This window comes from Streptomyces sp. NPDC003720 (assembly GCF_042875075.1).
In the GTDB taxonomy this organism is placed as follows: domain Bacteria; phylum Actinomycetota; class Actinomycetes; order Streptomycetales; family Streptomycetaceae; genus Streptomyces.
In genome coordinates, this window is sequence record NZ_JBIANZ010000016.1 from 1 (window position 1) to 55590 (window position 55590).

The window sequence follows — 55590 nt, forward strand, 5'->3', positions numbered from 1 at the left end:
CCAGCCTTCGGCCGGGGGGACCCCCAGAGCACGCACCGGACGCCGCGACGCCCGCCCTGCGGGCGAACGACGCGACTTCGCGGACACGACCTAGTCCGCCCGGCTTGTTAGCGTCACCCCATGGTCAAGAAGCCCGCCCCCGACGCCGCCCGGCGCAGTGAGAAGTCCCGCCGGGCGATCTACGCCGCCGCCCTCGCCCTGGTCGGGGAGACCGGATACCGGAAGACCACCGTCGAGGGCATCGCCGCCCGCGCCGGGGTCGGCAAGCAGACCATCTACCGGTGGTGGTCGTCGAAGGCGGACGTGCTGCTGGAGGCGTTCCTGGACCTCGGGGAACAGGCGGCGCAAGCGGCCGGACAGCAGCCGTACACCCTCCCCGACACCGGCGACCTCGCCGCCGACCTCAAAGCCGTGCTCCGGGCCACCGTGGACGAACTGCTCGACCCGCGCTTCGAGGCGCCCGCCCGCGCACTGGCCGCCGAGGGCCTGGTCGACGAGCAGCTCGGCCGGGAGTTCGTCGGGAAGCTCCTCGAACCCCAGCTCCGGCTCTACGTCGACCGGCTTCGCTCCGCGCAGGAGACCGGCGCGGTGCGCCCCGACGTCGACCCGCGCATCGGCCTGGAGCTCTTCGTCTCCCCGCTGGCCCAGCGCTGGCTCCAGCGCACCGGCCCGATCTCGTACGCGTACACGGACACCCTGGTCGACTACGCCCTGTACGGCCTCGCCCCGCGCTGACCCCGTGTGGGGTGCGTCTCGTCCGGTTTCTCCGGAAGGCCCCGGTGACACCCCGAAGAGCAGGAGAATGGGACGATGAGGCATGCTGTCCGCACCAGGCGAGGCGAAGGGGACGAATGAGCGCGACGTTCGGCGGCCGTAGCGGCCGGCAGGGCAAACTCTCCCAGTGGCTGCGCGGACGCCGCCCGAAGGAGACCGCCGACCCCGGCGGCCGTGAGGCCCTGCTGCTCGCCGCCGCCGCCGCGGGTCTGCCGCTCGCGCCCGCCGCGCACCCCGGAGCCGGCTACGGCTGCTCCTGCGACCGCGTCGGCTGTCCCACCCCGGCCCGGCACCCGGTGTCGTTCGCCTGGCAGACCCAGTCCACCACCGACCGCGCCCAGATCGAGCGCTGGGCCCGGAACCAGCCGCAGGCCAACTTCATCACCGCGACCGGCATGGTGCACGACGTCCTGGACGTGCCCCTGGAGGCCGGCCGTGAGGCGCTGGAGCGGCTGCTCGACGCCGGTGTGGAGGTGGGGCCGGTCGCCGAGAGCGACGACGGCCGCATGATGTTCTTCACCCTCACCCGGGGCACCCCTGAGGACGAGGACGAGTGGTGGCCCTGCGAGCTGGACTGCCACCCCGAGACCATGGACGAGCACCCGGGCCTGCGCTGGCACTGCCGCGGCTCCTACGTCCTCGTACCGCCCGCCCGGCTGCCCGGCGACGGGGAGCGGGGCCTGCGCTGGCTGCGCGGCCTGGAGCACCCGCTGCCCGATCCGCTGACCCTGCTGGAGACGCTGACCGACGCCTGCGCCCGCCACACCGGCGACCCCGCGGGCACCGCCTGGCCCCTGGGGCACTGAGGCGCGCCGGGCGCCGTGCCGGCGCCGGCTACTCGCCCTGCGCCGCCGTCAGCCCCTGGACCCGCCCCAGCACCGACACCCGGCCGCCGCCCGCCGGGTCGAGGGCGGCCTCGTTCGCGATGATCTCCAGCGTCAGCGACTGCTTGATCTCGCCCTTGGTCAGGGCCTGCACGTCCCGGTTCGGGGTGGGCACCGACGTCCCCGCGGCGGCGGTCTGCTTCTCGTAGTGGTGCGTGGTGAAGAACACCAGCGCCCCGCCGTCCGCCGTGCGCAGCGCGAGCGGCGCATAGTCGCCGCTGGTCAGCGGCTCGTCGATGAACTGCCGGACCAGACCCGGCCGCTTCGCCAGCTTCTTGCGGTTCGTGCGCAGGGTGCTGGTGTACGGGCCGTCCGCGAAGGTGTTGCCGCCGTTCTTCAGGTGGCCGGTGTACCCCTTGCTCAGCTCGGCGGGCGGCACGGCGAGACCGGTGGAGCCGGCCGGCACGGCCTCGGCGTAGCCGTCGGCGTCCGTCCTGAACTCCGGTACGTCACCCTGGGCCACCAGCGTCAGATACGCCACCCGCCACGGCTCGCCGAGGCCGTCCCGGGTGAAGACCAGCAGCCAGCGGGCGTTGCCGCCCTTGTTGCCCTTGGCGTCCGCGACGAACCAGCGCGGCCACCCGGCCTTCTTCGGGATCGTGAACTTCGCGTCCGTCAGCTCCAGCGGGGAGTGGTTCGCGTTGCCCGACGGGCTGTTGGCGTGCCCGGCCTTCAGCCGGGCGCCGTCGATGTCGGCGAGGGGGCCGGTGACGTACTTCGCGTCCAGGGAGCGGTCGTAGGCCTTGTCGGCCCTGTTGTAGGCGTCCGTGAACTGCCGTAGGGCCTTGGCGGCCTCGGCGCGGCCGGCGGCCGGGAGCACCTCGCGTTCCCCGTGCACCACCACGCATCCGCTCGCCGTCAGCGACAAAGCGGTCAGCGAGGCCGCTATGAGTGCGTTCCGGTCACGCCTGCGAAGCCCGCGACGACTGCGATCCCTGCTCATGAGGTGCCTTCACCCTCCCCTTCCCGGAGGCGAACCCTACCGGGACGGGAAGGCGCGCGGACGGCCGGTTCCCTTACTGTGCCGTCCCGTTGCCCGCGCCGGTCACTCGGACGCCGGCACCTTGCCGCGGGCCGGAGCCGCCGCGTCCCGCCGGCCGCCGCGCAGCCGGGCGCGGAACTCCGGCGTGAGCAGGAAGACGGCCAGGGTCGGCACCAGGTAGAGCGCCCACACCGTGAGCTGGACGACCGTCGGGTCCGGCTGGAAGTTGAACACGCCCTTGAGCAGGGTGCCGTACCAGCTGTCCGGCGGGATCGTGCCGCTGATGTCGAAGGCCAGGCGGTTGATGCCGGGGATCCAGCTCGCCTCCTGCAGGTCGTGGAAGCCGTACGCCAGCACGCCCGCCGCGACCACGACCAGCATGCCGCCGGTCCAGGTGAAGAACTTGGCCAGGTTGATCTTCAGGGCGCCCCGGTAGAACAGCCAGCCCAGCAGGACGGCCGTGACCAGGCCCAGCGCCACGCCGATCAGCGGGCGCGGGGTGCCGTCGCTCGCCGCGTGCACCGACGCCCACACGAACAGGGCGGTCTCCAGGCCCTCCCGGCCGACGGCCAGGAACGCGGTGGCGACCAGCGCGCCCGTGCCCATCGCCAGGGCCGCGTCCAGCTTGCCGTGCAGCTCCGACTTCAGGTGCCGGGCGGTGCGCCGCATCCAGAACACCATCCAGGTCACCAGGGCGACGGCGACGACGGACAGCGAGCCGCCGAGCGCCTCCTGCGCCTGGAAGGTCATCTCCTGGGAGCCGAACTCCAGGGCGCAGCCGAAGCCCATCGCGATGGCGACGGCGATGCCGATGCCGATCCAGATCGGCTTCAGGGCGTCCCGGCGGCCGGTCTTGACCAGGTAGGCGATCAGGATGCAGACGACGAGCGACGCCTCCAGACCCTCGCGCAGACCGATCAGGTAGTTGGAGAACACGGGCTACGCCTCCTTCTGGAACAGCGAGCGGCCCCACCAGTCGCCGGTGTCCCGGACGCCGGGGGGAACCGCGAAGACCGCCGAACCCACGTGCTGGATGTACTCGTTGAGCGCGTCGTGCGCGGCCAGCCTGCGCTGCAGCGGGATGAACCCCTTGCGCACGTCCCGCTGGTAGGCGAGGAAGAACAGGCCGGCGTCGAGGCGCCCGAGGCCGTCGGTGCCGTCCGTGAAGGAGTAGCCGCGGCGCAGGATGGTGATGCCGTCGTTGGAGTCGGGGTGCGCGAGCCGCACGTGCGAGTCCGGCTTCATCGCCTTCAGGAACGGCTCGTCGTGCTCCTTGGCCTTGCCGACGGGGGCGCCCTCGCGCTTGTCGCGGCCGAAGACGTCCTCCTGCTCCTGCAGCGAGGTGCGGTCCCAGGTCTCGACGTTCATGCGGATGCGCCGGGCGACCAGGTAGGACCCGCCGGTCATCCAGTCCGGACCGTCCCCCTCGCCGGCCCACACGAACTTCTTCAGGCGGTCGCTCTCGGTTCCGGCGATGTTGCGGGTGCCGTCCTTGAACCCGAACAGGTTGCGCGGGGTCTGGGCGCCGGGGGTGGTCGAGGAGGTCTTGCCGAAGCCGAGCTGCGACCAGCGGATGGCGACCTTGCCGAAGCCGATCCGGGCCAGGTTGCGGATGGCGTGCACGGCGACCTGCGGATCGTCCGCGCAGGCCTGGATGCACAGGTCGCCGCCGCTGCGGGCCCTGTCCAGGTTGTCGCCGGGGAAGGCGGGCAGGTCGGCCAGGGCCGCAGGACGCCGGTCGTGGAGGCCGAACTTCTCGAAGAGCGAGGGCCCGAACCCGATGGTCAGCGTCAGCCGGGACGGCTTGAGTCCGAGGGCCTCGCCGGTGTCGTCCGGCGGCGCCTCGGCGAGCCCGCCGTAGGCGCCCTCGCCGACGGTCCGGCCCGCGGTCATCCGCCGGGCCGCGTCCGTCCAGTCCTTCAGCAGTCGCACGAACGCTTCGCGGTCGTCGGTCTTCACGTCGAACGCGGCGAAGTGCAGCCGGTCCTGCACGGGGGTGGCGATGCCGGCCTGGTGGGCGCCGTGGAACTCCACCGCTCCGCCCGCCTCGGCGGAGGCGGGGTCGGCGTCGTCGCCCGCCCCGGCCATCGCCATCCCGCCGCCGGCCGCGGCGGCCCCGAGCGCCAGCCCGGCGCCTCCCCAGCCGATCAGCGCCCGGCGCGACGGGCCGCCGTCGCGGGACTCCTCGGTCTGCACGGTCTCCTGGGTCTCGGTCATCGCCTTGTTCCCCCTGCTCACTTCACGACGGCGGCGGCGAGCTTGGACAGCGGCTCGGCGAGCGCGTTCACCGCGTCCGACAGCTCCTTGCGCTGCTCCCCGGTGACCTTGTCGTAGGAGGTGAACTCGTAGGAGTTCTTGTCGGAGCGGTACTTGTCGAGCACGGCGTTCAGCGCCGTGAACTGCTTGTCCAGCTCCTTGGCCAGCTCCGGGTCGTTCTTGGCGGCGACCGGCTTCAGCAGCTCGTAGGCCTTCTGCGCGCCCTCGACGTTGCCCTTGAAGTCGACGAGGTCGGTGTGGGCGTAGCGGTCCTCCTCGCCGGTGACCTTGCCGGTGGCGACCTCGTCGAGCAGTTCCTTGGCGCCGTTGGCCATGGAGGACGGGCTGATCTCCGCCTTGCCGACGCGCTTCTGCCAGTCCTCGAGGTCAGTGACGAGCTGCCCGGCGAGGGTCTTCTCCTCGGCGCCGATCCTCCCGTCCTTCCACAGGGCCTTCTCCAGCCGGTGCCAGCCGGTCCACTTCTGGCCCTCCTCGAGCCCGTCCTCGCGGACGTCGACCTTCGGGTCGATGTCGCCGAAGGACTCGGCGACCGGCTCGGTGCGCTCCCAGCCGAGGCGGGAGAGCGGGTACGCCTTCTTGGCGGCCGCCACGTCGCCGGCCTTGACCGCCTTCACGAAGGTCTCCACGCGCGGCAGCGTCTCGTCCGCCTGGTCCTGCGCGTACTGGCGGTAGTCGGCGACCGCCTTGTCCAGCCTGGGGTCGCGCTGGGCCGTCTTGTCGCCGCCGGTGACGGTCAGCTTCTGCCGGACGCCGTGGCCCTTCATGCCGGGGCGGCAGGCGATCTCGTAGGTGCCCGCCTTCACCTCGGCGGTCAGCGTGTACTTGGTGCCGGGGCCGATGTTCTCCTTCTCGGAGACGATCCGGTCGTCCGGGAAGACGATCTCGACCTCGGTGGCCTTGGAGCCCTTGTTCTCTATCTTCAGCGTGACCTGGCCGGCCGGCACGGACTTCGCCGAGGTGTCGCACTTGGAGTCGGCGGCGGTGACCTCGATGGCCTTGCCGTCCTCGGCATCGCTCTTGGCGGTGCAGGCCGAGAGGGCGGTCAGAGCGGCCACGGCGGTGGCGGCGGTGACGGTCAGTCGGACGGCTCGCATGCAGGCTCCAAGACGGATCTGGTGTGGTGAGGCTGACCTAACATAACTGAGGCTTACCTCAGCGATACACACCCGGGTCGTGATTCGGCTCTCACGGAAAGATCACAGACACGTCTTGGTCTCGGCGTCTCCAAGGGGGCGCCAGCGCGAGGTAAAGGGGAGGTCAAGGGGTGATTCAATCTTCTCGTGACTGACTACGACGTGCTCCGCGTGTTCTGCGGACCGGGCGGCGGCTACGGCAACGAGCTGGGCGTCGTCCGGGACGGATCGGTGCTGCCGGAGCGGGACGACCGGCAGGCGCTCGCCGCCAAGCTCGGCTTCAGCGAGACCGTGTTCGTGGACGACCCCGAGCGCGGGGTGATCGACATCTACACGCCCACCCTGCGCCTGCCCTTCGCCGGTCACCCCTGCGTCGGCACGGCCTGGCTGCTGGACGTCCCCGAGCTGGTCACGCCCGCCGGGCTGGTGGGCGCCCGGCTGGACGGCGAGTTCAGCTGGATCGAGGCCCGCGCGGAGTGGGCCCCGCCGCGCACCCTGCGCCGGTACGGCACGGCCGCCGAGGTCGACGCCCTGGAGGTGCCGCCGCCCGGCGAGTGGATCTACGCCTGGGCGTGGGAGGACGAGGCGGCCGGACGGGTCCGCGCCCGCGCCTTCCCCGGTCGCGACGACGGCATCGAGGAGGACGAGGCGACGGGGGCGGCGGCGCTGCTGCTCACCGAGGAACTGGGCCGGGCGCTGAACATCACCCAGGGCAGGGGCTCCCAGATCCTCACCGCACCCCAGCCGCACGGCTGGGTGGAGGTCGGCGGCCGGGTCCTGCTCGAACGCTAGCCGCCCGCGGGGCGCCCCGGCGTCCGCCGCCTCAGGCGCTCCGCGCGAACTCCTCGCCCAGGGCCTCGAAGACGGCCGTGTTGAGGGCGAACGCCCGCTTGCACTCCGCCACGATGCGCTGCCGTTCCAGCTCGTCCGCGTCGACGGCGTCCAGGTGCTCCCGGTAACTCCGCTTGAACGCCGCCGGGTTGGCGATGTCCTCGAAGACGTAGAAGCGGACGCCGTCGCCCTTGCGCGTGAAACCCCAGGTCTTCTCCGCCCGGTCCCGGATGATCTGGCCGCCGGACAGGTCGCCCAGGTAGCGGGTGTAGTGGTGGGCGACGTAACCGCCGGGCCAGCGCTCGGCGCACTCCCGGACCCGGTCCGCGTAGGCCTCGGTCGCAGGCAGGGCGGACGCCCGCGAGCGCCAGCGCGGGCCGCGCAGATGCGCCAGGTCCCGCTCCAGCGCGGGCAGCCGCAGCAGCTCGGACCGGACGAAGGGACCGGCCACCGGATCCGCCGCCAGCCGCCCGGCCGCGCTCTCCAGCGCCTCGTAGACGAACCAGAGCTGCTCGGTGTAGCGCGCGTACGCGGCCACCCCCAGCCGCCCGCCGAGCAGGTCGCTCATGAACGACGAGGTCTCCGCGGCCACGTGCTGCTGGTGCGAGGCGGTGCGGATGACGGTCGAGAACGACTCCATGGGCTCTCCCGGGACTCGGGCGCGCGGCGGTTCGCCGACCCGCTGCCGGCAAGTTTACCGACACGGTGTCGGTAACACGCCGGCGGGCCGCGCGGAGCGCCGGGCAGGAGGTCCGCCCCCACCTGGTGGGAGCGGACCTTCAGACGATTCGGGCGGCCGGGGTCACGGCAGGGTCAGGATGTCCGCGCCGGTCTCCGTCACCACCAGCGTGTGCTCGAACTGCGCCGTCCGCTTGCGGTCCTTGGTCACGACGGTCCAGCCGTCGTCCCACATCTCGTACTCGTACGTCCCCAGCGTCAGCATCGGCTCGATGGTGAAGGTCATGCCGGGCTGCATCACCGTCGTCGCGTGCGGGCTGTCGTAGTGCGGGATGATCAGGCCGGAGTGGAACGACGAGCTGATGCCGTGCCCGGTGAAGTCCCGCACCACCCCGTAGCCGAAGCGCTTGGCGTAGGACTCGATCACCCGCCCGATGACGTTGATCTGCCGGCCCGGCCGGACCGCCTTGATCGCGCGGTTCAGCGACTCCCGGGTCCGCTCCACCAGCAGCCGCGACTCCTCGTCCACGTCCCCGACGAGATAGGTGGCGTTGTTGTCGCCGTGCACCCCGCCGATGTACGCGGTCACGTCCAGGTTCACGATGTCGCCGTCCTGGAGGACCGTCGTGTCCGGGATGCCGTGGCAGATGACCTCGTTGACGCTGGTGCACAGCGACTTGGGGAAGCCGCGGTAGCCGAGGGTCGAGGGGTAGGCGCCGTGGTCGCACATGTACTCGTGGGCGACCTTGTCGAGCTGGTCGGTGGTGACGCCGGGCGCGATGAGCTTAGCCGCCTCCTCCATCGCCTGCGCGGCGATGCGGCCGGCGAGACGCATCGCCTCGACGGTCTCGGGCGTCTGCACCTCCGGACCGGTGTACGGCGCCGGCGCGGGCTTGCCGACGTACTCGGGACGGCGGATGTTCCCGGGTACCGAACGGGTGGGGGAGATCTCCCCTGGTACGAGCAGCGACTGGCCTGACATGCCAAGGAGTCTATCCAGCGGCCATGGGGGAATATGAGCGTGGCGAGAGGAGCTGTCCATGGCCTTGTTCAAGAAGCGCACCGCCGGCAAGCCGGGTGAGTGGTACTACTGCCTGGAGCACAAGAAGGTCGAGGAGGGCCCGGACTGCCCGGGCAAGGACCGCTTCGGCCCGTACGCCAGCCCGCAGGAGGCGCAGCGCGCGATGGAGACCGCGCAGGAGCGCAACCTCGAATGGGAGACCGACCCCCGCTGGCACGACGCCCCGGCGGGCGGCCGGGACGCGGACGAGGACTGACTCACACCGGCGTGGACGCGGTGGCGGCGCGCTGCTCGCGCAGCCGCACCGCGTGCTCGCTGGTCCGGGCGTCGTACGCCATCAGCCCCGGCAGGCACAGCGCCAGCAGTCCCATCGCGCCCGCGCACAGCGCCCCGCCCGACCACACGGACGCCCGCACGCCCGCCCAGGCCGCGACGCCGCCGGAACGGACCTGCCCGAGCTGCGGGCCGACCGAGTAGGACAGCAGCTCGATGCCGGCGAGCCGGCCGCGCAGCTCGTCGGGGATCGTCTGGTTCCACATCGCGCCCCGGAAGATCCCGCTGACCATGTCGCAGCCGCCCGCGACGGTCAGGAGCAGCAGCACCAGCCAGACCTCGCCGGCCACTCCCGCGGCCGCGACCGCCAGGCCCCACAGGGCCGCCGACAGCACCACCATCCGGCCGTGCCGGTGCACCCGCGAGGTCCAGCCGCTGGTCAGGCTCACCAGCAGCGCGCCCAGCGGGAAGGTCGCGTACATCAGCCCGAGCGCCCACTCGGCGTGCAGTTCGTCGGCCAGGAACGGCAGTACGGCGAGCGGCATGGCGAGGAACATCGCCGCCAGGTCCACCGCGTAGGTGCCGAGGAGTTCCTTGCGGCTCCAGGCGTAGCGGGCGCCCTCCGCGACGGCCCGCAGGTCCGGCTTCGCCGCCTCGTGCGAGGCGGGGGAGGGGGCGAGACGGGCGACGAACAGCAGCGACACGGCGAACGTCAGCAGGTCGGCCGCGTACGCCCAGCCCAGGCCCGCGTAGGCGACGACCACGCCCGCGACCGCCGGGCCGGCCACTCCGCCGACCGTCCAGCGGAGGGAGTTCAGCGAGGCCGCGGCCGGCAGGTGCTCGTGGGCGACGATCCGCGGGAGCAGGGAGTCCAGCGCGGGCCGCTGGACGGAGACGAGCGCGGAGGAGAGAGCGGCGATCAGGTACAGCGGCCACACGGCGGGGCGCGGCAGCAGCGCGTCGACCAGCAGGGCGGCGCTGAGCAGGCCCTGACCGGCCTCCGTCCACACGATCAGCCGGCGCTTGTCGAGGGCGTCGGCGAGGGCGCCGCCGTACAGGCCGAAGACGATCAGCGGTACCAGTTCCACGGCGCCGATCGCGCCGACGGCCGCCGCCGAGCCGGTCAGTTCCTTGAGCTGGACCGGGAGCGCTACGAAGGTCAGGAAGCTGCCGAAGTTGCTGACCAGGCCGGAGGCCCAGAGCCTGCGGAAGTCGGCGGAGGCCTTCCAGGGGGCGAGATCGGGGAGGAGAGCTTTGGGCACCCGGGCATGCTGCGCGGGGCCGGGCCGGCGGGCAACCGGTTTTCCGCGGACCCGGCGCGCGTCACCAGGGGGCGGCCGGCGGGGCCGTGAGGATGTCCGCCAGGCGGGACAGCCGGTCCCGGAAGCCGCGGCGGGCCCGCGGCGTGCTGTTCTCGCCGGCCGCCGCGCTGACCAGGTGCTGCACGCTGTCCAGGTCCAGCTCCGCGCCCTCGGGCACGGCCAGCGTGTCGTGGGCCATCGCGGCCAGCTCGCCGCCGCCCGCGCCGAGCGCCAGCACCGTCACCCCGGCCCGGCGGGCCCCGTGCACCCGCTCCAGCAGCTCCGCCGGCTCCTCGGGGGCGACCACGAGCAGGGTCTCGCCCCGCCGCGCCGCCTCGATCCGGCCGGGTCCGACGGCCAGGTGGGCGGGGTCCGCGGGGCGCGCGTGGTGCCGTACCAGCGTGGGCGCCAGCTCGGGGGTGCCGGACCAGGCGGCCTCGTCCACCAGGTGCGCGGCCAGGTGCCAGGGCTCGTACTCGGGCGTGCCCACCAGCAGCAGCCCGCCCCCATGCGACACCACCGACCCGCGCAGCACCCCCGCGAACCGCCGGGTGGCGCCCAGCCACTCGGTCCCGGCGAGCACCTCGCGCAGCAGTGCGACACGTACGGCGTCCATGCGGCCGCATCCTGCCGCAACCGTCCGCCCGCGGCCCGCAGTTCACGCCGAATTCGCCCGCCCGGGTACCGGACGGCCGGCCCCTGACTCCGTGGCTCACCCGACCCGCTGCGACCGCCCCCGCGGACGTAGAGTCGGCCCATGACCTCTACCGACAGCGCACAGACTCCCGCCAAGGCCCCCGCGAAGGACCCCTGGGACCTGCCCGACGTCTCCGGGCTGGTCGTCGGCGTGCTCGGCGGCACCGGCCCGCAGGGCAAGGGCCTCGCCCACCGGCTCGCCCAGGCCGGCCAGAAGGTGATCATCGGCTCGCGGGCCGCCGAGCGGGCCCGGGCCGCCGCCGAGGAGCTGGGGAACGGCGTCGAGGGCGCCGACAACGCCGAGACCGCGCGCCGCAGCGACATCGTGATCGTCGCCGTGCCCTGGGAGGGCCACGGCAAGACCCTCGAGTCGCTGCGCGCGGAGCTGGCCGGCAAGCTCGTCGTGGACTGCGTCAACCCGCTCGGCTTCGACAAGAAGGGCGCCTACGCCCTGAAGCCCGAGGAGGGCAGCGCCGCCGAGCAGGCCGCCGCGCTGCTGCCGGACTCCCGGGTCACCGCCGCCTTCCACCACCTGTCGGCCGTACTGCTCCAGGACCCGGAGATCGAGCGGATCGACACCGACGTGATGGTGCTCGGCGAGGACCGGGCCGACGTGGAGACCGTGCAGGCGCTGGCCGGCCGCATCCCCGGCATGCGCGGCGTCTTCGCCGGGCGGCTGCGCAACGCCCACCAGGTGGAGTCCCTGGTGGCGAACCTGATCTCCGTCAACCGCCGGTACAAGGCGCACGCCGGGCTCCGCGTCACCGACGTGTGAGCCGTCCCGGGCGATGGGGGACACTGGTCGGCGAAGCAGTACCGAGCAGTGTCCCCCGACAGGAGCCGAGCCCCATGCCCCGCATCGCCCTCTACACCCTGATCGTCTGCGTCCTCGCCGTCGCCGCCGCGGTCGTCTCCTTCGTCCAGGGGAGCTGGCTGGGGATCGTGTGGGTGCTCCTCGCGGGCCTGTCGTCCAACATGACGTGGTACTACGTCAAGCGCGGCCGCGCCGGCGCCGGGCAGGGCAGGTCCGTCACGGGCTGATCGCGCACACCTGCGGGCTCTCGCGCCAGAACTGGTAGAGCTCGTGGCCGCACGCCTGGGAGAAGTCGTCGACGCCCAGGCCGCGCAGGATCGCGTCGATGGCGTCGAAGAACGCGATGTTCACCGACGGCACCCACAGCAGCGCGAACACGAACAGCAGCCCGAACGGCGCGAACGGCTCCACCTGCCGCTTCACGCCGTACGGCAGCCACGGCTCCAGCACGCCGTAGCCGTCCAGGCCGGGCACCGGCAGGAAGTTCAGGATCGCCGCCGTCACCTGGAGCAGGGCGAGGAACGCCAGCGCGTAGCGGAAGTCGCGCGGCACGCCGTCCAGCGCGTGCAGCCAGAAGGGCGCGGTGCACACCGCGGCGAACAGCACGTTCGTCAGCGGGCCGGCCGCCGAGATCAGGCTGTGCCGCCAGCGGCCCCGGATCCGGCCGCGCTCGATGAACACCGCGCCGCCCGGCAGGCCGATCCCGCCCATGATCACGAACACCACGGGCAGCACGATGCTCAGCAGCGCGTGCGTGTACTTCAGCGGGTTGAGCGTGAGATAGCCCTTCTCGCCCACCGAGATGTCCCCGGAGTGCAGCGCGGTGCGGGCGTGCGCGTACTCGTGCAGGCACAGGGAGACGATCCAGGCCGCCGTCACGAACAGGAACACCGCGACACCGGGCTGCTCGGCGAAGCCGGTCCAGGTGGCCCAGCCGGTCACCGCCGTCACGGCCATGATGCCGACGAAGACGGGACTGACCCGGCGGTCGCCGCGGCTGGTGGTGGCGGTGGTCATGGGCGGCTCCTGTGGACGGGGCGGTCGGAAAGGCCGACCGTACCTGGCGGCGGACACGCCGGGAAAACGCTTAGCGGTGGCCGTCGGGTTCCGGGATGGTGGGGCGATGGCACTGAAGACGGTGTTCTACGAGGAATGGCAGCTCGGCTGCTGCGGGGAGCCCTTCTCGGTGGGCGACGAGATCGACTGGCCGCTGGTCGCCCTGGACGAGGAGCGGCTGCGGGCGGGGGACTGCCACGGCGCCGAGGCGTGGGTGGAGAACCACGGGGACACCGCGCACCCGACCGCCGGCCGGGTCCGCGCCATCGACCTGGTGCACCAGGAGTTCACGGTCGACATGGACCTGCGCGACCTCCAGCGCGCCTCGCCGCCGTACGGGAAGGTGACGCTCCTGGCCTCGGGGCACTCCCTGGAACCGGTGCCCGGCTCGGTGACCCTGGAGTCCGCCGGCCACTGCCCGAAGTGGTTCGCGGAGGAGGACTACGCGCCGCCGCGGGGTCCGCACCGCGTCCGCCGGGTCCTCGGCGCCCTCGTCACCCTGGAGGTGCCGCCACCGGGCGCCGCGCGCACCCGGTGACCGGCGCTGACCGCTCCGGAGAGAATGGACCCCGTGCGCTATCGCCTCCTCGGAACCACCCAGGCCCACCGACCCGACGGCACGGCCGTCCCGGTCGGCGGAGCACGGCTGCGTGCCCTGCTCAGCGTGCTCGCCCTGCGGGCCGGCCGGACCGTCCCGGCGGGCGTCCTGGTGGACGAGGTGTGGGGCGCCGACCCGCCCGCGGACGCGGCCGGCGCGCTGCAGGCGCTGGTCGGCCGGCTGCGCAGGGCGCTCGGCGCCGGCGCCGTGGCCTCCGCCGAGGGCGGCTACCGGCTCGTCGCCGCGCCCGACGACGTCGACCTCACCCGCTTCGACCGGCTGACCCGCGAGGGGCTCGGCGCGCTGGCCGACGGCGACCCGGCGAAGGCCGCCGCCGTCCTGGACGACGCGCTCGCCCTGTGGCGCGGCCCCGCCCTCGCCGACCTGCCGGACCGCACCGCCGAGGCGGCCCGCTGGGAGACCCGCCGACTGGACGCCCTGCGCGCCCGGCACACCGCCGCCCTCGCCCTCGGCCACGCCGAGCGGTCGCTGCCGGAGCTGGCCGCGCTGTGCGACAGCCACCCGCTGGACGAACCGCTGCAGGCGCTGCGGCTGCGGGCGCTCCGGGACCTGGGCCGCCCCGCCCAGGCGGTGGCCGCCTACGACGACGTACGGCAACTCCTCGCCGACCGGCTCGGCTCCGACCCGGGCCCGGAACTGCGGGCGCTGCACGGCGAGCTGCTGCTCACCGAGACCGTCCGCACCGCACCGCCGGCCGCGCCCGCCGCCGTGGAACCCGGCGGCACTTCGGCCGCCGGCGGCCTCGGCAACCTGCCGGCCCGGCTCACCTCCTTCGTCGGCCGCGAACCGGACATCGCGGCCATCGGCGCCGATCTCGGGGCCGCCCGGCTGGTCACCCTGCTCGGACCCGGCGGGGCCGGCAAGACCCGGCTGTCCCAGGAGGCCGCCGAGTCGGTGCGGCACACCGCCCGGGACGGGGTGTGGCTGGCCGAACTCGCGCCCGTGGACGACCCGGACGCCGTGCCCTGCCCCGTTGCTTCCCCGGCGCCCATACTCAGCCGGAGGCCACCACGAGTTCTCGTACGGGATAGGGCGTGAGCGCGGTGGACTCGAGTGCCTGGGGGTCCTGGAGGCGTTTGTGCACCACGAGCCCGTGCTCGGCGAGTTCGCGGACGAGCCCGACGGAGCTGCCCACACGGAAGCGGAACCCGGTCAGGTGCCGTTCAGTGCGGCCGTCCGCGTCGACGATCTCGGCGTACATGTTCGTGAGCTGAACACCGTCCGCAGGCTGGCGCCGGGCACCGAGCAGCACGAACCCGCGCCGCTCACCGAGGGTCAGCGGCAACGTGATGACGTGTTCCGTGGCCGACTCGTCCTCCTGGGCGGGCGTGTGGTCGAGCAGCACCCTTCCCCCTGGCGCCAGATGCCGGCGTACGACCTCCAACAGGGCGGTGCGCTGTGAACCGTCGAACAGGGTCAGGCTCAGGCCACCGATGACGACGGTGTCGAAGGTGCGGCCGAGCCGGAGGTCGGTGACGTCGGCGGTGAGCCAGGTCATGCTGTCCGCCACCCCGTGCTCCGCCGCTCGTTTCTCAGCGGCCGAGATCTGGACGGGTGATAGGTCCACCCCGGTGACGCGATGGCCCGCAGCGGCCAGGGCGACGGAGGTACGGCCTCCGCCGCAGCACAAGTCCAGGACGTCGCCGGGCGCGGAGTCCGTGTGCGCCACGAACCAGGCCGGGTCCTGCGGGGACATACTGACGAGCTTGGTGTAGAAGATCCCCAGCAGCCCGTCGAAGGGCGGGCTCACCACCGTCCGGGGAAGCGCGAGCGCGTGGATGCCGGCAAAGGCACCGAACAGGTCGTTGGCGATATCCGCTTCGATCATGGCTGTGGTGTCTCCCAGAGATCGGTCAGGTGCATTCGGGTCAGCGTCGAGGTGCCGTGGCTGTCGATCAGTTCCGGCATGCTTTCGATGTACGGCACGAGCAGCTCGCTCCAGCCGACGTACGACGCGTAGTCGATGACGTGCATCAGGCGGCGGAGGACGACCACTCGGCCCAGGCGCCCGAGGTCGACGCGGGGCCCGGCCGCGCACAGCAGTGCTCGGCCCAGAGCGTCGAGTGGCGTGTCGTCCTCGGCGGCGAGGTCGGACCACTCGGCCAGTTCTCCCAGCACCCAGCCCACGTCGTACTCAAGAGGCCCTCGTGCCACCGTCTCGCCGATCAGGAGGCGGACCGGTCCGCCGTCCCGCCCCGCGACCAGGGCGGACAGTGAGAACTCGCCGTGCAGCGGCACGGAGTCCTTCGCCGGACGCGTCAACTGGTCGACCCAGGAATCCAGCTCACCCATCCGGGCCGAGCCGATCGAGTCCCGCATCGCGACGTGCAGCCGGTGACGCGCGCCTGGGTCGGCGCGGTCGGGGTGCCGCAGCCAGTCGCGGAGGTGTGAGGCGCCCAACGGCGGCGGCCAGGACGAGGGAGCGGGCGCGGACGTTCGTACCCGACGCAGCAGGGTGCCCACCTCGGTGAAGCACGCCGACAGAGCGGACATGTCGTTCTTGTCCCAGGCCTGGAGAACAACCTCGCCCAGGGTGAAGGGCACCTCGAGAAGGTAGGCGAAGGTATCGCCCTGCCGGGTGCCGGGGACGAGGGAGGCGTTCCCGGTGAAGCAGCCGAGCGGGTCGTCGGCGGTGGTGCGGTGCATCCGCGTGCGATGCCACAGGAAGCCATGCTCTCGTCGGTAGACGCGGGTGCGCACCTTCAGCGAGCCGTACTCCCGGATCGGGCGCGGAAGTTCGTGGGGGAACAGGGCGAGGGGCATACGGTCACCGTCCGTCGAGCGAGGCGACGACGACCGACCAGGCGGCGGAGAACGGACTCGGTGCGCCCGGGGTGTCCTCGCCGTTCCCCACACTGAGTCCGGAGACGGTCGGCAGGACGGTGACGTTCTTCCGCGCGTCGAGGGCGGAGAGGAGGTCCGTGACATACGGGTTGCCCGCACAGCCGGCGGGCAACGACGGGGCGACGACGACCGGCTTCTCTGTGCACTGAACGGTGAGTAGCGCGGGGGAGTCCGTGATGCACTGGGCGAACTTGGTGACGAAGTTCGTGGTGGCGGGGTACACGAGTACGGAGTCCGCCCACTCCGCCATTTCGACGTGGAAGGCTCCGTAGTGCTTGGGCAGTGACTCCCAGGAATCCTCGATCACCTCGCATCCGCCCAGAACTCGGAGTGCTTCGGCGGAAACGAATCGGGTCGCGCTCCTTGTGAGGAGGATCTTGAGTTCGACCTCGGGATTGGATCTCCTGGCCCAGGAGACCCAGATCGGCAGGCTGGACACGGCAATCGAACCGGTCCCCACCAGAAGCATTTTTTTCGTGGGTGTCATCTTTTCCCGTCCGCCCAGGGAAGCGGGTGCGGGAGGGAGACCCTCCCGCACCCCTAACATCGGCCGTCGTCAGCAGTGCGCGATGAGCGTGACACCGATCGTCGTCGGGGTCGGGAAGCTCTGCGGATTCAGTTCGTCCTCCGGAATCTGGAGCGAGTCGGCCTCCTCGGCGGTGATGTACGTTGCGTAACCCTCGATCAGTTCGACGGCAGCACCCATTTCTCATCCCTCCTGTTGTGCATTACTTGATGGTCTCCCGGAGGGAAATCTCCGGGGAGTCTGTGTTGCGGTGGGCCGCGGAGGGATCGATTCCCTCTGCCAGCAGCTGTTCGCCAGCGTGGTCCGCGAAGCTGGTTGTGGGGTTCTCCGCGTGGGCGAAGAGGGCCTCCGTGACGGCCGTGAGTCTGTGCTGGCCGAAACTGAGCTGCGGTCGAGCGCGTTCCGTCCTCGGCTCCCAGGCGTAGGCGACGCCGGGGCCGACCCTGCGGGTCAGCAGGGGGACCGGGGTCTCCCATGGCTCCTGCGCGCAGGCCAGGGCGTCGACCAGGCCTGCCAGTGCGGAGTGCGCGTCGGCGTCCAGGTAGACGACCATGCCGTCCCGTCGGGCCATCAGGCCCGGACGCGAGATCGCCTTGGCCTGATACGGGAGGCCTGCGCTCTCCAGATGCCCCAGCGCCGCTTCCCAGGCGCACAGCATCCGGGCTTCCGTGCCGGCGCTTACGTAGACCCGCAGGATCGGCGCCTTCTGGATTCGCCCACGGCTTCCGAATGTGGTGAAGAAGCCGGGAGAGAAGTTCGGCCGGGCGGAACCTACGGAAAACTCGACGGATCGGCCGTCGGGCTTCCCGACGGATGCGGCGGGGACGCGAACGCGTACGCCGTCGATGGTGATCACGCGGTCGCCGTCCTGATCTTCGACGAGTGTTCCGGCCGATCGGACGGTCCGGTGCGGGAGGCGAGCCGCATAGCGTTCCTCCAGTTCGGGGTCGCGCTGCTGTGCGCCGTTCCCCCGCGCGTCGTTCCCCGGTGCGCCCAGACCGGTGTGAAATTCGTCGTACAGAGCCCGTGACACCTTGCTCCGCAGAGCCTCCCTGCTTTTCGCATCGAGCTTTCTGCCGGCCACGTCTGCCCGTAGAAACTCGACAGAGAGGGAGACCTGCTCGCGGATCTCAAGCACCCGTGGATCGATCACCGCAGCAGTCATTCCTCTCCCTCCAGCCCGAGTGTCTGTGCGAATTTCTGGGGAGTCCTGAGCGCGGTGCCGCCAATGCCGATGAGCATCCGGTCCAGCGTGCCCAGGATGGCCCGTGACTCCGAAGCCGCGAGGATGCGTTCGATGAGATGCCAACCCGCGTACGCGGTCGCGCGCACGGCCAGTTCGCCACCGATCCGTCCGGCGGACTGCGCGTATCCCTCTCGGAAGGCGAGGACTTTTTCCTGCGTCGCGGCGACGGCGGCCAGACCACGCTCCATGATGCGTCGGTGCGCGTCCGCGTGCGGATCTCCCGGAGGGGCGTCCTCGGAGAGGTCGTCGGACTCGGTCCGAGGGATCGTCAGCAGGCTGCGGAACAGCCATTCGCCGATGAACGCCCCGATGTCGCACGCCGCGTCACCGGCTCGGAATTCCTCCCAGTCACACAGCACCGGTCCGTCGATGTCCACGAGGAACTGGTCCAGACGCAGGTCCCCGTGGATGGGAACGGCCGGAGCCGGACGACTCGCCTTCCGTAAGGCCCTCAAGGATGCCGCGACGGTCCCGTCGCGGTGCAGGATGCGCCACACTTCCAACTGGGCACCGCTCGCCTGCTCGTAGTGGGACAGGGGGAGCGCGCTGAACAGATCCGGTGTGCGAGAGGTGACCGGACCGTTCGACACGGGTAGGGCAGTGCCGAGCGTCGAGCCGTGCAACAGCCCGACCGCCTGCCCACAGCGCCAGGCGAGGACGTCGTTGAAGGCCTTCCTGTCCACCAGGGTGTGCCCTGACTCGGCGTTGCGCAGCCAGTCGAAGACGATCGTGTTCCGATCGGTGTCCCAGCCCAGGCAGGACGGTGTGCGCAGGGACGGAGCCAGCAGTGGCCGGTACGTCTCCTCGAAGGCGACCAGTCGCTTCATGCGGAGTGCGGCGTCCTCGCCCGTCAGCTTCTTGACGAAGACATGCAGGCCTCTGCTGGTGGTCCCGGTGATGTTGTCGTTGCGCCCGCTGTGCGGTCCGGCGTCGACAGGCTCGAACGTTCCTAGGCCAAGACTCGTCGTGACATGTCGGGCGTTCTCAAAGACGTAGGTCATGCCGCGTCGCCCTCGGTTATCTTCTTCGCCGCGGCCACGCGCTCGTCGATGTTCTTGCGGACAGCGGTGAGAGTGTCCCGGTACTCGGTCACGACTTTGCCCTGGTAAATCTCGGTGAGACGGCCGACGACTCCGAGATAGTTCACCTCTCGCTGGCACGAGGCGTCCTGCTGGGCCAGCCGCCGCTCCGCTCTGGACGGACCGCCGGAGACCGTCGGCGGCATATGCGTGGCCGCGTTCTGGGTATCGGCCGGGGTCGCGTAGTCGTGGCCCGCCCTCCGCATGCACGATGCCCACGAACGAATCATGGACCGATAGCGCGGATCAGCTTGCGTCTTGTCGGACGCCTCGGATTTCAGGGCCAGGAGGAGATTCAGGATCTGCGTGGACGACGTGACTCGCTGGCCGCCGTTGATACGTGGACGTGTCGTGTTCGTCATGAGCCGGGCGTCGGACTCTCCGATGCATCCGGTCCTACTCACCGTGCGACCACGATAGCTGTGCAGCGCGTTCTCCTTGGGCGTGTTCGCCCAGCCGTTCATGATCGCGTCGATCGTCCGTCGCTTGTGCGCCGACAATGGGCGCTTGGCGTCGTCACCGGACCCGGACGGCGCGGAGGATCCTTGCGCGGGTGCTCGGTAGCCGTACGTCGCGGCACCGCGTTCGGAGAGATACAGGGGTACGGGATTCCGGACCATCGCTGTGACGGGATCGGTCAGCTCGCCTTGCCGCGGGAGTCCGTAACGCTGCACACAGTGCCCCGCCAGTATGGACCGTGCCTTGAGGATGATGGAATCCTCTTGTGGTGTCTGGACGTACTTATTCAAAGGCGCTTCAACCGCACTGGGCGAAGCGATCCGCGGAATCTCATCACTGGATTTGGAACTGTCGGTGGCGGCACATCCGGCAATGGTGGAGAGCGATATGAAACCGGCCACGACCATCCCGATGCCTGCGCGTTTCTTCACCTGTTCGCTCCCTTACCAGCTGACTTCCGGCGGGGGCCCGCCCCGGAGAGCGGGCCCCTGATTGGTGCGTTCACCTGCTACGAGACGGCGGACACCAGGTCAGAACACGACTTCATGTTGTTGTGCTTGTCGAACGTGCAGGCGCGATACCGAAGCGGCAGGTTCTCGCTCAGGTTGTACTTGACCGGCACGCCGGTGTTCGCGCCCTTCTTGTTCATGGCGAAGTTCGGGCACGGGGGGTTGAGTCCGCCGCACGGCGTCATCACGGCCCACACCGCGCCGGTGGAGTAGCCGTCGGCCTTCCAGTCGCCGACCCAGAACGTGTCGCCATTCGCCTGGAACCAGGCGGAGGCCGAGCCGTTCGGATTCTTCACGAGAGGTCCGTCCTGGCTGGCGGAAGCGGTGCCGGCGCCGATGGCCAGCGTGGCCGCGGCCGCAGCGCCGACGAACGCGAAACTTACCTTGCGGGCGATGGTACGCATGTGTCTCCCTCGTTGATGTGCCGCCGAACAGCCTTTTCAGCGACGATTCCCGCGCTCGCGGCACCCTGCTTCTGCCGATCGACCTCACTTGTCGGGTCGACGGAAAATCGCGACGCGATGCGTGTGCCGCAGCGCAGGGTTCGCCAAGTTTCCACCAGCGTGGCCATGTATCGGTTACGAAAGCCGCGTGCGGAAAAAGAAACTGCTGTGCGCAGGTGAATTTTGAATGTGTGCGAACTGCGTGATTGTTCACATCCGACGCCGTGGCGTCATGGCGGGCATTCAGTACGAGGGGTCAGCTCGTACGGCCGCGCCCTTCCCCGTTTCCCCCTGAGTGTCGGCTCGATGGCTGGCGAACTCAATTATGTGCGAGTTCGCTGCCGCGATCAATAAAAATGAGCTCAGATGAAGCTCAAATCTCAGCTGCCGCAGGTTGAATATTGAATGGGTTGTCGCGGTCGGTATTGGTTGATCGTTCTCCGCTAGAACGCGCCCCCGTCCGCGACGACCGAGCCGGGCTGCCGGCGGCGCCTGACCGGTACCGCCCACCCCGCTGGCCGCCCAGGTCCGGCTGGAGGTCCCCCGGCGAAGAAGCCGACAGCCCCGCCGACGGGGGAAAATCGGCGGGGCTGCCTCGGTGCGGGTGGTGGCTCAGTGGACGGAGTGCTCCTCCAGCGGGAAGGTCCCGCCGACGACGTCCTCGGCGAACGCCTTCGCCGCGTTGCCCATGACCTCACGCAGGTCCGCGTACTTCTTGACGAACTTCGGCACCCGGCCGGACGTGAGACCGAGCATGTCGGTCCACACCAGCACCTGTGCGTCCGTCTCCGGTCCGGCGCCGATGCCGACGGTGGGGATCTGCAGCACCCGCGTCACCTCGGCCGCCAGCTCGGCCGGGACCAGCTCCAGGACGACCGCGAACGCGCCCGCGTCCTGCACCGCCTTCGCGTCCCGCAGCAGCTGCGCCGCCGCCTCCTCGCCGCGCCCCTGCACGCGGTAGCCCATCGCGTTGACGGACTGCGGGGTCAGCCCGATGTGGGCCATGACCGGGATGCCGGACTCCACCAGCAGCCGGATCTGCTCGTGCGAGCGCTCGCCGCCCTCCAGCTTCACCGCGCCCACGCCGGCCTCCTTCACCAGCCGGGTCGCCGAGCGCAGCGCCTGCACCGGGCCCTCCTGGTAGGAACCGAACGGCAGGTCGGCGACGATCAGGGCGCGCTGGGTGCCGCGGACGACGGCCGCCGACAGCACGGCCATCTCGTCGAGGGTGACGGGCACGGTGGTCTCGTACCCGAGGTGACAGTTGCCCGCCGAGTCGCCGACGAGCATCACCGGGATGCCGGCCTCGTCGAACACGGACGCGGTCATCGCGTCGTAGGCGGTGAGCATGGGCCACTTCTCGCCGCGCTCCTTGGCGAGGGCGATGTCGCGGACGGTGATGCGGCGGGTGCCCTTCCCCCCGTACAGCGCCTTGCTGCCGTCGGAAGGCTTGGTGTGGGCAGCCGAAAGCTGCGTCATTGCAACGGCTCCTTCGGTCATCTCGAGGCGCCCTGACGGCGTCCCCGGATCGCCTCCATGGTGGCACCTGGTGCCGCCGAGGGCCAGGGGACCCCACTGTGATCCCTTCCGGCGGAGCCGTCGGCGCGGGACGGAAGCCTCCGGCGCGTAAGGTCTCGGTAAAGAAATAAGATACGAGACGGTTCCGTATTGAAATGGCCCTAGGCTCGAACACATGACAACTTCCGTCCCTGCCTCCCGGATACCGGAAGCGGTGCACCGGCGCCGCTGGGCGATCCTCGGCGTGCTGATGCTGAGCCTGCTGATCGTGGTGCTCGACAACTCCATCCTGAACGTCGCCATCAAGACCATCTCGACCCCGGCGCCCACCGGCCTCGGCGCCACCCAGAGCGAGATCGAGTGGGCGATCAACAGCTACACCCTGGTCTTCGCGGGCCTGCTGTTCACCGCGGGCCTCATCGGCGACCGGCTGGGCCGCAAGAAGGTCCTGCTCGGCGGCATCGTCGTGTTCGGCATCGGCTCGGCCCTGGCCGCCGAGTCCGGCACCCCGAACGAGCTCATCGCCTACCGCGCCGTGATGGCCCTCGGCGCCGCCTTCGTGATGCCGGCGACCCTCGCCGTGCTGATGAACGTCTTCGAGCGCGAGGAGCAGCCCAAGGCCATCGGCATCTGGGCCGGCGGCGTCGGCCTCGGCATCGCCATCGGCCCGATCACCGGCGGCGCGCTGCTCGACCACTTCTGGTGGGGCTCGGTCTTCCTCATCAACGTGCCGATCGTGATCCTCGCGGTCGTGCTGATGGTGTGGCTGGTGCCCGACTCCCGCGACCCGAAGCCCGGCCGCCTCGACCCGGTCGGCGTGGTCCTGTCCGTCGTCGGCCTGGTGCTGCTCGTCTACGGCATCATCAAGGGCGGCGAGCTGGCCGACTTCACCGACGCCAAGGTGCTGGCGACGATCGTCGCCGGTCTCGCCGTGCTGGCCGGCTTCGTGATCTTCGAGAAGCGCAGCGACCACCCGTCGCTGGACGTCACCTACTTCAAGAACAAGGTGTTCTCGGCCGCCATGGCCGCCATCGCGCTGGTCTTCTTCGCGCTGATGGGCGTCACGTTCTTCTCGGTCTTCTACATGCAGAGCGTGCGCGGTTACTCGCCGCTGAAGTCCGGTGTGATGATGCTGCCGCTGGCCGCCGCGCAGATGATCTTCGCGCCGCGGGCCCGGCTGGTCGTCGACCGGTTCGGCAACAAGGCCACCACCACCGCCGGTCTGGTGCTGATCGCGGCGACGCTGGCCGCGTTCGCCACCTTCGAGGCCGACACGCCGATCTGGCTGCTGGAGGTCGTCTTCTTCCTGATGGGCACCGCCATGGCCCACATCATGACGCCGACCTCGGTGGTCATCATGCAGGCCCTGCCCCGCGAGAAGGCCGGCTCCGCCTCCGCGCTCAGCAACACCTTCCGCCAGGTCGGCGGCGCGCTCGGCATCGCCGTCCTCGGCTCCGTGCTCTCCACCGCCTACCGCAACGGCGTCGAGGGCAAGCTGAACATGCTGCCGCCCGCCCTGCGGGACACGGCCGGCGAGTCCATCGAGGCCACCCTGGGCATCGCCGAGAAGCTCGGCGCGCGCGGCCAGGCCCTGGTCACGCCCGCCAACGACGCCTTCCTGCACGCCATGCACGTCACCGCGCTGTGCGGTACGGGCGTCGCGATCATCGGCGCCGTGGTCGTGGCCCTGTTCCTGCCGGGCAGGCCGCCCGCCGGTCAGCGGGGCGAGCGGGAACCGGAGTTGGTGTCGGCCGCGGACTGACCGGGAAGCAACGGGGACGGCGGTTCCACGGGGGAAGGAGGCGGCTGCGGGACAATTCCCGCAGCACAGTGGAAGGACGGACGACGTGAGCCTTGCCGACAGCCGGCCGCGACCGGACGGACCCGTACGGGGCCGCCCGCGCAGCGAGGCCGTGGAACACGCCATTATCGAGGGAGTGATGAAGCTCCTGGAGGAGGGCGTCCCGCTGGCCGAACTCTCCATCGAGCGCGTCGCGCGCACGGCCGGGGTCGGCAAGGCCACGATCTACCGCCGCTGGAGCGGCAAGGAGGAACTGTTCGTCGACGTCATCCGCGCCGCCGAACCCCCCGACCCCGAACTCCCCGGCACCTCCATGCGCGACGACCTCGTCGTGCTGGTCGAGGCACTGCGCCGGCGGGGCCTCGTCAGCCGCTCCTCGGCGATCCTGCACAACGTGTACGCGCAGATGAAGTCCAGCCCCAAGATCTGGGTGGCGTACCACGCGAGCGTCATAGCGCCCCGCCGCGACCTGGTCATGGACGTGCTGCGCCGCGGTCAGGAGAGCGGCGAACTCCGGCCGGACATCGACCTGGAACTCGCCAACGACATGTTCGTCGGCCCGATGCTGGTCCGCTCCGTCATGCGCCCCGACGCCGACCTGCCCGAGGGGCTGTCCGAGCGGATCGTGGACACGGTCCTCGCGGGCCTACGCCCCGTCAGCCCCTAGGCCGTGTCCGCGAAGTCGCGTCTGCGTCACGACGCCCGGCACGCACTCTCGCCGCACCGGCCGAAAGCCCGAGTACACCCAGTACGAGGGCATCCGGCCGGCACTCCCCCAGCCTTCGGCCGGGGGGACCCCCAGAGCACGCACCGGACGCCGCGACGCCCGCCCTGCGGGCGAACGACGCGACTTTGCGGACACGACCTAGGCGCCGCCGGTCCAATGTGCGCGTTTCGTCACAGACCCCGTCCGCCCGGGGGACAACCGGAACCTCCGGCGCCGCCTCGTTCGTCCTCGTCTTGCGTACGGCCGTCATGGGACGGCGGGAACGAGCCGATCATCCCCTAGGGTCGAAGAAGCACGGGGGAGCGACGGCGTGCACGGCAGGCAGTGAGGCAGACGGTATGGCGCAGCAGGCGTACATGACGGAGACGGACAACGGCGGCTCGGGGCCCGAGCGACCCGGATCCCGGCTTCGGCGCCTCACGCACCGCCTCGTCACGGGCTGGCGCGGCGACCCACGCATCTGGCGGCGGGGCATCGTGCTCGCCGTCCTCGCGCTGCTGCTCGCCCTGGTGATGCTGGTGCACTCGCGCATCCCCAACCGGCTGGGCAACCTCGGCAGCCTCACCGAGACCTTCCTGCCCTGGCTGGGGCTGGCCATCCCGGTGCTGCTGGTCCTCGGCCTGCTGCGCAGGTCGGCGACCGCGCTGATCGCGGTGCTGCTCCCGGCGATCGTGTGGCTGAACCTCTTCGGCGGCCTCGTCTTCGACAAGGCGGACGGCGGCGGCGACCTCATGGTGGCCACCCACAACGTCAACGCCGACAACCCCGACCCGGCCGCCACCGCCCAGGACGTCGCCTCCTCGGGCGCGGACCTGCTGGCCCTGGAGGAGCTGCCGGCCCCGGCCGTCCCGGTGTACGAGAAGGCGCTGGCGGCGACGTACAAGTACCACGCGGTCGTCGGCACGGTCGGCCTGTGGAGCAAGTACCCGATGACCGGCGTCGAAGCGGTCGACATCAAGCTCGGCTGGAAGCGCGCGATGCACGCCACGGTGACGACCCCCGAGGGCCCGGTCGCCGTCTACGTCGCCCATCTGCCCTCGGTGCGGGTCAAGGTGGAGGCCGGGTTCACCGCGCGCCAGCGGGACAAGAGCGCCGACGCGCTCGGCGAGGCCATCGCCGACGAGACGCTGAAGCGGGTGGTCGTGCTCGGCGACCTCAACGGCACCATGAACGACCGCGCGCTGAACGCCGTCACCTCCCAGCTCCGCTCCACCCAGGGCGCGGCGGGCAGCGGCTTCGGGTTCAGCTGGCCGGCGTCGTTCCCGATGGCGCGGATCGACCAGATCCTGGTCAAGGGCGTCCAGCCGGAGAGCTCCTGGACCCTGCCGCGCACCGACAGCGACCACCTGCCGATCGCCGCCCGTGTGAAGCTCGACACGTCCGCGTAACCGGTTGGAATAGCCGGCGCGGGAGACTTTGTTCCGAACGAGAACATAATCTGCAACGGAACTCCGCTCTCCCTTCGAAAGGCACAGGCCCTTCATGCCCCTGGCCCTGCTCGCACTGGCCGTCGGCGCTTTCGGTATCGGCACCACCGAGTTCGTGATGATGGGGCTGCTCCCCGACGTCGCGGACGACCTGCACATCTCCATCCCCGCCGCCGGGCACCTGGTCTCGGCGTACGCGCTCGGCGTGGTCATCGGCGCGCCGCTGCTGGCCGCCGTGACCGCGCGCATGTCCCGGCGCACGGTCCTCATCGCCCTGATGGGGCTCTTCGTGGCGGGCAACGCGCTCTCCGCCCTCGCCCCCGGCAACGACGCCCTGCTGGCCGCCCGCTTCCTCAGCGGCCTGCCGCACGGCGCGTTCTTCGGCGTCGGCGCGGTGGTCGCCACGAGCATGGTGGCGCCGGAGCGCAAGGCCCGCTCGGTGTCCCTGATGTTCCTCGGCCTGACTGTCGCCAACATCGCGGGCGTCCCCGCCGCCACGCTGATGGGCCAGCACCTCGGCTGGCGGGCGACCTTCCTCGGGGTGAGCGCGATCGGCCTGGCGGCGATAGCGTCGCTGGCCCTGCTGATCCCGCACGACCGGGCCGCCGCCCCCACCACCGGCCTGCGCGGCGAGCTGGCGGCGCTGCGCTCGGTGCCGGTGTGGCTTGCCCTGGGCACCACGGTGGCGGGCTTCGGCGCCCTCTTCGCCGCCTACAGCTACATCACCCCGATGCTCACGGACGCGGCGGGCTTCGCCGAGACCAACGTGACGCTGCTGCTGGCGCTCTTCGGCGTCGGCGCGACGGCCGGCAACCTCCTCGGCGGCCGCCTGGCGGACCACTCCCTGCGCGGCACCCTCTTCGGCGGCCTCACCTCCCTGGCGGTGGTGCTGCTGCTCTTCCCGGTCCTCATGCGGGCGGAGTGGAGCGCTGCCCTGTCGGTCGCCCTCCTCGGCATGGCGGCGTTCGTCACCGGCTCCCCCCTCCAGCTCATGGTCATGGAGAAGGCCACGACGGCCCCCTCCCTCGCCTCCTCCGCCAACCAGGCGGCCTTCAACCTGGCGAACGCCGGCGGCGCCTGGATCGGCGGGATCGCCCTCGCGGCGGGCTTCGGCGTGACCTCACCGGCCCTGGCGGGAGCGGCCCTGGCGGTACTGGGCCTCGGCGTGGCCGGCGTCGCCTACGCGGTGGACCGCCGCCACGAGGTCGCCCGTGAGGGCCGCGTGGTCGCCACACACGTGCCGGAGCACGCGGGGGCGCTGCACCGCTGAGACGCCGTCCGGGCGGGTGGAGGACCTCGGCCCTCCACCCGCCCCGGCGCCTCCGGTCCGCCTATGACCGCGGGCGGCTGCTCCAGACGACGCTGCGGTCCTCGCGTCCGGGACCGGATCCGACCGGGTCCTCCCCGCCACGCTCAGCGGTGACGCTTCGGCACAGCACGAACCCCGACCCGCTTCCGGAGCGGAGGACGACAGGCAGGTGGAGCTCCCTGCCGGACGGGCCGACACCGGAGAAACCGAAGATCTTCTCGGCCTCGGTCACGTTCGCGGAGCACAGCTCGATCGACTTGTACTGCTGGACCAACTGCATGGCGCTCACGCCCTCGAAGCGCAGATCCAGGCAAGCGGGGTTCCCGCTGTCGGGAACCGCCCGAAGCAGCAGTTGGGAATGACCGATCCCATAACGCCAGACCCTGAAGGTCCGGTCGGACTTGAACATGACGGCGGGATCGACGTCATCATTTGCAGGGGTTGGCATCCACCCTTCCTCCCTTGTACCAGGCTGATCTTGTAGAGCTCCCAGTTCGTCAGACTCTCCTCGAAAACCTGTTGAGCGGTACCGCTGGCTGTAACTACCGTGCTGCCGAACCGAGTCGCCCAGGCAAGGACGTGCCGTTGTACACCGTGTGAGACCCCCCGAGTGCTGATTGGTCGCGCGTCGCGCGTTTCGCGCCGCGCTGCTTTCTGCTGCGGACTTCTCACTGAAGACGGTGTACTTCTGTGCTCAATAGCTGGGTGGTCATGCCCACCTGCCTGCCGACGGTTCTCCGGCGCTGTCACGCCTGCGCGTCCGAACGCTTCCGGACGACCGGCAAGTTCCGGGTCAACGCGAACCACAAACTCATCGACGTCTGGCTCCTCGCGCTCTGCGCCGGCTGCGGGGAGACGACGAAAATCACGGTCCTGGAGCGGGCGAACGTGCGCTCCGTACGGCCCGAACTGCTGGACCGGGCCCACGGCAACGACCCCGCCCTGGCGGCCGAGTCGCTCCGGGACCCGGTGGTGCGGCGACGCAATCGCATCGCCCTCGACTGGGACGGCGCCTGGCGGCTCGACACCGGCGGCTCGGATCACCTGGACCGCGAGGTGATCGACGTGTCGGTCCGCTTCGCGGCGCCGATCCCCGTCCGGCCCGTGCGGCTGATCGCCGACGGCTGCGGTCTCTCACGGGCCGAGGTGGAGCGGCTCATCGCTGCCGGGAAGCTCGTCTCGGCGGTCCGGCTGAACGGCAGGATCTCCGGTGACTTCACCTTCACGCTGAAGCGCTGAGTCCTCCCCGGGACCAGGGGCCTGCCCGGCGGGATCCGCCGGGCAGGCCCCTGCGCGCGGCGGGGCCGCGTGACCGTACCGATGCACCGACGTGACGTCCTCCTGGCAGGGTGATCCCGGTGGACATGCGTGAGGGAGTCAACTGCCGCCAGGGGACGGGGCGGAGGAGGGGCGCCACCCCGACCGAGCTGCTTCGTGCGACCGTCGGGCCCGTCCTCCTCCTGGTCGCGGTGCTGGCGGGTCTCGCCGGCTGCGCGCCCTCCGACGAGCCCGAGCTCGTCGTGCCGTCGGTCTTCTACGTCTCGCGCGACCCCGACAGCACCGACAAACTCGACGTCCAGGAGCGGGGGGCCGCCCGCGTCACGGTCACCTTCGACGCCCGCGACCTCGAGGGCGTCGCCGTCGTCAGAACGGCGATGGACATCTGTCCCGTCCGGCTGCCGGTCTTCCGCTGCACCGGGCAGGACGACATCTCCCGGAGCGGGATCCACCAGCACTTCCGCCTCAGTCCCGCGCGGGGCGCCACGGCGGGCGAGTCGGCCGTGCTGCGCTACCGGGTGACCTCGTCCGGCTCGCCCGCCGTCACCGGAAGCACCCGCATCGTCGTCGGCAAGCCGGTTCTGGCGGTCGACGCGCGCCCCGACCGGCACGACGTCGACCCGGGTGGCACCCTCGGCGTCTCGCTCACCCTGCGCAACACCGGCGACGTGCCCGCCCGCGGAGTCGCGCTCTTCATGAGCACGCGGGACGGCCTCGCACCGGCCGTGAAGCACGGCAACTGCCGCTACCGGGGCGCCACATCGACGTGGTGCCGGCTGCCGGCCGCCGACGTCGTCATCCCCCCTGGCGCGTCCTACCGCCTCGGTGCCCGGGAAGTCCTCAGGGCCGGCCGTGACGCCACCTACCCCAGCGTCTCGTTCCAGGCCGCCGCCCTCGGCACCGACTACGTGCCCCCGGACGAGTTGGCGTCGCAGTACGAGCCGGGCGACGGCGCCGCGCTCCGCCTGGTGCCCGCCGGCGGCCGGGGCGGCGCGGGGAAGGCGGACGGAAGCCCGTCGGAGCTGACGGTGCCGGTGCGCAACGAGGCCGACCTGGCCGCCGTCGCCGGCACCGCCAGAGGACCCGTCGGCAGCCTCGCCGACGTGCGGGTCGGCGTGCGCAACGACGGCCCCGGCGCGCTGCCGGCCCCGGTGCGGGTCGAGTTCACCGTGCCGTCGGGCACCACCGTCGTGTCCTCCCCCTACGAGTTCGACAGGGACGAGGAAGTGATCGACCAGGAGTGCCGCGCCCTCGCCCCGGACGGCACGCCCCTGGCCGAGCCGTCCCTGAGACAGCCGACGGCACGCCGGTACGTGTGCACGGCGAGCAGCGCGGCGGTGGGCGCCACGAAGACCTTCCCCTTCACCCTCCGCATCGACCGGGGCGGCCCCCACCACGGCGGACGGGTCACCGTCTCCGGCGGCGAGGCCGGGCGCCCCGCTCTCGACGCCACGACCGCCAACGACACCGCCGAGGTGGCCGTGGCGGTCTGGCCCGGCCCCTCCTGGGCCACTCCCGGCCGCTACGAGGCCGCGGCGGTCGTCCTCGGGGTACTCCTCCTCGCCGGAGCCGTGGGCGTGCGGCGCCGGAAGCGCCCGCGCCCGCACGGCGGCGGCACGTAGAGCGCGGGACGGCTCAGTGAGCGCTCCGTTCGAGGACCTTCGGGAGGACCTTCTCGGCGATGTCGACCAGGACCCCGTCGTCCGGGAGGGCGCCGGACTCGCTCCACACGGTGAGGTCGTAGAAGCCGCCCCGGTCCTTCCGCTCCAGGGCGACGGACAGCGTCCTGGCGAGGGGGCCCTCCTGGACCGGTGCGCTCTGGTGCTCCTTGCTGAAGTCGATCTGGAACTTCATGGTGTGGTCCGAGGAGAAGAACGCGGGCCGGCCGAGGACCTTGAGCGTCTTGACGTCCTTCTCCATCCTGTCGCCCGCGATGTCGAACAGCCTCACGTACTGCGCGGTCGACAGGTGGTTGTAGGTGGCCGAGAGGTTCACGGTGTACGTGTCGAACTTGATCTCCGCCTCCGGCTCGGCGACCTTCCCGTCGGTCAGCGCTGCGGTGCCGTTGCTGCCCGAAGCCGTGTCCGCGATCTCCCGGGGCGTGCCCAGGAGCCGGGCCAGATCGGGCCGGTTGAGCGCCTCGCACAGTTCGTCGCCGGTCACGGGCCGGGGCGTCTTCTCGTACGCCTTCGGCAGCTTCTCGTGCTCCGAGTCCGAACACGAGGCGGGCTGCGGCGTGTTGTCGGCGGACGGCATCACACGCGGGCCCAGCCACACGGCGGCCGCGAGGGCGCCGAACACACCCACGGCGGCGAGGGCCTGGCCCCACGCGTTGTGGTCCTTCTCCGGCGGCCCGGCGGCGGGGCGCGGGGTCGCCGCGGCCTGAGCCGCAACCTGCCCCCGGGCCGGCGCCTGGGCCGGGACGTGCACCGGTGTCGGCACCTGCGCCGGAACCCGCACCTGAGCCGGGTCCGGGACCTGCGCCTGAGCCGGGTCAGGAACCCGCACCTGAGCCGGGGCGGCCGGACCCGGACCCGGGTTCCGGCGCGCCTGAAGTGCCCGTACCACCGTGTGGACGCGTATCGCGGTGAACACGAGGAACACCGCGCCGATGCCGGCGGCGACCCAGCTGCGCTCCACGACGGCGAGGTACATGATGCGTACGCCGAAGACGGAGCCGACGACGATGAGCAGGGGTTCGCGGACCCAGAAGGGCAGGACGCGGAGGAGTAGACCGAGCACCCGGTGATCTCATCAGGGACATGACCATCTCCGCCATGGTGGAGGCCACAGTTCCGCGCACCATCCCATCCGGCCTCACGGGCCGCCCTCCGACGCGCGTCCTCAACGCGCACGAACTCCGCGGTCTCCCGGTAGCTCGCACCAGACCGTCTTGTGGCCCGGGCCCTGGTCGACGCCCCAGCGCCGGGCGAGGGCCTCGACCAGGACCAGGCCCCGGCCGGACTCGGCGGTGTCGGTGGCCGGCCGCAGGACGGGGAGGGCGTGCGCGGCGGGGTCCGTGACCTCGACGCGCGTGTGGCCGTGGAGCGTGCCGGTCACCCGGACCGTGACCGGAGTGCCCGCACCGAGGTGGTCGATGACGTTCGTCAGCAACTCCGTGGCACAGAGCTGCACTTCGTGGTCGAGGTCGCGCAGGCGGTGGCGCAGGTCCGGTACGGCCTTCGGCGTGGCGAGCAGGTCGAGTTCGAAGGTCACCGCTCCGCCGCCGTCCCGTGCGGGGCGAGGGCGCGCAGGTTCTCCGCGCAGAGGGTGACGTCGTGGGCGGTGGGGGAGTGGTCGGGCATGGGGGGCTCCGGCCTTCTGTGCGGTGAGTTACGAACACCTCACAGAGTGTCGCCCGGCTCGCTACCGTGGAAGAGGTCTCGCGTCCGCGACGCGAGCAGCGGAAACGGCAAGGTGAGCTACGGCGGTGAGCACGTGGTCCGACGCAAGGACATCGACGGTTCGGTCAGCGTCCCGGACTTCTACGGCAAGGAGTTGAGGTGGCAGCGGGAGGCCGCGGGGCTGTCGCTGGAAGCGTTCCTTGAGGGCAGCTTCTACGGCAAGACGTATCTGAGCGACATCGAGCGCGGTGAACGACGCATGCCGATGGACCTGGCCCGGCATGCGGACCGGGTGCTGGGCACCGACGGGTTCTTCGAGCGGCGTTGCGAGGATGTGCGGAGGGCGCGGCGGGCTGGGCATCCCGCCTATTTCGAGAAAGTTTTGGAGGCGGAGAAGTATGCCCTGACCATCGAGGAATGGTGCCCGACGCTCTTTCCTGGGCTGCTCCAGACTCCGGCCTACGCGCGGGCCGTCATCCTGGCGGGCCTCCCACTGTCGTCCGAGGCTGAGGTGGAGGAGAAGGTCAGCGCCCGGAAGGCGCGCGCCGACCTTTTCGAGGCGGACCATCACACCCCGGAGTACTGGGTGATCCTGCATGAGTCGGTGATCACCGAACCACTCCTGGCAGCCCAGGACATGACCGCGCAGCTTGACCGCATCGCGGAGTTGGCGGACCGGCGCCGGATCACTCCGCAGATCATTCCGCGGAAGCAGAGGTCGTATCCCCTGATGGCCGCATCCATCCTGGCCATGACGTTTCCCGATGCCCCACCACTGGTGTACACCGAGGCTTCGTACAGTGGGGACACCATCGATGATCCGGCCCTCGTGGAGCGGTACCGCAAGGCATACGATCGGCTCAGGGCCGTAGCGCTGTCACCAGACGCGTCCCTCGCCATGATCAAGGCAGCGGCAGAGGATTACCGAAATGGCAAGCACCCGGACCGATTTGAGTGACGCTCTCTGGTTCAAGAGCAGCTACAGCAACGAAGACGGCGGCAACTGCCTGGAAGTCGCCCGGAACCTCCCCGGCCTCGTCCCCGTCCGTGACTCCAAGGTCCCGGACGGCCCCGCCGTCCTGCTCGGCGCGGCCGCCTGGGCTCCCTTCGTGGACGCGCTCAAGTCGTAGGGTCGTCGAAGCGGGCCAGATCCCGCAGCCACACGCGCGCGTTGCCGTCGGACGGAGCGCGCCAGTCGCCGCGCGGGGAGAGCGAGCCGCCGGCGGAGACCTTGGGCCCGTTCGGCATGGCCGAGCGCTTGAACTGCGCGAAGGCGAAGAAGCGGCGGCAGAAGACCTCGAGCCAGCGCCGGATCTCCGGCAGGTCGTACGCCACCCGCTTGGCCTCGGGGAAGTTCGGCGGCCAGTCGCCGGCGTCCGGGTCGTGCCAGGCGTGCCAGGCCAGGAAGGCGATCTTCGACGGCCGGAAGCCGTAGCGCAGCACGTGGAAGAGCGTGAAGTCGTGCAGCGCGTACGGGCCGATCTTCGACTCCGTCGACTGCATCTCCTCGCCCGGGACCAGCTCCGGGCTGATCTCGGTGTCGAGGATCGCGGCGAGCGTCCGGCCGGTCTCCTCGCCGAACTGCCCGCTGCTGATGACCCAGCGGATCAGGTGCTGGATCAGCGTCTTCGGCACGCCGGAGTTGACGTTGTAGTGGCTCATCTGGTCGCCGACGCCGTACGTGGACCAGCCGAGCGCCAGCTCGGAGAGGTCACCGGTGCCGAGCACGATGCCGCCGCGCTGGTTGGCCAGCCGGAAGAGGTAGTCGGTGCGCAGGCCCGCCTGCACGTTCTCGAAGGTGACGTCGTACACCGGCTCGCCGGAGGCGAACGGGTGGCCCATCTCCTGCAGCATCAGCCGCGCGGTCGGCGTGATGTCGAGCTCGGCGGCGGTGACCCCGAGCGATTCCATCAGCTTGTGGGCGTTGTCCTTGGTGTGGTCGCTGGTGGCGAAGCCGGGCAGGGTCCAGGCCAGGATGTCGCTGCGCGGGCGGCCCGCGCGGTCCATCGCGCGGGCGGCGACGATCAGCGCGTGCGTGGAGTCCAGGCCGCCGGACACCCCGATGACCACCTTCGGGCCGCCGATCGCCCCCAGCCGCTGCTGAAGGCCCTCCACCTGGATGTTGTACGCCTCGTAGCAGTCCTGGGCGAGGCGGTCGGCGTCGGACGGCACGAACGGGAAGCGCTCCAGGCGGCGGCGCAGGCCCAGGTCGGTGAGGGGCGCCTCGAGTTCGAAGGCGATGGTGCGGAAGTCGTCGGTGCGGGCCTTGTGGGTACGGCGGTTGTCGTCGAACGTGCCCATCCGCTGCCGCTCCTGCCGCAGCAGGTCGAGGTCCACGTCGGCCACCGCGTAGCTGTCGCCGAGCGGGAAGCGCTCGGTCTCGGCCAGCAGCACGCCGTTCTCGTAGACCATCGCCTGGCCGTCCCAGGACAGGTCGGTGGTCGACTCGCCGAGACCGGCCGCCGCGTAGACGTACGCGGCGAGGCAGCGGGAGGACGCCGAGCGGCACAGCAGCTTGCGGTCCTCGGCCCGGCCGACCGTGATGGGGCTGCCCGAGAGGTTGACCAGGACGGTCGCGCCGGCGAGGGCCGCCTCCGCGCTGGGCGGCACCGGCACCCACATGTCCTCGCAGATCTCCGCGTGCAGCACGAGACCGGGCACGTCCCCGGCCGCGAACAGCAGGTCCACGCCGAACGGCACGCTCTCGCCGCCGAGGCGGATCGACCCGCCGCGCTCGTCGGCGCCGTCGCCGATCTGCCGGCGCTCGTAGAACTCGCGGTAGTTCGGCGGGTACGACTTCGGCACGACACCGAGGACGCGGCCGCGGTGCACGATCACCGCGCAGTTGTAGACCCGGTTGCGGTGGCGCAGCGGGGCTCCGACGACCAGGACCGGCAGCAGCTCCGCCGACCCCGCCACCACGTCCTGGAGCGCCGTCTCGACCTCGTCGAGCAGCGCGTCCTGGAGCAGCAGGTCCTCGATGGAGTAGCCGCACAGCACCATCTCCGGGAAGACGGCGACCGCGACGCCCTCCTCGGCGCACCGGCGCGCGTGACGCAGGACCGCTTCGGCGTTGGCGTACGGGTCGGCGATGACGGTGTGACCCGTACACGCGGCGACCCGTGCGAAGCCGTGCTGATAGATCGACCAGAAGTTCATCGCAGGCACGGGCCCAGTGTAATCGTCAGAGCGACACGATGGGGGTGCGGGGGTGTGCGCCGCGCCCACGGACGACGAAGGGGCGCGGGGTGCACGCACCCCACGCCCCTCCTACCGGGTCAGCGGATCAGTGACGCCGGTACGACTGGACGTAGCCGTTCGCGGGCGAGCCCACGCCGGTGACGTCGTCGTAGCCCTTCACCGCGGACAGCGAGCTGTCCTTGCCGAGGCTGCGGACCGAGGTCGCGAGGCCGTCGGCGGCGTCGAAGCCGTTCACGAAGTCGATCCGGGCGACCGCCAGGCCGGAGCCCGTCGGGTTGTCCGTGACGTCGTGGAACACGCCGGTCTTGCCGTACTTCGCATAGATCGCCGGGTTGGCGAAGCCGAGCGCCTTGCCGCCGCTCGCCTCCTGGGCCAGGGCCTGGACCGCCGCGATCACCGGGGCGGCCAGCGAGGTGCCGCCGATGCGGTACTCGCTGTACTGCTCGGATCCGTCGGGGAAGGTCTGGGTCTGGCCGACCAGGAAGCCGGTGTTCGGGTCGGCGATGGCCGCGATGTCCGGGACGACGCGGTTGCCGGCGGCGTTGTTGGCCGTGGCGAGCGCCTTCGGGACGACGTTCTTCTGGTAGTACGGCTGCGGCACGGTCTTGCTGGTGCCGCCGCCCGCGCCCGAGGTGTAGGCGCCCGGGAAGCCCGTCCAGCTCTTGCCGTCGGCCGACAGGGACGCCTTCTCGGTGCCCCAGCCGGTCTCCCACTGGTACTTGTCGCCCTTGCCGACGGCCAGCGAGGTGCCGCCGACCGCGGTCACCCACGAGGAGTTGGCCGGGGTGTCGACCTGCTTCACGCCGGTGTTGGCGACCTCGTCGCCGTTGTCACCGGAGGAGAAGTAGAAGCCGATGCCCTGTACCGCGCCGAGCTGGAAGACCTGGTCGTAGGCGGCCAGGAGGTCCGGCGTCTGGTTGGCCTCGACGTCGCCCCACGAGTTGGAGACGATGTCGGCCAGGTGACCGTCGACGATCTTGCTGAGCGAGTCCAGCAGGTCGTCGTCGTAGCAGGACGCGGCGCCCACGTACGTGACGTCGGCGGCCGGCGCGACCGCGTGCACGGCCTCGACGTCGAGGGTCTCCTCGCCGTACCAGCCGGCCGCGCCGCACTCCTCGGTCTTCGTGTAGTTCTTCGGCAGCACCTGGTGGAGCTGACTGGTGTTCCAGGCCGCGTCACCGTTCTTCACCGCGTACTTGCCCGCGTCGAAGGCGATGGTCGGCGAGGCGTACGCGTCCGTGATGGCGATGCGCACGTGCTTGCCGGTGTACGTGCCGGCGCCGTAGGCGGCGCGCAGCTGCTTGCCGGTGTAACCCTTGATCGCGTACGGGACCTTGCCGCCGTACGCGTCCGGCAGCGTGCTCGCGGTCTTCGAGCCGTAGTACGAGGAGAACGGCCCGGAGTTCTTGAACACGGCGTCCGGCGGCGGGAGCTGGTCCTTGTGGTGCGCCTTGTGCGGGGCGTTGTCCAGACCGGTGACGGTCAGGACGGCGCCCTTCAGGCCGGCCGGCGCGGACGCGGTCTTCGCCGGGGCGCGGTAGGTCTTCGAGCCCTTGGCGAAGTTGTGGAACTGGGTGCCGAACGCCTTCTCGGCGGCGGCCACGTCACCGGAGACGGCGACGTAGTGCGAGGTGACCTCGGTGACCGTCAGGCCGGCCGACTTCAGCCAGGTCTTGACGGCGGCCACCTGGGCCTTGGTGGCCCCGAAGCGGGCCTGCGCCTTCTTGGCGCTCAGGAACTTGCCGTACAGCGGCGAGTTCGGGTCCGACACGGCCTTGGCGTAGGCCGAGAGACCGGCCGCGTCCCGTCCCGCCAGATAGACCCGGGCCTTGACCTGGGCGTTGTTCGACGTGGCGCCCTTGTCCGCCTTGGCGGTGGCCCAAGCGGGCCGGGTGCCCTTCAGCGCGTCACGGGCCGGGCCGTCCGCGGCGTGCGCCGTGGGTATGCCCAGCGCCAGCGCGCCGGCGATCATCGGCAGCGTCGCTGCCATGCTCACGCCGGCGCGCACCTTGGCGCGGTTGGATCTCATAGAACCCCCTGCGATGCGGTTCGCATGCACGTAGTGGCTGGTACGTCGTGGAGGAACGCACCGGCCCGCGGCGGTTCGGACCGGCGAATGGATCACACGACGATGGCCACTCTTGCGATGAACCGTTCATGCCAGGGGAACGCGAAGGTCAAGAGAAGCTCAAAGAACCTTCATTCAAGGCGATTTGAGGTTTTTAGGATGAGAGCCCGGATGGTGATGCTATGAACGGGGCTGCGCGCCACGCTCCTTGAGCATTCCGGCCATCAGCTCGATCTCCGACTGCTGGGCCTCGACCATGCCCTGGGCCAGCCGCTTCTCCACCCCTACCGTGCACTTGGCGGCACAGCCCTGCGCCATGTGGACGCCGCCCTTGTGATGGTCCGTCATGAGCTGGAGGTAGAGGACCTCCGCCTGCTTGCCGTTGAGCGTGCCGAGCTTCTTCATCTCGGAGTCGGTCGCCATCCCCGGCATCAGCGCCCCGTCCTTGCCGGCGGGCATGTCCCCCATGCCCATCCAGGTCATCGGCGGGTCGGCGGAGACCTTCGGCAGCCCCCACAGGTCCAGCCAGCCCAGCAGCATGCCGCGCTGGTTGGCCTGCGTCTGCGCGATGTCGTAGGCGAGGCGGCGCACCTCCTCGTTCTTCGTGCGGTCCCGCACGATGTACGACATCTCGACGGCCTGCTGGTGGTGGACGGCCATGTCCCGCGCGAACCCGGCGTCGGCGGAGTCGGCCGCCGGCGTCGCCGGGTCCGTCCCGCCGGCGTCCTCGGCCACCGCGTAGGTGATCGCCCCGGCCGCGACGAGCACCGCCGCGGCCGCGCCCGCCGCCCAGCCGACGTGCTGCCGCCTCACTTCATCGCCCCGCCGGTGCAGGAGGCGCCCGGCTCGGGCGTCTGCTTGCCCTGCACGTAGGCGGCGAAGAACTTGTCCACCTCCGGGTCGCTCGCGCTCTTCACGGTCACCTGGTGGCCCCAGGCGGACAGGATGATCGGGGCGGCCTGGTTCTCGTACGGGCTCATCAGCGAGTACGGCGTCTTCTTCACCTTCGCCGCGAGCGCGTCGACGTCCGCCTTGGCGGCCTTGCCGGTGTACGTCACCCAGACCGCGCCGTGCTCCAGCGCGTGCACGGCGTTCTCGTCCTGCACCGGGTCGGTGTAGACGTCGCCGTTGCAGTTGAGCCACACCGGGTTGTGGTTGCCGCCGACCGGCGGGTGCATCGGGTACGACACCTTGCTGGTGACATGGGTCCGCGACAGCTTCCCGGACCAGGTCCGCACCCCGTCCGCGCCGGTGGTGAAGTGCCCCGAGTCGCCGGCGTTCTTGGCGTCGCCGCTCGCGGCCGAGTCCTTCTTGCCGGACTGCGAGTTCACCAGCACCACACCGCCGACGGCGAGGCCGGCGACGACCACCACGCTGGCGGCGACGGTGAGCACCCGGTTGCGGCGCGCGCGGACGCGCTCGGCGCGCCGCATCTCCTCGACGCGTGCCTTGCGCGCGGCGGCGCTGCTGTTCTTCGCGGAACCCATGAGACGTGTCCTTCTGGGGAAAGAGGCGTGGACGTTGCGGCTCGCCGATCGTAGTGCGCCCGGGCGGCCGTTCCCCAGCGAGGGCACGGGACCGGGTAATTTGAACGTGCGATGCGCATTACCTACCCTCGTGGTATGCGGCTGCTGCGCTCCACCGACCTGGCCCTGCGGGTCCTCATGCGACTCACCGTCCCCGACCCGACCAGTCCCACGACCCGGCAGGTCGCGGGGGACATGGACGTCCCCTACACGCACGCCGCCAAGGTCGTCGCCGAACTCCAGCACATGGGACTGGTCGACGCCCGCCGCGGCCGGGGCGGCGGCCTGAGCCTGACCGAGAAGGGGCGCACGGCGTCGGTGGGCGCCGTGGTACGCGCCTTCGAGGGCGACGCGGACGTCGTCGACTGCGAGGGCGCCGGCCAGGGCGTCACACCCTGCCCGCTGAACTCGGGCTGCCGGCTGCGGGGCGCCCTGCGCCAGGCCCAGGAGGCGTTCTACGCGGCGCTGGACCCGGTGACGGTGCAGGACATCGTCGTGGACCCGACGGCTCCGCTGCTGCTGGAGATCGGCCGGGCGCCGCAGCGCCGGTGATCGAGCGGTCCCCGACTTCGGCAGGGGGGCGGGGGACGCACCCGGTGACGCCGAAGGGCGCCTCGGGGGACCGGTGAGGTCCCGCGAGGCGCCCTTCGCGCACGTCCGGGTCAGGCCGCCTTGGCGAGCCAGAGGTCCGGGCCGAACACCTCGTAGTGGATGTCGGCGGGGGCCACGCCCTTCTCGATGAGCTGGGCGCGCACCGCGCGCATGAAGGGCAGCGGACCGCAGAGGTAGGCGTGCGTGCCCGCCGGGACGTCGACGTCCGTCAGGTCGGCCAGGCCGGGCCGCCCGGCGCCCTCGGCGTCCTCCTCGTAGAAGAAGAAGGGCCTCGCGTCCGGCAGCTTCGACGTGTACGCCTCGTGGTCGGAGCGCAGGGCGTGCGCGGCGGGGGAGCGGTCGGCGTGCACCACGGTCACCGGGGCAGGGTGACCGGTGAGGGCGAGCTGCTCCAGCATGGCGATCATCGGGGTGACGCCGATGCCGGCCGAGGCGAGCAGCAGCGGCGCCTCGGTGTCCTCCAGGACCAGGTCGCCGTAGGGCGCGGAGAGCTGCAGCACGTCACCTTCGCGCACGTGGGCGTGCAGGTGGTCGGAGACCTCGCCGTCGGGCGCGGCGCCGGCGCCGGCCACCCGCTTCACGGCGAACCGCCGCTCCGGCGAGCCGGGGGCCGCGGTCAGGCTGTACTGGCGGATCTGCCGGGCGCCGTCCGCGAGGGTGACGCCGACCGAGACGTACTGGCCGGCGCGGTAGCCGGGCACCGGGCCGTCGTCCACCGGGCGGAGCGTGAAGCTCGCGACGTCGGCGGTCTCGTCGGTCCGCTCGACCACCCGCCACTCGCGCCAGCCCCGCTGCTCGCTCTGCGCGTACAGCCGCTTCTCGATGGCGATGAGGGCGTTCGCCATCAGCCAGTAGACGTCGGTCCAGGCGGCGGCGACCTCGGGGGTGACCGCGTCGCCCAGGATCTCGGCGATGGCGGCGAACAGGTGCTCGTGGACGACCGGGTACTGCTCGGGCACGATGCCCAGCGAGGCGTGCTTGTGGGCGATGCGCTCGAGCATCGCGTCGGGCCGCTGCTCGGGGTTATTCACCAGGTGCGTGGCGAAGGCGGCGATGGAGCCGGCCAGGGCCTGCTTCTGGACGCCGGCGGCCTGGTTGCCGCGGTTGAACAGATCCCGCAGCAGGTCCGGGTGGGCCTCGAACAGCCGGGCGTAGAAGCGCTCGGTGATCTCGCCGATGGCCGCGCCGACGGCGGGCAGGGTGGCGCGGACGGTGGCTGCTGACTGCTCGGACAGCATCAGGACTCCTCGATGGGCTCGATCGCTTCGACTCGCTCGATCGCTCGGCTGATCAGAACGGTAGAGAAACTTGCATCTGAGATGCAAATTTAAGAGTGGTGGTGTCGGTCACGCCCGAAGCGGACCGGCCATTACGGATGCCGCCCCGGACAGGCAAGATGGGCGGCAGAGCGGTACACCTGCCGTATGTGAGGCGTTCAGGCCGAGGACGCCCGGGTGATCAAGGTCCGCAACGCACGTGAAACGGTGTTGTGGTGTGATGCTCAGGTGCCCGACCGCCTGCCCCCGCGATGTGGGAAACCGGGCGGCCTGACCAGCAAGGATGGGGAAGCGGAAGATGGACAAGCAGCAGGAGTTCGTGCTCCGGACGTTGGAGGAGCGCGACATCCGGTTCGTACGCCTGTGGTTCACGGACGTGCTGGGCTTCCTCAAGTCCGTGGCCGTTGCACCGGCCGAGCTGGAGCAGGCCTTCGACGAGGGCATCGGCTTCGACGGCTCCGCCATCGAGGGCTTCGCCCGGGTCTACGAGTCCGACATGATCGCCAAGCCGGACCCCTCCACCTTCCAGATCCTGCCCTGGCGCGCCGAGGCCCCCGGCACCGCCCGCATGTTCTGCGACATCCTGATGCCCGACGGCTCCCCGTCCTTCGCCGACCCGCGCTACGTCCTCAAGCGGGCCCTGGCCAAGACCTCCGACCTGGGCTTCACCTTCTACACCCACCCCGAGATCGAGTTCTACCTGCTCAAGGACAAGCCCGTCGACGGCTCCCGCCCGACCCCGGCCGACAACTCGGGCTACTTCGACCACACCCCGCAGAACGTGGGCATGGACTTCCGCCGGCAGGCGATCACCATGCTGGAGTCGATGGGCATCTCGGTGGAGTTCTCCCACCACGAGGGCGCCCCCGGCCAGCAGGAGATCGACCTGCGCTACGCCGACGCGCTGTCCACGGCGGACAACATCATGACGTTCCGCCTGGTCATGAAGCAGGTGGCGCTGGAGCAGGGCGTCCAGGCGACCTTCATGCCGAAGCCGTTCTCGGAGTTCCCCGGCTCCGGCATGCACACCCACCTGTCCCTCTTCGAGGGCGACCGCAACGCGTTCTACGAGTCGGGCGCCGAGTACCAGCTCTCCAAGGTCGGCCGCTCCTTCATCGCGGGCCTGCTCAGGCACGCCGCGGAGATCTCCGCGGTCACCAACCAGTGGGTGAACTCCTACAAGCGGATCTGGGGCGGCTCCGAGCGCACGGCGGGCGCGGGCGGGGAAGCCCCCTCGTACATCTGCTGGGGCCACAACAACCGCTCCGCGCTGGTCCGCGTCCCCATGTACAAGCCCGGCAAGACCGGCTCCGCGCGCGTCGAGGTCCGCTCCCTCGACTCCGGCACCAACCCGTACCTGGCGTACGCCGTCCTCCTGGCTGCGGGCCTGAAGGGCATCGAGGAGGGCTACGAGCTCCCGCCCGGCGCCGAGGACGACGTCTGGGCCCTGTCCAACGCCGAGCGCCGCGCGATGGGCATCGAGCCCCTCCCGCAGAACCTCGGCGAGGCCCTGACCCTCATGGAAAGCAGCGACCTGGTCGCCGAGACCCTCGGCGAGCACGTCTTCGACTTCTTCCTGCGCAACAAGAAGTCGGAGTGGGAGGAGTACCGGTCCGAGGTCACCGCCTTCGAGCTGCGGAAGAACCTGCCGGTGCTGTAGGCGCCGGTCAGCGGTGTCGAGCCTGGACCGTCCCGTGTGGCCGGCCGCCTGTGGCGGCCGGCCACACGGCGTCTCGGCCGGCGATCGGGTTACAGAGGGCTGATCTGCCAGGCGATCACGCCGGTCGATCCTCTGGTGCCGTCGACGTCGACGTGGACCGGCGCTTTCGCGGTGATCCGCTGCTGGACCACTGACCTGTCGCACGGCACCGTGGTCTTCGTGCCGGCGTTCGCGGGCACGAAGGTCAGCTCCGCGGCCCCCCTGCCGGCGCACGCGAGGCTGATCCGGTAGGTCCTGCCCCTGGTCAGGGTGGGTTCGCTGTGAATACCGTCTGTCACGCGTTCCGCGCCCGCCTCGACCGGCGTTCCGCCGCGGGCGGCGGCAAGGGCCGCCCGGGCCTGCTCGCCGAGGTTCTTCTCCGGCCGAGCCGTCGCCGGTCGGGTGGAACTCGGTGCAGGCGGCGGTGAGGAATGCGCACCGCCCCCGTCACTGCCGGACGTCGTGCACGAGGTGAGCAGGAACGCCGACACCAGGACGCAGCAGCCGGCCAGCCGGGCCGTCCGCGGGCTCGAACAGGTCATGACGTGGATTCCCAGTGCTTCCGGCCGGTTTCCGACGTCGGCAGGATCGCCGTACCGACACGTGGACACTAGGCTTGATCGTTTGTGCGCGGCAAGTGCAAGATCCGTTCCCTGAGGGGAACTTGAGCGTTCGGGGGCTTCACGTCGCCACTTCGTCCGGTGGTGGCTGGACCAGGATGTCGTCAGGGTCGTCGAGCGTGGCCGCCCGGCCGGGCGGGGCGCTCGCCCCTCGCGGCGGGGAAAAGCGCTGTCCCGGCTCAGGGGGCCGGTGATAGACAGCCGCAGTGGAAAACAATCTGGAGTTCTCCGGTCTGCTGCGGCTGATCGACGAGCGGTCCGGCGCCTTCCGGGATGCCGTCGCCTCCGCGCCCGGTCTCGACGCGCGGGTGGTCACCTGCCCCGACTGGACGCTGTTCGAGCTGGCCGAGCACCTGGGCGGGGGAGACCGCTTCTGGGCCGGTGTCGTGGGCGCGGGGCCCGCCGAGGTCCCGTCGGCCGAGGCGGTCGCCGCGCGCGCCTCCGTGACCGCGCCGCGCGAGCGCGAGGCCCTCGTGGCCTGGCTGGCCGAGTCGACGGGGCTGCTGCTGGACGCGCTGCGCGCGGCGGGCCCCGACCGCGGCTGCTGGACCTGGTGGGGCGCGTCGCAGTCGCCGCGGACCTCCGGTGGCGTCGCCCGGCACCGGGTCCAGGAGAGCGCCGTGCACACCTACGACGCCCAGCTCACCCTGGGCGCCCCGCGGCCGCTGCCGGACGAGGTGGGACTCGACGGCGTCGAGGAGTTCCTGTCCACCTGCTGCGCGACGACCAGCGCCTGGCCGCACAAGCCCACCGCGTTCGACTTCCACGCCACCGAGGGCCGCTCCTGGCGCCTCACGGTCGACGGCGACGGCGCGCGGTTCGCCCGTCTGCCCGCCACCGGCGAGGGCCCGGACGAGACCGGCGTCTCCGTCCGGGGCACGGCCGGGGAACTGGTCCTCTTCCTCTACGACCGGGTCCCCGCGGACTCCGTGCGGATCGACGGGGACGCCGGACTCCTCGCCCTGCTCCGGGCCTGGGAGCCGGAGGACTAGGCAACTCCCCGACGGGAGCTCAGCAGTTGACGGGCGGGTTGCCGGAGGCGACCCGGCAGAAGTCCGCCCCGGGCCCGCCGTCGACCGTCCCGGCGTTCGGGCCGACGAAGAGGGAGTCGCCGCCGTCGCCGCCGAGGACCCTGCCGCCCGCCGCCGTACCGGAGTTGGCCATGACGGTGTCACCGCCGGCGCCACCGTCGACCGTGCCGGCGACGACGCCGCTGACGGTGATGTAGTCGCTCCCGCCGAGGCCGTTGACGGTGTCGCCCGGGGCGAGGGGGCCGCAGCTGATGAAGTCGGAGCCGGCGGTGCCGCTGACGGTCGTGCCGGAGACGGGAACGCCGTTGACCGTGCACGACGTCAAGGCCTGGGCGGGCGTCGCGGTCAGGGCGACGGGAGCGGCCACGAGGGCGGCGGCGCAGAGCGTGCGCATCGCGTGTCTGATCATGTAATGAATGGTTCACGGGGACCGTGTGATCGCAATCCGGAACCGCCGGTCACACCACCGTCCGGGCGGCGGACCGCCCCGGACGGGCCACCGGACGCCGGTGGCCCGTCGCGCGGGTCATCGGCCCCGGGCCCCCGGGGCGGGACGCTGCCGGTGGCGGGAGATGCGCTGGCGCGGCGGCCGGGTCAGGGTGACCTGCCGGACCAGTTGCTGGAAGCAGGTCAGGGCGGCGAGGGCCGGCAGGACGGCCGCGGCCACCCCGGTGAAGGACCGCTCGGCCTCGGCCACGCAGAGTGTCATGGCGACGGAGGAGAACAGCAGCACCACGCACCAGGAGTGCAGGGCGCGCCGCCGGTGCAGCGCGGTCCGCAGGATGGACAGCGAGGCCACCATCCAGGGGCCGTACACGAGCAGCGGCCACCAGTGCAGCGGGCCGCTCCGGGTGCTGGCCGCGATGTGCTGCAGCGGGGCGTAGGCGGCCAGGCCGCCGAAGACGCTCACCATCGCCACGATGACGGCGGCGAGCGCCGCGATCAGGAAGCTGACCGTCTGCAGCCACGTGATGCGCAGTTTCCGCGTCCGCACCTTCCGGTGCCCGGCGGGATGGCGCCGGATGGGCGGCAGTTCGCTGGCGATCCGCGCCAGGTTCTCCAGCGGGTCGCCGGTGCCGTGCTCGGCCCCGTAGGGGGCCTCGGGGCCCGCCCCGTACGGCGGTTCGGCGCCGGCGCCGTACGACGGCTCGGCGCCGTAGGCCGGTTCGGCCCCGTACGTCGATTCGACCCCGTACACCGGTTCGGCCGCGTAGGCCGGTTCGCCCCGGTACGCCGGCTCACCCCCGTAGACGGTCCCGGTGCCGTACGTCGGTTCACCCCCGTACACGGTCCCGGAGCCGTACACCGGCTCGGCGACGCCGTACACCGGCTCCGAGCCGTACGGATACCCGCTGCGCGGCGGCGGCACGGCGGCCGTCTGCTGTGCCGCCTGCGCGCTCGCCGCGTCCTGCAGCAGATAAGTGAGTTCTTCGACCGGGTCCCAGCTCTCCTCCAGGGGTGCCGTCGAATAGAAATCCGCGTATTCGTTGTTCACGGAAGAGATCCGCCCCCGTCAGCCGGCCGCGTGGCAGCCGCAGCGTCCCTGGTCGTTCCGGCGCCGGCCGAGGTCCCCCTGGGCCGCTTCGAGCACCCTCAAGCGCCTTGCGTTCGTCATATTCCGCTAACGCCACCGGCCTCCTCCGGATGCGCGGCATTCGAGTGAGTCTGATCCGGACGGAGCAGTGGGACGTCATTTCTGATGAAGAGTCGAATACTCCGTTAAAAAGGCGTTCAACGGGGAAAAGCGGCGGACAGGCCCGCCGTCAGCAGGCGCCGGGCGGTGCCGGTCCCGTCCGCCGGGACCGCGTACAGGTCGGCCCCGTAGTCGCCCGGCAGCGCGTACACCACCGTGCGGCCGTCCCGCCACAGCGCCTGGTCGTCCACACTCCGGGTCTCCGCCAGCGGCGTCTCGCGCATCGTGCGCAGGTCGAGGACGTACAGGCGCCAGGGGGCGTCCCGGGGCAGGCCCTCGACCCGCTTCTTGTAGGCGACGCGGGTGCCGTCGGGGGAGAGGGACGGGCACTCGACGTTGCGGTGCAGGGTGGTGACCGTGCGGGTGCGCAGATCGCCGCGCACCAGGTAGGTGCTGCCGCCGGTCGCCAGCGTCGCGTAGAACGTGCGGTCGTCGGCGGCGAACGTCACGCCCCAGAAGTTGACGTCGGCCACCCGGTAGGCACGCCCGTCCTTGACGATCCGGAACGACTCCAGGGACGGGATCAGCCTGCCGGTACGGGTGTCGGCGATGGCCGCGCGGGTGGAGAAGTCGGTGCCCGCGTACGAGTCCCCGCCCACGAACGCCGTCCAGGCGGCGAAGTGCCCGGTGGGGGAGACCCGGGCCCGGGAGGGGATGCCGGGGACGTCGTAGCGCGCCCGTTCCCCGAGGTGCGCGTCCAGGACGAGCGCGCGGTAGGTGTCCGAGACCGGGCCGTGCACGGCCTGCAGGCACACCCCGATGCCGGCGGCGGCGTGGAAGCGCAGGCACTTGACGCCCGAGGCGGTGCGCGGCCCGGACGGGTCGGCGGCCGGGACCGCGACCAGTTCGTCGCGGTGCGGGCCCCACGCCATGTTGCGGAAGACCATCCGGCCGGGCCCGGTCAGTGTCACAGGACCCGGCGCGACCGCGGGGCCGCCGGCCTGGGGGCGGTCGCGGCGGTCGGCGCGCGCCGAGGCGTGCAGCACGGTCGTCAGCGCGACCGCCGCCAGCACCGCGACGGCCGTGAGCAGGATCAGGATGCGGGTGCGTGCGGTCATGCCGTCTTGGTGCCTTCCGGTGGGCCCGGGACGCGGGGCGCGCGCCCGGGACGCGGGGTCGGGGGGAACGCCGCGCACCCGGCCGCCCGCCGCGGCGGACGGCCGCGCACCCGGCCGGGGCGCCCGTCCGCCGCGGCCGGTACCGGGCGGCCGCTCCGCACCGGCCGGGGCGCGGCGGCGTCCGCGGACGCCGCCGCGGCCGTCCGCCACGGGCACGTCACGACGCCCAGACGCCGGTGATGTCCTTGGCGGAGGCCGCGTTGCCCGCGTGCGTGCTCAGGCCCTGGGTGTCCTCCAGGGTGCGCAGCAGGTCGTAGTGGTTGTAGGTGGTGGAGGACGAGGCGCCCGGGGTGACCGGCTGCCCGTACAGGACGGTCGGGATGCGGTTGCCGCTGAGCCGGTTGTCCTCGTCGAAGGTGACGACGAGCAGGCTGTTGTGGGTCCTGGCCCATGTCGCGTACGCGCCCAGGTTGTTCTTGAGCCAGGTGTCACCCGTCGACACGGAGCAGTCGTGCATGTCGCTGCACAGGTTGGGGACGACGAAGGAGAGCTGGGGCAGGGTCGAGTAGTCCGCCGGGAACTGCGCGAAGGTCCTGGCCGTCGACGTCGGCACGTTGCTGAAGCCGAACCACGGGTTGTGCTTGCGCGCGTAGCTGCCGCTGCTGCACGTGGTCGAACCCTGGCTGGGCAGCGTCTCGTTGTAGCTCGCCCAGCTGCGGCCGGCGGCGATCATCTCCGAGGCCAGGTTCGGCGCGGACGTGAAGCCGGGGGTGTAGCAGCTGTCGTCCGTGACGCCCTGCGTCGAACCGGAGAACAGGGCGAAGTAGTTGGGCTGGCTCGGGTGCGTCTCGGCGTACGCCTGGCTCAGGTTGGCGCCGCCGGACTTCAGCGAGTTGATGTACGGGGCGCTGGAGGAGCCGATGACCTGGCTGTAGGCGTGGTTCTCGAAGACCACGACGACCACGTGGTCCGGACTCGGCACGGCGCCCGCGGCGTGCGCGGACTCACCGCCGAGCCCGGTCCACAGGCCGATGGCGGCCGCGGCGAGGGCGGTCGCCGAGGCCACGAGCGTACGGACACGGCGGTGCACGGGACTGCCGGACACATCAACCTCCGGGAGGGGTACGGGGCTGGCGGTGCAGACAGAGCATGCACACGCCAATAACCCCGTGGCCCACGGGCCCGGACCCCGCGGATGAAGAGCGGGTGAACTGCTGGGTGCCGGTCCCGCGCGAGCGGGTACCCACGCGCCCATGACGCGTATTCACGTGGGCACTTGCGGCTGGACCGACCGGGCACTGGTGACGAGCGGCTGGTACCCGCGCGGCCACCGGGACACCGAGGGCCGGCTGCGGTACTACGCCGGCCGCTTCCCCGTGGTCGAGGCCGACTCGCCGTACTACGCGCTCCCCAGCCCCGGCACCACCCGGCTGTGGGCGGAGCGCACTCCGGCCGGATTCCGCTTCGACGTCAAGGCGCACTCGCTGCTCACCGGCCACCCCACCCGTCCGGCCGCACTGCCCGCCGACCTACGGGGCCGCGCCCGCGACGACGGCCTGCTGGACGAGGTGTGGGCCCGCTACGCCGAGGCGCTCGAGCCGCTGCGCGCGTCCGGCCGCCTGGGCACCCTGCTCTTCCAGTTCCCGCCCTCCCTCGCCCCGGGCCCGTCCGCCGAGGCCTTCCTCCGCAACTGCCGTGAACGAGCCCGCGACTGGCCCTTCGCCGTCGAGTTCCGTGACCCCGGCTGGTGGCGGGCGGACCGGGAACGCGCCACGACCGCGCTGCTCGCCGACCTCGACGCCACCGCCGTCGCCGTCGACACCGTGCAGGGCCTGCCCACCTCCATGCCCCCCGTCGCGCCGGTGACCACCGCCCGCCTGGCGGTCGTCCGCTTCCACGGCCGCAGCCCGCACTGGGGCACCGGCAGCAAAGAGGACCGCTTCCGGCACGGCTACACCGAACGGGAACTCGCCGGCTGGCTGCCCCGCGTCCGCGCGCTCGCGGCCCGCACCGAAGAGGTGCACCTGCTGTTCAACAACTGCTGCGCGGACGCGGCGGCGAGGGCGGCGGAGACCATGCGGGGCCTGCTGCACGCCACGGTCCCGCACCAGCCGACCCCCACCTGCCACGAGCCGACCTGAGCGAGGGCCCAGCCGTGTGCCGCCGGCCGGGCTCGGCGGGGCGGGGGCGCCGCAGGCACCCGCGTCGTTCGTATCAGGCGGCCCCGGCCCCGGTGCGGTTAGGCTCGGCGCAGGATGAGGTGCACTGATCGCAGGGGAGGCCGGGCATGACGCCGGGGCGCAGGAGCAGTACCTTCACGCGGCTGCTTCGGCACGGCTTCACCGACCCGTCCGCCGCCGAGCGCCTCCTGGACGGCGTCGAGCTGGCGCCGGTGCGCGACGACCCGGTGCTGCTGGAGGCCCTCGGCGCCACCGCCGACCCCGACCTCGCACTGGAAGGACTGGCCCGGCTCCTGGAGGCGCAGCCCGCCCCGACCGCCCGCCGCGAGCTGCTGGACACCCTGACCGCGGCCAAGCCGCTGCGCGACCGCCTGCTCGGCGTCCTCGGCGCCTCCGCCGCCCTCGCCGACCACCTCGCCCGGCACGCCGGCGACTGGCAGGCACTGGTCACCTACGAGCCCCGGGACCTGCACCCCGGCGTGGAGGAGTTCGAGCGGGGCCTCGCAGAGGCCACCGACCCCGTCTCCCTGCGCGTGGCCTACCGCCGCTGCCTGCTGTCCATCGCCGCCCGGGACGTCTGCGGCACCATCGACGTCGCCGACACCGCCGCCGAGCTCGCCGACCTCGCCACCGCCACCCTGCGCGCCGCCCTGGCGCAGGCCCGGCGGGCCGCCCCGGAGGACGCCGCCGCCTGCCGTCTCGCGGTGATCGCGATGGGCAAGTGCGGCGGCCACGAGCTGAACTACGTGTCCGACGTCGACGTGATCTTCGTGGCCGAGGCGGCCGACGGCACGGACGAGGACAAGGCGCTCAGATCCGCCACCAAGCTCGCCTCGCACATGATGCGGATCTGCTCGGAGACCACCGTCGAGGGCTCCATCTGGCCCGTCGACGCCAATCTGCGCCCCGAGGGCCGCAACGGCCCCCTGGTGCGCACCCTCAGCAGCCACCTCGCCTACTACCAGCGCTGGGCCAAGACCTGGGAGTTCCAGGCCCTGCTCAAGGCCCGCCCGGTGGCCGGCGACGCCGAGCTGGGGAAGGCCTACGCCGACGCCCTCGGCCCCCTGGTCTGGCAGGCCGCCGAACGGGAGAACTTCGTCGCCGACGTGCAGCGGATGCGCCGCCGGGTCATCGCGAACATCCCCGCCGCCGAACTCGACCGCCAGCTCAAGCTCGGCCCGGGCGGCCTGCGGGACGTCGAGTTCGCCGTACAGCTCCTGCAGCTCGTGCACGGCCGCACCGACGCCACCCTGCGCAGCGGCACCACCCTGGACGCGCTGCGGGCCCTCGCGGCCGGCGGCTACGTGGGCCGCGAGGACGCCGCCCGGCTCGACGAGGCCTACCGCTTCCTGCGTTCCATGGAGCACCGCATCCAGCTCTACCGGCTGCGCCGCACCCACCTCGTCCCCGAGGCGGAGGACGACCTGCGCCGCCTCGGCCGCTCACTGGGCCTGCGCACCGACCCGGTGACCAGCCTGCAGCGCGAGTGGAAGCGGCACGCCGGCGTCGTACGGCGGCTGCACGAGAAGCTCTTCTACCGGCCGCTGCTCGACGCGGTGGCCCAGCTCGCACCCGGCGAGACCCGGCTCAGCGCCGAGGCGGCCCGCGAGCGCCTGGTGGCCCTCGGCTACGCCGACCCGGCCGCCGCCCTGCGCCACCTGGAGGCCCTCGCCTCCGGGGTGACCCGCAAGGCCGCCATCCAGCGCACCCTGCTGCCCGTCCTGCTCGGCTGGTTCGCCGACTCCGCCGACCCGGACGCCGGTCTGCTCAACTTCCGCAAGGTCTCCGACGCCCTCGGCAAGACCCCCTGGTACCTGCGGCTCCTGCGGGACGAGGGCGCGGCCGCCGAGAACCTGGCCCGCGTCCTGTCCGCCGGCCGTCTCGCCCCCGACCTGCTGATGCGCGCCCCCGAGGCGGTCGCGCTGCTCGGCGACGGCGACCGCGGCGCCGGCCTGGAGCCGCGCGAGCGCGGGCAGCTCGAACAGGAGGTGCTGGCCGCCGTCCGCCGCGCGGAGAACGCCGCCCAGGGCGTCACCGCGGCCCGCGGCGTCCGCCGCCGCGAGCTGTTCCGCACGGCCGCCGCGGACATCGTCGGCTCCTACGGCACCGAGACCAGCGACGCCGAGGCCGACCAGGGCGCCCTGGTGGACCGGGTCGGCGCCGCGGTCTCCGACCTGACCGCCGCCACCCTGGCCGGCACCCTGCGCGCGGTGGTCCGCGAGGGCTGGGGCGACACCCTGCCGACCCGGTTCGCGATCATCGCCATGGGCCGCTTCGGCGGGAACGAACTGGGCTACGGCTCCGACGCGGACGTGCTGTTCGTGCACGAACCGCAGGACGGCGTCGCCGAGCAGGAGGCCGCGGCGGCCGCCAACAAGGTCGTCGCCGAGATGCGCCGGCTGCTGCAGCTCCCCAGCGCCGACCCGCCGCTGCTCATCGACGCCGGTCTGCGTCCCGAGGGCAAGTCCGGACCGCTGGTGCGCACCCTGAAGTCGTACGCGGCCTACTACCGCCGCTGGTCCCTGGTCTGGGAGTCGCAGGCGCTGCTGCGGGCCGAGCCGGTCGCCGGCGACGCCGACCTCGGCCGCCGCTTCATCGAGCTGATCGACCCGCTGCGCCACCCCGAGGCGGGGCTCGGCGAGGACGCGGTCCGGGAGATCCGCCGGCTCAAGGCCCGCATGGAGTCCGAGCGGCTGCCGCGCGGCGCCGACCCCAAGCTGCACACCAAGCTCGGCCCCGGCGGTCTGTCCGACGTCGAGTGGACCGTGCAGCTGCTCCAGCTCCGGCACGGCGCGCAGGTCCCCGGCCTGCGCACCACCCGCACCCGTGCGGCCCTGGCCGCCGCCCGGGAGGCCGGGCTGCTCTCCGCCGAGGACACCGCCGTGCTGGACGAGGCGTGGGTGCTGGCCACCCGGGTGCGCAACGCGGTCATGCTGGTCCGCGGCCGGGCCGGCGACACGTTCCCCACCGAGCCGCGCGAACTCGCCGCCGTCGGCCGCTACCTCGGTTACGGCTCCGGGCATGTCGGGGACATGCTGGACGCGTACCGCCGCACCACGCGCAGGGCGCGCACGGTCGTGGAGCAGCAGTTCTACGCGGACGGCGCCTGAGCCCGCGCGGCGGCCCGGGACGGCGCCGGCCTGCGCGGCAGCCCGTACGGCAGGCTGCCGTACCAGAGGCGGGCCACCGTGAAGCCGAAGGCCAGGCAGACGGCCCCGCCCACCGCGTCCACCCAGAAGTGGTTGGCGGTGGCGACGATCACCAGCAGGGTCACCGCCGGGTACACCAGTCCCAGCACCCGCACCCACGGCACCGACGCCAGCGCGAAGACCGTCAGACCGCACCACAGCGACCAGCCGATGTGCATCGACGGCATCGCCGCGTACTGGTTCGACATGTGCTTCAGGTCGCCCGAGGCCATCGAACCCCAGGTGTGGTGCACCATCACCGTGTCGACGAAGCGCCCGCCGTGCATCAGTCGGGGCGGGGCCAGCGGGAACAGGTAGTAGCCGGCCAGCGCGGCGCCCGTCGTCGCGAACAGCGCCAGCCGGGTCGCCGCGTAGCGCCCGGGATGCCGGCGGTAGAGCCACACCAGCACACCGATGGTGATGACGAAGTGCAGCGTGGCGTAGTAGTAGTTCATCCCGACGATCAGCCAAGTCACCGCGTTGGCGGCATGGTTGACGGACTGCTCGACGGCGATGCCGGCCTGGTGCTCGGCCCGCCAGACCCAGTCGGCGTTGCGCAGCGCCTTCGCCCGCTGCTCCGGGACCGCGTTGCGGATCAGGGAGTACGTCCAGTAACTCACCGCGATCAGCAGGATCTCGAACCACAGCCGGGGCCGGCGCGGACTGCGCAGGCCGCGCCGACGACCCTGTCTGTCCTCGCCCGTGACGGCCCGCGGAACGGCCACCTCCTCGCGACCTTCCGGCTCTGTCACGGTCGAGTCACTCATAGCCACGCAGTCTGCCAGAAAAGACTTCTCCGACAGATCATCCCAAGCCCGGTTCCCGGCCGCACGTCCTGCGGCCCGCGCGGGGCTCAGCCGCGGGCGCGGTCCCCCGGGGCGGAGGCGGTCGAACCGCGCACCACCAGCTCGGGCATGAACACGAACTCGCTGTGCGGCGCAGGCGTCCCGCCGATGTCCTCCAGCAGCGTGCGCACCGCCGCCTGGCCCATCGCCGGGACCGGCTTGCGGACCGTGGTCAGCGGCGGGTCGGTGAACGCGATCAGCGGGGAGTCGTCGAAGCCCACCACCGAGATGTCCCGGGGCACCTCCAGGCCGAGCTGCCTGGCGGCCCGTATCGCGCCGAGCGCCATCATGTCGCTCGCGCAGACCACCGCCGTGCAGTTCCGCCCGATCAGCGCGGTCGCGGCCGCCTGGCCGCCCTCCAGGGTGTACAGCGAGTGCTGGATGAGCTCGGTCTCCACCGTCTGCGCGGGGAGCCCGAGCTGTTCCTGCACCGCGCGCACGAAGCCCTCGATCTTGCGCTGCACCGGCACGAACCGCTTCGGGCCGAGCGCCAGCCCGATCCGGGTGTGGCCCAGCGACGCCAGGTGCGTCACGGCCAGCGACATCGCGGCCCGGTCGTCCGGCGAGATGAACGGCGCCTGCACCTTCGGCGAGAACCCGTCCACCAGCACGAACGGGACGCCCTGCGCGCGCAGCCGCTCGTAGCGCTGCATGTCGGCGGTGGTGTCGGCGTGCAGCCCCGAGACGTAGATGATCCCGGCCACCCCGCGGTCCACCAGCATCTCGGTCAGCTCGTCCTCCGTCGACCCGCCCGGGGTCTGGGTGGCGAGCACCGGGGTGTAGCCCTGCCGGGTCAGCGCCTGGCCGATGACCTGGGCCAGGGCCGGGAATATCGGGTTCTCCAGCTCGGGGGTGATCAGCCCCACGAGCCCCTCGCTGCGCTGCCGCAGCCGCACCGGACGCTCGTAGCCGAGCACGTCCAGCGCGGCCAGCACGGACTGGCGGGTGGTGGCCGCGACGCCCGGCTTGCCGTTGAGAACGCGGCTGACGGTCGCTTCGCTCACCCCCGCCTGCGCAGCGATGTCCGCAAGCCTTGTGGTCACGGCACCGGACTGTACCGGCCGGACTCCTCCTTGCACACCGACGGGACGCCGTGCGCGGGCGGCTGATCGGCCTGCGGTGGATTGCTGCCTCATCGCGCTCCTCGTCCTTCACGGTCCCTTGTGAGGTCCTTGTCGAGCCGGTGTCCGCTCGCAAGGGGATGATTCCGGCGACGGAGACGGATGGCAAGGCCTTGCAGAGTCTTGCACAAGTGTCCGTCAACCCGCGTACCGGCGACGGATCAGGGTTTCGGTGGGATCTAGCGCAGGTCACGGCGAGGTAACCCTCGTGTTCTCTTGCACTTTTTTGCTGCAAGGTCTTTCGCGGGGCTTACATCGCTGTTACGTTCCTGGTCGCCCGGCCGCGGCAACGGCGCAGTCGGCAAGACAGCAGGGCCGGCGGACGGGACCGCCCCTGCATCACACGGGCTTTAACCCTCAAGGAGAACTCATGCGGCGTGGCATAGCGGCCTCCGCGCTGGTGGCGTCCCTCGCCCTGGCGGCGACGGCGTGCGGCGGTGGCGACAGCGACAGCAAGTCGGACGGCCCGGTCACCATCACCTGGTGGGACACCTCCAACGCCACCAACGAGGCACCGACGTACAAGGCCCTGGTCCAGCAGTTCGAGGCTGCCAACAAGGACGTCAAGGTCAAGTACGTCAACGTGCCCTTCGACCAGGCGCAGAACAAGTTCGACACGGCGGCCGGCTCCAAGGGCGCCCCGGACGTGCTGCGCTCCGAGGTCGGCTGGACCCCGGCCTTCGCCAAGAAGGGCTACTTCCTGCCGCTGGACGGCACCGACGCCCTGGCCGACCAGGCCAAGTTCGAGCCGAACCTGATCAAGCAGGCCCAGTACGAGGGCAAGACCTACGGCGCGCCGCTGGTCACCGACACCCTCGCCCTGGTCTACAACAAGGCCCTCTTCAAGAAGGCCGGCATCACCGAGGCCCCCAAGACCTGGGACGAGCTGAAGTCCGACGCCGCCAAGGTCCAGGCCAAGGCGGGCGTGCCCGGCTACTGGGGCTCCACCCAGGCCTACTACGCCCAGTCCTTCCTGTACGGCGAGGGCACCGACACCGTCGACGCCGCCGCCAAGAAGGTCACGGTGAACTCGCCGGCCGCCAAGAAGGCCTACGGCACCTGGCTGAGCCTGTTCTCCGGCAAGGGCCTGCACAAGGCCGACACCACCGCCGACGCGTACGCCCACATCCAGGACGCGTTCGTCAACGGCAAGGTCGCCGCGATCATCCAGGGCCCCTGGGAGATCACGAACTTCTACAAGGGCAGCGCCTTCAAGGACAAGAGCAACCTCGGCATCGCCACCGTCCCGGCCGGCTCGTCCGGCAAGGCGGGCGCCCCGACCGGCGGCCACAACCTCTCGGTCTACGCCGGCTCCGACAAGGCCCACCAGGCCGCGGCGCTGAAGTTCGTGAAGTTCATGACCTCGGCGAAGTCCCAGGAGACCATCGCCCTGAAGAACTCCACCCTGCCGACCCGCGGCGACGCCTACACCGACCAGGTCAAGGCCGACCCCGGCATCGCCGGCTACCAGGGCGTCCTCTCCGCCGCCCAGCCCCGCCCGGCGCTGCCCGAGTACAGCTCCCTGTGGGGTCCGCTGGACACCGAGCTGCCCAAGATCGCGGGTGGCAAGGAGTCGCTGGACAAGGGCCTGAGCAACGCCGAGCTGGCCGTCGCCAAGCTGG

The 55590-nt window shown here is 71.5% G+C and carries 54 protein-coding genes and 1 pseudogene (1 of these 55 only partly in view); 22 read left to right on the forward strand and 33 right to left on the reverse strand.

All coding sequences use genetic code 11. The features are described 5' to 3' along the window. Positions 1-120 precede the first annotated feature (120 nt). Positions 121-735, forward strand: a complete 615-nt coding sequence (locus tag ACFYU0_RS33335; RefSeq protein ID WP_389306051.1) for a TetR/AcrR family transcriptional regulator — start codon at positions 121-123, stop codon at positions 733-735. A 116-nt stretch (positions 736-851) separates the two neighbouring features. After that, positions 852-1580 carry a bifunctional DNA primase/polymerase gene (locus tag ACFYU0_RS33340; RefSeq protein WP_351660017.1) on the forward strand — a complete coding sequence of 243 codons (729 nt, stop codon included), beginning with the start codon at positions 852-854 and terminating at the stop codon, positions 1578-1580. Positions 1581-1608: 28 nt separating this feature from the next. Here the strand turns inward: ACFYU0_RS33340 and ACFYU0_RS33345 are convergent, their stop codons facing one another. From ACFYU0_RS33345 to efeO, 4 genes are all read right to left on the reverse strand, one after another. Then, positions 1609-2601, reverse strand: a complete 993-nt coding sequence (locus ACFYU0_RS33345; RefSeq protein WP_389306053.1) for a hypothetical protein — start codon at positions 2599-2601, stop codon at positions 1609-1611. A 102-nt stretch (positions 2602-2703) separates the two neighbouring features. After that, positions 2704-3576 (reverse strand): iron uptake transporter permease EfeU, encoded by an 873-nt coding sequence (gene efeU, locus ACFYU0_RS33350; RefSeq protein WP_389306055.1) that lies wholly within the window; start codon positions 3574-3576, stop codon positions 2704-2706. Positions 3577-3579: 3 nt separating this feature from the next. Continuing rightward, positions 3580-4857: an iron uptake transporter deferrochelatase/peroxidase subunit gene (efeB, locus tag ACFYU0_RS33355; protein ID WP_389306057.1), complete on the reverse strand. Its 1278-nt coding sequence runs from the start codon at positions 4855-4857 to the stop codon at positions 3580-3582. A gap of 17 nt (positions 4858-4874) precedes the next feature. Beyond that, positions 4875-6011, reverse strand: coding sequence for an iron uptake system protein EfeO (gene efeO, locus ACFYU0_RS33360; RefSeq protein ID WP_389306059.1), 1137 nt, complete (start codon positions 6009-6011; stop codon positions 4875-4877). A gap of 186 nt (positions 6012-6197) precedes the next feature. Here efeO and ACFYU0_RS33365 point away from each other — a divergent pair, with 186 nt between their 5' ends. Continuing rightward, the gene (locus ACFYU0_RS33365) at positions 6198-6842 is read left to right on the forward strand and encodes a PhzF family phenazine biosynthesis protein (protein WP_351660032.1); all 645 of its coding nucleotides are present in this window, start codon (positions 6198-6200) and stop codon (positions 6840-6842) included. Between the two features lie 31 nt (positions 6843-6873). Here ACFYU0_RS33365 and ACFYU0_RS33370 read toward each other — a convergent pair whose 3' ends face one another. After that, entirely contained in the window at positions 6874-7521 is a 648-nt protein-coding gene (locus ACFYU0_RS33370; protein ID WP_351660035.1) for a biliverdin-producing heme oxygenase, read from the reverse strand. A 162-nt stretch (positions 7522-7683) separates the two neighbouring features. Next, positions 7684-8541 carry a type I methionyl aminopeptidase gene (gene map / locus ACFYU0_RS33375; protein WP_351660038.1) on the reverse strand — a complete coding sequence of 286 codons (858 nt, stop codon included), beginning with the start codon at positions 8539-8541 and terminating at the stop codon, positions 7684-7686. 58 nt (positions 8542-8599) lie between these two features. Between map and ACFYU0_RS33380 the strand changes: the two genes are divergently transcribed. Continuing rightward, entirely contained in the window at positions 8600-8836 is a 237-nt protein-coding gene (locus ACFYU0_RS33380; protein ID WP_351660041.1) for a hypothetical protein, read from the forward strand. A 1-nt stretch (position 8837) separates the two neighbouring features. On the opposite strand, the gene ACFYU0_RS33385 is transcribed toward ACFYU0_RS33380, so the two are convergent. Then, the gene (locus ACFYU0_RS33385; protein WP_389306062.1) at positions 8838-10115 is read right to left on the reverse strand and encodes an MFS transporter; all 1278 of its coding nucleotides are present in this window, start codon (positions 10113-10115) and stop codon (positions 8838-8840) included. A 61-nt stretch (positions 10116-10176) separates the two neighbouring features. Then, on the reverse strand, positions 10177-10770 hold the full coding sequence (locus ACFYU0_RS33390) for a hypothetical protein (protein ID WP_389306064.1): 594 nt from the start codon (positions 10768-10770) through the stop codon (positions 10177-10179). Between the two features lie 141 nt (positions 10771-10911). Between ACFYU0_RS33390 and npdG the strand changes: the two genes are divergently transcribed. Then, entirely contained in the window at positions 10912-11625 is a 714-nt protein-coding gene (gene npdG / locus ACFYU0_RS33395) for an NADPH-dependent F420 reductase (protein ID WP_351660053.1), read from the forward strand. 74 nt (positions 11626-11699) lie between these two features. Beyond that, positions 11700-11891: a hypothetical protein gene (locus ACFYU0_RS33400; protein WP_351660056.1), complete on the forward strand. Its 192-nt coding sequence runs from the start codon at positions 11700-11702 to the stop codon at positions 11889-11891. Here the strand turns inward: ACFYU0_RS33400 and ACFYU0_RS33405 are convergent. Then, complete coding sequence (locus ACFYU0_RS33405; protein ID WP_351660059.1) at positions 11881-12681, reverse strand: site-2 protease family protein; 801 nt, start codon at positions 12679-12681, stop codon at positions 11881-11883. The genes ACFYU0_RS33400 and ACFYU0_RS33405 overlap by 11 nt on opposite strands. Positions 12682-12787: 106 nt before the next feature. Here ACFYU0_RS33405 and ACFYU0_RS33410 point away from each other — a divergent pair, with 106 nt between their 5' ends. Both ACFYU0_RS33410 and ACFYU0_RS33415 read left to right on the forward strand, forming a co-directional pair. Continuing rightward, positions 12788-13258, forward strand: coding sequence for a DUF6578 domain-containing protein (locus tag ACFYU0_RS33410; protein ID WP_351660062.1), 471 nt, complete (start codon positions 12788-12790; stop codon positions 13256-13258). Between the two features lie 24 nt (positions 13259-13282). Then, positions 13283-14305: pseudogene (locus tag ACFYU0_RS33415) on the forward strand (BTAD domain-containing putative transcriptional regulator); the annotation flags it as partial. 28 nt (positions 14306-14333) lie between these two features. Here the strand turns inward: ACFYU0_RS33415 and ACFYU0_RS33420 are convergent. The 9 genes from ACFYU0_RS33420 to panB form a co-directional block, all read right to left on the reverse strand. Then, positions 14334-15167 (reverse strand): SAM-dependent methyltransferase, encoded by an 834-nt coding sequence (locus ACFYU0_RS33420; RefSeq protein ID WP_389306067.1) that lies wholly within the window; start codon positions 15165-15167, stop codon positions 14334-14336. Then, positions 15164-16102, reverse strand: coding sequence for a hypothetical protein (locus ACFYU0_RS33425; protein WP_389306069.1), 939 nt, complete (start codon positions 16100-16102; stop codon positions 15164-15166). The genes ACFYU0_RS33420 and ACFYU0_RS33425 overlap by 4 nt, the downstream gene beginning before the upstream one ends. 4 nt (positions 16103-16106) lie before the next feature. After that, positions 16107-16670 (reverse strand): flavoprotein, encoded by a 564-nt coding sequence (locus ACFYU0_RS33430; RefSeq protein ID WP_389306071.1) that lies wholly within the window; start codon positions 16668-16670, stop codon positions 16107-16109. A gap of 69 nt (positions 16671-16739) precedes the next feature. Next, complete coding sequence (locus ACFYU0_RS33435; RefSeq protein WP_389306073.1) at positions 16740-16889, reverse strand: hypothetical protein; 150 nt, start codon at positions 16887-16889, stop codon at positions 16740-16742. A gap of 22 nt (positions 16890-16911) precedes the next feature. After that, complete coding sequence (locus tag ACFYU0_RS33440) at positions 16912-17874, reverse strand: T3SS effector HopA1 family protein (protein ID WP_389306075.1); 963 nt, start codon at positions 17872-17874, stop codon at positions 16912-16914. After that, on the reverse strand, positions 17871-18956 hold the full coding sequence (gene lxmK, locus ACFYU0_RS33445) for a class V lanthionine synthetase subunit LxmK (protein WP_389306077.1): 1086 nt from the start codon (positions 18954-18956) through the stop codon (positions 17871-17873). Before lxmK ends, ACFYU0_RS33440 begins: the two co-directional genes overlap by 4 nt. Continuing rightward, positions 18953-19924 (reverse strand): hypothetical protein, encoded by a 972-nt coding sequence (locus ACFYU0_RS33450; RefSeq protein ID WP_389306079.1) that lies wholly within the window; start codon positions 19922-19924, stop codon positions 18953-18955. The genes lxmK and ACFYU0_RS33450 overlap by 4 nt, the downstream gene beginning before the upstream one ends. A gap of 77 nt (positions 19925-20001) precedes the next feature. Further along, positions 20002-20406 (reverse strand): hypothetical protein, encoded by a 405-nt coding sequence (locus tag ACFYU0_RS33455; RefSeq protein WP_389306081.1) that lies wholly within the window; start codon positions 20404-20406, stop codon positions 20002-20004. Between the two features lie 651 nt (positions 20407-21057). Next, positions 21058-21924, reverse strand: coding sequence for a 3-methyl-2-oxobutanoate hydroxymethyltransferase (panB, locus tag ACFYU0_RS33460; RefSeq protein WP_358927106.1), 867 nt, complete (start codon positions 21922-21924; stop codon positions 21058-21060). A 214-nt stretch (positions 21925-22138) separates the two neighbouring features. Between panB and ACFYU0_RS33465 the strand changes: the two genes are divergently transcribed. The 4 genes from ACFYU0_RS33465 to ACFYU0_RS33480 all read left to right on the forward strand — a co-directional run bounded on the left by ACFYU0_RS33465 (position 22139) and on the right by ACFYU0_RS33480 (position 27188). Continuing rightward, entirely contained in the window at positions 22139-23725 is a 1587-nt protein-coding gene (locus ACFYU0_RS33465; RefSeq protein ID WP_351660080.1) for an MFS transporter, read from the forward strand. Between the two features lie 85 nt (positions 23726-23810). Further along, on the forward strand, positions 23811-24431 hold the full coding sequence (locus tag ACFYU0_RS33470; RefSeq protein ID WP_351660083.1) for a TetR/AcrR family transcriptional regulator: 621 nt from the start codon (positions 23811-23813) through the stop codon (positions 24429-24431). 398 nt (positions 24432-24829) lie between these two features. Further along, positions 24830-25879 carry an endonuclease/exonuclease/phosphatase family protein gene (locus tag ACFYU0_RS33475; RefSeq protein ID WP_351660086.1) on the forward strand — a complete coding sequence of 350 codons (1050 nt, stop codon included), beginning with the start codon at positions 24830-24832 and terminating at the stop codon, positions 25877-25879. Positions 25880-25973: 94 nt separating this feature from the next. After that, entirely contained in the window at positions 25974-27188 is a 1215-nt protein-coding gene (locus ACFYU0_RS33480) for an MFS transporter (protein WP_351660088.1), read from the forward strand. A gap of 61 nt (positions 27189-27249) precedes the next feature. On the opposite strand, the gene ACFYU0_RS33485 is transcribed toward ACFYU0_RS33480, so the two are convergent. Then, entirely contained in the window at positions 27250-27675 is a 426-nt protein-coding gene (locus tag ACFYU0_RS33485; protein WP_389306085.1) for a hypothetical protein, read from the reverse strand. A gap of 242 nt (positions 27676-27917) precedes the next feature. Here ACFYU0_RS33485 and ACFYU0_RS33490 point away from each other — a divergent pair, with 242 nt between their 5' ends. Both ACFYU0_RS33490 and ACFYU0_RS33495 read left to right on the forward strand, forming a co-directional pair. Continuing rightward, the gene (locus ACFYU0_RS33490; RefSeq protein ID WP_351660094.1) at positions 27918-28466 is read left to right on the forward strand and encodes a DUF1062 domain-containing protein; all 549 of its coding nucleotides are present in this window, start codon (positions 27918-27920) and stop codon (positions 28464-28466) included. A 125-nt stretch (positions 28467-28591) separates the two neighbouring features. Next, on the forward strand, positions 28592-30127 hold the full coding sequence (locus ACFYU0_RS33495) for a hypothetical protein (RefSeq protein ID WP_389306087.1): 1536 nt from the start codon (positions 28592-28594) through the stop codon (positions 30125-30127). A 13-nt stretch (positions 30128-30140) separates the two neighbouring features. Here ACFYU0_RS33495 and ACFYU0_RS33500 read toward each other — a convergent pair whose 3' ends face one another. Both ACFYU0_RS33500 and ACFYU0_RS33505 read right to left on the reverse strand, forming a co-directional pair. Beyond that, on the reverse strand, positions 30141-31247 hold the full coding sequence (locus ACFYU0_RS33500) for a DUF6215 domain-containing protein (RefSeq protein ID WP_389306089.1): 1107 nt from the start codon (positions 31245-31247) through the stop codon (positions 30141-30143). A gap of 102 nt (positions 31248-31349) precedes the next feature. After that, entirely contained in the window at positions 31350-31721 is a 372-nt protein-coding gene (locus tag ACFYU0_RS33505; RefSeq protein WP_351660103.1) for an ATP-binding protein, read from the reverse strand. Positions 31722-31943: 222 nt separating this feature from the next. On the opposite strand from ACFYU0_RS33505, the gene ACFYU0_RS33510 reads away from it, so the two are divergent. After that, positions 31944-32807, forward strand: coding sequence for a helix-turn-helix transcriptional regulator (locus tag ACFYU0_RS33510; RefSeq protein ID WP_389306190.1), 864 nt, complete (start codon positions 31944-31946; stop codon positions 32805-32807). Further along, on the forward strand, positions 32779-32979 hold the full coding sequence (locus ACFYU0_RS33515) for a DUF397 domain-containing protein (RefSeq protein WP_351660106.1): 201 nt from the start codon (positions 32779-32781) through the stop codon (positions 32977-32979). Before ACFYU0_RS33510 ends, ACFYU0_RS33515 begins: the two co-directional genes overlap by 29 nt. Here the strand turns inward: ACFYU0_RS33515 and ACFYU0_RS33520 are convergent. The 4 genes from ACFYU0_RS33520 to ACFYU0_RS33535 all read right to left on the reverse strand — a co-directional run bounded on the left by ACFYU0_RS33520 (position 32969) and on the right by ACFYU0_RS33535 (position 38605). Next, positions 32969-35008 (reverse strand): NAD(+) synthase, encoded by a 2040-nt coding sequence (locus ACFYU0_RS33520; RefSeq protein WP_389306192.1) that lies wholly within the window; start codon positions 35006-35008, stop codon positions 32969-32971. The two genes, ACFYU0_RS33515 and ACFYU0_RS33520, sit on opposite strands and share 11 nt — an antisense overlap. Positions 35009-35135: 127 nt before the next feature. After that, on the reverse strand, positions 35136-37079 hold the full coding sequence (locus ACFYU0_RS33525; protein WP_351660109.1) for a S53 family peptidase: 1944 nt from the start codon (positions 37077-37079) through the stop codon (positions 35136-35138). 219 nt (positions 37080-37298) lie between these two features. After that, on the reverse strand, positions 37299-37931 hold the full coding sequence (locus ACFYU0_RS33530) for a DUF305 domain-containing protein (protein WP_351660112.1): 633 nt from the start codon (positions 37929-37931) through the stop codon (positions 37299-37301). Further along, on the reverse strand, positions 37928-38605 hold the full coding sequence (locus ACFYU0_RS33535) for a DUF3105 domain-containing protein (RefSeq protein WP_351660115.1): 678 nt from the start codon (positions 38603-38605) through the stop codon (positions 37928-37930). Before ACFYU0_RS33535 ends, ACFYU0_RS33530 begins: the two co-directional genes overlap by 4 nt. Positions 38606-38740: 135 nt before the next feature. Here ACFYU0_RS33535 and ACFYU0_RS33540 point away from each other — a divergent pair, with 135 nt between their 5' ends. Further along, the gene (locus ACFYU0_RS33540; RefSeq protein ID WP_351660118.1) at positions 38741-39196 is read left to right on the forward strand and encodes an Rrf2 family transcriptional regulator; all 456 of its coding nucleotides are present in this window, start codon (positions 38741-38743) and stop codon (positions 39194-39196) included. Positions 39197-39306: 110 nt separating this feature from the next. Here the strand turns inward: ACFYU0_RS33540 and ACFYU0_RS33545 are convergent, their stop codons facing one another. After that, positions 39307-40494 carry a globin domain-containing protein gene (locus ACFYU0_RS33545; protein WP_389306093.1) on the reverse strand — a complete coding sequence of 396 codons (1188 nt, stop codon included), beginning with the start codon at positions 40492-40494 and terminating at the stop codon, positions 39307-39309. A 337-nt stretch (positions 40495-40831) separates the two neighbouring features. Here ACFYU0_RS33545 and glnA point away from each other — a divergent pair, with 337 nt between their 5' ends. Then, positions 40832-42193, forward strand: coding sequence for a type I glutamate--ammonia ligase (gene glnA, locus ACFYU0_RS33550; protein WP_199210301.1), 1362 nt, complete (start codon positions 40832-40834; stop codon positions 42191-42193). An 89-nt stretch (positions 42194-42282) separates the two neighbouring features. Here the strand turns inward: glnA and ACFYU0_RS33555 are convergent, their stop codons facing one another. After that, positions 42283-42843, reverse strand: a complete 561-nt coding sequence (locus ACFYU0_RS33555) for a hypothetical protein (RefSeq protein ID WP_389306096.1) — start codon at positions 42841-42843, stop codon at positions 42283-42285. 215 nt (positions 42844-43058) lie between these two features. Between ACFYU0_RS33555 and ACFYU0_RS33560 the strand changes: the two genes are divergently transcribed. Beyond that, entirely contained in the window at positions 43059-43844 is a 786-nt protein-coding gene (locus ACFYU0_RS33560; protein WP_389306098.1) for a maleylpyruvate isomerase family mycothiol-dependent enzyme, read from the forward strand. Between the two features lie 19 nt (positions 43845-43863). Here ACFYU0_RS33560 and ACFYU0_RS33565 read toward each other — a convergent pair whose 3' ends face one another. From ACFYU0_RS33565 to ACFYU0_RS33580, 4 genes are all read right to left on the reverse strand, one after another. After that, positions 43864-44292 (reverse strand): hypothetical protein, encoded by a 429-nt coding sequence (locus ACFYU0_RS33565; protein WP_351660131.1) that lies wholly within the window; start codon positions 44290-44292, stop codon positions 43864-43866. Between the two features lie 117 nt (positions 44293-44409). Continuing rightward, positions 44410-45378: a DUF2637 domain-containing protein gene (locus tag ACFYU0_RS33570; protein ID WP_389306100.1), complete on the reverse strand. Its 969-nt coding sequence runs from the start codon at positions 45376-45378 to the stop codon at positions 44410-44412. Between the two features lie 236 nt (positions 45379-45614). Further along, complete coding sequence (locus tag ACFYU0_RS33575) at positions 45615-46634, reverse strand: TolB family protein (protein ID WP_389306102.1); 1020 nt, start codon at positions 46632-46634, stop codon at positions 45615-45617. 217 nt (positions 46635-46851) lie between these two features. Continuing rightward, complete coding sequence (locus ACFYU0_RS33580) at positions 46852-47739, reverse strand: alkaline phosphatase family protein (RefSeq protein ID WP_351670573.1); 888 nt, start codon at positions 47737-47739, stop codon at positions 46852-46854. A 148-nt stretch (positions 47740-47887) separates the two neighbouring features. On the opposite strand from ACFYU0_RS33580, the gene ACFYU0_RS33585 reads away from it, so the two are divergent. Next, on the forward strand, positions 47888-48775 hold the full coding sequence (locus tag ACFYU0_RS33585) for a DUF72 domain-containing protein (protein ID WP_389306105.1): 888 nt from the start codon (positions 47888-47890) through the stop codon (positions 48773-48775). Positions 48776-48921: 146 nt separating this feature from the next. Beyond that, complete coding sequence (locus tag ACFYU0_RS33590) at positions 48922-51924, forward strand: bifunctional [glutamine synthetase] adenylyltransferase/[glutamine synthetase]-adenylyl-L-tyrosine phosphorylase (RefSeq protein WP_389306107.1); 3003 nt, start codon at positions 48922-48924, stop codon at positions 51922-51924. Here the strand turns inward: ACFYU0_RS33590 and ACFYU0_RS33595 are convergent. Beyond that, the gene (locus ACFYU0_RS33595) at positions 51906-52769 is read right to left on the reverse strand and encodes a phosphatase PAP2 family protein (RefSeq protein WP_389306109.1); all 864 of its coding nucleotides are present in this window, start codon (positions 52767-52769) and stop codon (positions 51906-51908) included. The genes ACFYU0_RS33590 and ACFYU0_RS33595 overlap by 19 nt on opposite strands. A gap of 86 nt (positions 52770-52855) precedes the next feature. Continuing rightward, complete coding sequence (locus ACFYU0_RS33600) at positions 52856-53890, reverse strand: LacI family DNA-binding transcriptional regulator (RefSeq protein ID WP_389306111.1); 1035 nt, start codon at positions 53888-53890, stop codon at positions 52856-52858. Positions 53891-54338: 448 nt separating this feature from the next. On the opposite strand from ACFYU0_RS33600, the gene ACFYU0_RS33605 reads away from it, so the two are divergent. Continuing rightward, positions 54339-55590, forward strand: the 5' portion of a protein-coding gene (locus ACFYU0_RS33605; RefSeq protein WP_351670587.1) for an extracellular solute-binding protein. It continues 20 nt past the right edge of the window; the window shows 1252 of its 1272 coding nt (coding positions 1-1252); its start codon is at positions 54339-54341; the stop codon falls past the right edge of the window.

Coding starts and splice junctions, on each gene's coding strand:
- ACFYU0_RS33425 (WP_389306069.1), bottom strand. CDS start 16,102: ATGCCCCTCGCCCTGTTCCCCCACGAACTTCCGCGCCCGATCCGGGAG.
- ACFYU0_RS33370 (WP_351660035.1), bottom strand. CDS start 7,521: ATGGAGTCGTTCTCGACCGTCATCCGCACCGCCTCGCACCAGCAGCAC.
- ACFYU0_RS33420 (WP_389306067.1), bottom strand. CDS start 15,167: ATGATCGAAGCGGATATCGCCAACGACCTGTTCGGTGCCTTTGCCGGC.
- ACFYU0_RS33345 (WP_389306053.1), bottom strand. CDS start 2,601: ATGAGCAGGGATCGCAGTCGTCGCGGGCTTCGCAGGCGTGACCGGAAC.
- ACFYU0_RS33485 (WP_389306085.1), bottom strand. CDS start 27,675: ATGCCAACCCCTGCAAATGATGACGTCGATCCCGCCGTCATGTTCAAG.
- efeO (WP_389306059.1), bottom strand. CDS start 6,011: ATGCGAGCCGTCCGACTGACCGTCACCGCCGCCACCGCCGTGGCCGCT.
- ACFYU0_RS33585 (WP_389306105.1), top strand. CDS start 47,888: ATGACGCGTATTCACGTGGGCACTTGCGGCTGGACCGACCGGGCACTG.
- ACFYU0_RS33535 (WP_351660115.1), bottom strand. CDS start 38,605: ATGGGTTCCGCGAAGAACAGCAGCGCCGCCGCGCGCAAGGCACGCGTC.
- ACFYU0_RS33575 (WP_389306102.1), bottom strand. CDS start 46,634: ATGACCGCACGCACCCGCATCCTGATCCTGCTCACGGCCGTCGCGGTG.
- ACFYU0_RS33565 (WP_351660131.1), bottom strand. CDS start 44,292: ATGATCAGACACGCGATGCGCACGCTCTGCGCCGCCGCCCTCGTGGCC.
- ACFYU0_RS33430 (WP_389306071.1), bottom strand. CDS start 16,670: ATGACACCCACGAAAAAAATGCTTCTGGTGGGGACCGGTTCGATTGCC.
- ACFYU0_RS33405 (WP_351660059.1), bottom strand. CDS start 12,681: ATGACCACCGCCACCACCAGCCGCGGCGACCGCCGGGTCAGTCCCGTC.
- ACFYU0_RS33455 (WP_389306081.1), bottom strand. CDS start 20,406: ATGCGTACCATCGCCCGCAAGGTAAGTTTCGCGTTCGTCGGCGCTGCG.
- ACFYU0_RS33400 (WP_351660056.1), top strand. CDS start 11,700: ATGCCCCGCATCGCCCTCTACACCCTGATCGTCTGCGTCCTCGCCGTC.
- glnA (WP_199210301.1), top strand. CDS start 40,832: ATGGACAAGCAGCAGGAGTTCGTGCTCCGGACGTTGGAGGAGCGCGAC.
- lxmK (WP_389306077.1), bottom strand. CDS start 18,956: ATGACCTACGTCTTTGAGAACGCCCGACATGTCACGACGAGTCTTGGC.
- ACFYU0_RS33520 (WP_389306192.1), bottom strand. CDS start 35,008: ATGAACTTCTGGTCGATCTATCAGCACGGCTTCGCACGGGTCGCCGCG.
- ACFYU0_RS33495 (WP_389306087.1), top strand. CDS start 28,592: ATGCGTGAGGGAGTCAACTGCCGCCAGGGGACGGGGCGGAGGAGGGGC.
- ACFYU0_RS33515 (WP_351660106.1), top strand. CDS start 32,779: ATGGCAAGCACCCGGACCGATTTGAGTGACGCTCTCTGGTTCAAGAGC.
- ACFYU0_RS33410 (WP_351660062.1), top strand. CDS start 12,788: ATGGCACTGAAGACGGTGTTCTACGAGGAATGGCAGCTCGGCTGCTGC.
- ACFYU0_RS33465 (WP_351660080.1), top strand. CDS start 22,139: ATGACAACTTCCGTCCCTGCCTCCCGGATACCGGAAGCGGTGCACCGG.
- ACFYU0_RS33545 (WP_389306093.1), bottom strand. CDS start 40,494: ATGCTGTCCGAGCAGTCAGCAGCCACCGTCCGCGCCACCCTGCCCGCC.
- ACFYU0_RS33390 (WP_389306064.1), bottom strand. CDS start 10,770: ATGGACGCCGTACGTGTCGCACTGCTGCGCGAGGTGCTCGCCGGGACC.
- ACFYU0_RS33335 (WP_389306051.1), top strand. CDS start 121: ATGGTCAAGAAGCCCGCCCCCGACGCCGCCCGGCGCAGTGAGAAGTCC.
- ACFYU0_RS33380 (WP_351660041.1), top strand. CDS start 8,600: ATGGCCTTGTTCAAGAAGCGCACCGCCGGCAAGCCGGGTGAGTGGTAC.
- efeB (WP_389306057.1), bottom strand. CDS start 4,857: ATGACCGAGACCCAGGAGACCGTGCAGACCGAGGAGTCCCGCGACGGC.
- ACFYU0_RS33435 (WP_389306073.1), bottom strand. CDS start 16,889: ATGGGTGCTGCCGTCGAACTGATCGAGGGTTACGCAACGTACATCACC.
- ACFYU0_RS33480 (WP_351660088.1), top strand. CDS start 25,974: ATGCCCCTGGCCCTGCTCGCACTGGCCGTCGGCGCTTTCGGTATCGGC.
- ACFYU0_RS33590 (WP_389306107.1), top strand. CDS start 48,922: ATGACGCCGGGGCGCAGGAGCAGTACCTTCACGCGGCTGCTTCGGCAC.
- ACFYU0_RS33440 (WP_389306075.1), bottom strand. CDS start 17,874: ATGACTGCTGCGGTGATCGATCCACGGGTGCTTGAGATCCGCGAGCAG.
- ACFYU0_RS33540 (WP_351660118.1), top strand. CDS start 38,741: ATGCGGCTGCTGCGCTCCACCGACCTGGCCCTGCGGGTCCTCATGCGA.
- npdG (WP_351660053.1), top strand. CDS start 10,912: ATGACCTCTACCGACAGCGCACAGACTCCCGCCAAGGCCCCCGCGAAG.
- ACFYU0_RS33525 (WP_351660109.1), bottom strand. CDS start 37,079: ATGAGATCCAACCGCGCCAAGGTGCGCGCCGGCGTGAGCATGGCAGCG.
- panB (WP_358927106.1), bottom strand. CDS start 21,924: ATGACGCAGCTTTCGGCTGCCCACACCAAGCCTTCCGACGGCAGCAAG.
- ACFYU0_RS33340 (WP_351660017.1), top strand. CDS start 852: ATGAGCGCGACGTTCGGCGGCCGTAGCGGCCGGCAGGGCAAACTCTCC.
- ACFYU0_RS33595 (WP_389306109.1), bottom strand. CDS start 52,769: ATGAGTGACTCGACCGTGACAGAGCCGGAAGGTCGCGAGGAGGTGGCC.
- map (WP_351660038.1), bottom strand. CDS start 8,541: ATGTCAGGCCAGTCGCTGCTCGTACCAGGGGAGATCTCCCCCACCCGT.
- ACFYU0_RS33475 (WP_351660086.1), top strand. CDS start 24,830: ATGGCGCAGCAGGCGTACATGACGGAGACGGACAACGGCGGCTCGGGG.